Annotated in this window: 55 protein-coding genes (2 of these 55 cut by a window edge); 28 read left to right on the top strand and 27 right to left on the bottom strand. The window is 59.9% G+C overall.

The features are described from left to right. Positions 1-860 carry the 3' portion of an ATP-binding protein gene (locus ACPF7Z_RS04575; protein ID WP_425191996.1) on the top strand. The gene continues 466 nt to the left of window position 1, outside the view, so the window shows 860 of its 1,326 coding nt (coding positions 467-1,326); its start codon lies beyond the left edge, outside the window; it ends in the stop codon at positions 858-860. A 199-nt stretch (positions 861-1,059) separates the two neighbouring features. Here ACPF7Z_RS04575 and ACPF7Z_RS04580 read toward each other — a convergent pair whose 3' ends face one another. Further along, a complete protein-coding gene (locus tag ACPF7Z_RS04580; protein WP_425191997.1) occupies positions 1,060-2,091 on the bottom strand; it encodes a zinc-dependent alcohol dehydrogenase family protein in 1,032 nt (343 codons plus the stop codon). A 279-nt stretch (positions 2,092-2,370) separates the two neighbouring features. On the opposite strand from ACPF7Z_RS04580, the gene ACPF7Z_RS04585 reads away from it, so the two are divergent. From ACPF7Z_RS04585 to ACPF7Z_RS04600, 4 genes are all read left to right on the top strand, one after another. Continuing rightward, the gene (locus tag ACPF7Z_RS04585; RefSeq protein ID WP_425191998.1) at positions 2,371-3,423 is read left to right on the top strand and encodes a cytochrome-c peroxidase; all 1,053 of its coding nucleotides are present in this window, start codon (positions 2,371-2,373) and stop codon (positions 3,421-3,423) included. A gap of 329 nt (positions 3,424-3,752) precedes the next feature. Then, positions 3,753-4,028, top strand: a complete 276-nt coding sequence (locus tag ACPF7Z_RS04590) for a PepSY domain-containing protein (protein WP_425192000.1) — start codon at positions 3,753-3,755, stop codon at positions 4,026-4,028. Beyond that, a complete protein-coding gene (locus ACPF7Z_RS04595; protein ID WP_425192001.1) occupies positions 4,021-4,572 on the top strand; it encodes a cytochrome b/b6 domain-containing protein in 552 nt (183 codons plus the stop codon). The genes ACPF7Z_RS04590 and ACPF7Z_RS04595 overlap by 8 nt, the downstream gene beginning before the upstream one ends. Before the next feature lie 95 nt (positions 4,573-4,667). Beyond that, on the top strand, positions 4,668-5,222 hold the full coding sequence (locus tag ACPF7Z_RS04600; RefSeq protein ID WP_425192002.1) for a cytochrome b: 555 nt from the start codon (positions 4,668-4,670) through the stop codon (positions 5,220-5,222). A 188-nt stretch (positions 5,223-5,410) separates the two neighbouring features. Here the strand turns inward: ACPF7Z_RS04600 and ACPF7Z_RS04605 are convergent, their stop codons facing one another. From ACPF7Z_RS04605 to ACPF7Z_RS04650, 10 genes are all read right to left on the bottom strand, one after another. Continuing rightward, the gene (locus tag ACPF7Z_RS04605; RefSeq protein WP_425192003.1) at positions 5,411-7,168 is read right to left on the bottom strand and encodes a PHA/PHB synthase family protein; all 1,758 of its coding nucleotides are present in this window, start codon (positions 7,166-7,168) and stop codon (positions 5,411-5,413) included. Between the two features lie 87 nt (positions 7,169-7,255). Beyond that, positions 7,256-9,115 carry a V-type ATP synthase subunit A gene (locus ACPF7Z_RS04610; RefSeq protein ID WP_425192004.1) on the bottom strand — a complete coding sequence of 620 codons (1,860 nt, stop codon included), beginning with the start codon at positions 9,113-9,115 and terminating at the stop codon, positions 7,256-7,258. Between the two features lie 174 nt (positions 9,116-9,289). Then, positions 9,290-9,988, bottom strand: a complete 699-nt coding sequence (locus ACPF7Z_RS04615; RefSeq protein WP_425192005.1) for a hypothetical protein — start codon at positions 9,986-9,988, stop codon at positions 9,290-9,292. A gap of 17 nt (positions 9,989-10,005) precedes the next feature. Next, positions 10,006-10,698 (bottom strand): ATPase, encoded by a 693-nt coding sequence (locus ACPF7Z_RS04620; protein ID WP_425192006.1) that lies wholly within the window; start codon positions 10,696-10,698, stop codon positions 10,006-10,008. Positions 10,699-10,716: 18 nt separating this feature from the next. Next, a complete protein-coding gene (locus ACPF7Z_RS04625) occupies positions 10,717-11,166 on the bottom strand; it encodes an ATP synthase subunit C (RefSeq protein WP_425192007.1) in 450 nt (149 codons plus the stop codon). After that, on the bottom strand, positions 11,154-12,935 hold the full coding sequence (locus ACPF7Z_RS04630) for a V-type ATP synthase subunit I (RefSeq protein WP_425192008.1): 1,782 nt from the start codon (positions 12,933-12,935) through the stop codon (positions 11,154-11,156). Before ACPF7Z_RS04630 ends, ACPF7Z_RS04625 begins: the two co-directional genes overlap by 13 nt. Then, positions 12,932-13,537: a V-type ATP synthase subunit D gene (locus tag ACPF7Z_RS04635; protein ID WP_425192009.1), complete on the bottom strand. Its 606-nt coding sequence runs from the start codon at positions 13,535-13,537 to the stop codon at positions 12,932-12,934. Before ACPF7Z_RS04635 ends, ACPF7Z_RS04630 begins: the two co-directional genes overlap by 4 nt. Positions 13,538-13,706: 169 nt before the next feature. Then, on the bottom strand, positions 13,707-15,089 hold the full coding sequence (locus ACPF7Z_RS04640) for a V-type ATP synthase subunit B (protein ID WP_425192010.1): 1,383 nt from the start codon (positions 15,087-15,089) through the stop codon (positions 13,707-13,709). Between the two features lie 187 nt (positions 15,090-15,276). Continuing rightward, positions 15,277-16,491, bottom strand: a complete 1,215-nt coding sequence (locus ACPF7Z_RS04645; protein ID WP_425192011.1) for a cytochrome D1 domain-containing protein — start codon at positions 16,489-16,491, stop codon at positions 15,277-15,279. Positions 16,492-16,551: 60 nt separating this feature from the next. Beyond that, the gene (locus ACPF7Z_RS04650) at positions 16,552-16,878 is read right to left on the bottom strand and encodes a c-type cytochrome (RefSeq protein WP_425192012.1); all 327 of its coding nucleotides are present in this window, start codon (positions 16,876-16,878) and stop codon (positions 16,552-16,554) included. A 361-nt stretch (positions 16,879-17,239) separates the two neighbouring features. Here ACPF7Z_RS04650 and ACPF7Z_RS04655 point away from each other — a divergent pair, with 361 nt between their 5' ends. The 11 genes from ACPF7Z_RS04655 (at position 17,240) to ACPF7Z_RS04705 (ending at position 28,779) form a co-directional block, all read left to right on the top strand. After that, entirely contained in the window at positions 17,240-19,009 is a 1,770-nt protein-coding gene (locus ACPF7Z_RS04655) for a cytochrome D1 domain-containing protein (RefSeq protein WP_425192013.1), read from the top strand. A gap of 72 nt (positions 19,010-19,081) precedes the next feature. Then, on the top strand, positions 19,082-19,567 hold the full coding sequence (locus tag ACPF7Z_RS04660; RefSeq protein ID WP_425192014.1) for an AsnC family transcriptional regulator: 486 nt from the start codon (positions 19,082-19,084) through the stop codon (positions 19,565-19,567). Continuing rightward, positions 19,564-20,091 (top strand): AsnC family protein, encoded by a 528-nt coding sequence (locus tag ACPF7Z_RS04665; RefSeq protein WP_425192015.1) that lies wholly within the window; start codon positions 19,564-19,566, stop codon positions 20,089-20,091. The genes ACPF7Z_RS04660 and ACPF7Z_RS04665 overlap by 4 nt, the downstream gene beginning before the upstream one ends. Positions 20,092-20,119: 28 nt before the next feature. Next, entirely contained in the window at positions 20,120-20,602 is a 483-nt protein-coding gene (locus tag ACPF7Z_RS04670) for an Lrp/AsnC family transcriptional regulator (RefSeq protein WP_425192016.1), read from the top strand. Beyond that, complete coding sequence (locus tag ACPF7Z_RS04675) at positions 20,577-21,122, top strand: AsnC family transcriptional regulator (RefSeq protein WP_425192017.1); 546 nt, start codon at positions 20,577-20,579, stop codon at positions 21,120-21,122. The genes ACPF7Z_RS04670 and ACPF7Z_RS04675 overlap by 26 nt, the downstream gene beginning before the upstream one ends. Positions 21,123-21,135: 13 nt before the next feature. Then, on the top strand, positions 21,136-22,332 hold the full coding sequence (gene nirJ, locus ACPF7Z_RS04680; RefSeq protein ID WP_425192018.1) for a heme d1 biosynthesis radical SAM protein NirJ: 1,197 nt from the start codon (positions 21,136-21,138) through the stop codon (positions 22,330-22,332). 40 nt (positions 22,333-22,372) lie between these two features. Next, positions 22,373-23,218 (top strand): uroporphyrinogen-III C-methyltransferase, encoded by an 846-nt coding sequence (gene cobA / locus ACPF7Z_RS04685; protein WP_425192019.1) that lies wholly within the window; start codon positions 22,373-22,375, stop codon positions 23,216-23,218. Continuing rightward, on the top strand, positions 23,212-24,789 hold the full coding sequence (locus ACPF7Z_RS04690) for a cytochrome D1 domain-containing protein (protein WP_425192020.1): 1,578 nt from the start codon (positions 23,212-23,214) through the stop codon (positions 24,787-24,789). The genes cobA and ACPF7Z_RS04690 overlap by 7 nt, the downstream gene beginning before the upstream one ends. 109 nt (positions 24,790-24,898) lie before the next feature. Next, positions 24,899-26,119 carry an NnrS family protein gene (locus tag ACPF7Z_RS04695; protein ID WP_425192021.1) on the top strand — a complete coding sequence of 407 codons (1,221 nt, stop codon included), beginning with the start codon at positions 24,899-24,901 and terminating at the stop codon, positions 26,117-26,119. Positions 26,120-26,162: 43 nt separating this feature from the next. Beyond that, on the top strand, positions 26,163-27,479 hold the full coding sequence (gene yegQ / locus ACPF7Z_RS04700; protein ID WP_425192023.1) for a tRNA 5-hydroxyuridine modification protein YegQ: 1,317 nt from the start codon (positions 26,163-26,165) through the stop codon (positions 27,477-27,479). A 139-nt stretch (positions 27,480-27,618) separates the two neighbouring features. Then, the gene (locus ACPF7Z_RS04705; RefSeq protein WP_425192025.1) at positions 27,619-28,779 is read left to right on the top strand and encodes a cytochrome P450; all 1,161 of its coding nucleotides are present in this window, start codon (positions 27,619-27,621) and stop codon (positions 28,777-28,779) included. Positions 28,780-28,852: 73 nt separating this feature from the next. Here the strand turns inward: ACPF7Z_RS04705 and ACPF7Z_RS04710 are convergent, their stop codons facing one another. Both ACPF7Z_RS04710 and ACPF7Z_RS04715 read right to left on the bottom strand, forming a co-directional pair. Continuing rightward, the gene (locus ACPF7Z_RS04710; RefSeq protein WP_425192026.1) at positions 28,853-29,947 is read right to left on the bottom strand and encodes a tellurite resistance/C4-dicarboxylate transporter family protein; all 1,095 of its coding nucleotides are present in this window, start codon (positions 29,945-29,947) and stop codon (positions 28,853-28,855) included. Positions 29,948-30,165: 218 nt separating this feature from the next. After that, positions 30,166-31,614: an L-lactate permease gene (locus ACPF7Z_RS04715; protein WP_425192027.1), complete on the bottom strand. Its 1,449-nt coding sequence runs from the start codon at positions 31,612-31,614 to the stop codon at positions 30,166-30,168. A 256-nt stretch (positions 31,615-31,870) separates the two neighbouring features. On the opposite strand from ACPF7Z_RS04715, the gene ACPF7Z_RS04720 reads away from it, so the two are divergent. The 3 genes from ACPF7Z_RS04720 (at position 31,871) to ACPF7Z_RS04730 (ending at position 34,135) form a co-directional block, all read left to right on the top strand. Further along, a complete protein-coding gene (locus ACPF7Z_RS04720; protein WP_425192028.1) occupies positions 31,871-32,644 on the top strand; it encodes a YggS family pyridoxal phosphate-dependent enzyme in 774 nt (257 codons plus the stop codon). Between the two features lie 181 nt (positions 32,645-32,825). Beyond that, positions 32,826-33,581 carry a 3-oxoacyl-ACP reductase FabG gene (gene fabG, locus ACPF7Z_RS04725; RefSeq protein ID WP_425192029.1) on the top strand — a complete coding sequence of 252 codons (756 nt, stop codon included), beginning with the start codon at positions 32,826-32,828 and terminating at the stop codon, positions 33,579-33,581. 185 nt (positions 33,582-33,766) lie between these two features. After that, positions 33,767-34,135, top strand: coding sequence for a DUF6746 family protein (locus ACPF7Z_RS04730; RefSeq protein ID WP_425192030.1), 369 nt, complete (start codon positions 33,767-33,769; stop codon positions 34,133-34,135). 4 nt (positions 34,136-34,139) lie between these two features. On the opposite strand, the gene ACPF7Z_RS04735 is transcribed toward ACPF7Z_RS04730, so the two are convergent. From ACPF7Z_RS04735 to ACPF7Z_RS04775, 9 genes are all read right to left on the bottom strand, one after another. Next, positions 34,140-34,931: a methyltransferase domain-containing protein gene (locus ACPF7Z_RS04735; protein WP_425192031.1), complete on the bottom strand. Its 792-nt coding sequence runs from the start codon at positions 34,929-34,931 to the stop codon at positions 34,140-34,142. 21 nt (positions 34,932-34,952) lie between these two features. After that, on the bottom strand, positions 34,953-35,456 hold the full coding sequence (locus ACPF7Z_RS04740; RefSeq protein WP_425192032.1) for a hypothetical protein: 504 nt from the start codon (positions 35,454-35,456) through the stop codon (positions 34,953-34,955). Continuing rightward, positions 35,453-35,689, bottom strand: coding sequence for a hypothetical protein (locus tag ACPF7Z_RS04745; protein WP_425192033.1), 237 nt, complete (start codon positions 35,687-35,689; stop codon positions 35,453-35,455). Before ACPF7Z_RS04745 ends, ACPF7Z_RS04740 begins: the two co-directional genes overlap by 4 nt. Next, positions 35,689-36,699: a cbb3-type cytochrome c oxidase subunit II gene (locus ACPF7Z_RS04750; RefSeq protein ID WP_425192034.1), complete on the bottom strand. Its 1,011-nt coding sequence runs from the start codon at positions 36,697-36,699 to the stop codon at positions 35,689-35,691. Before ACPF7Z_RS04750 ends, ACPF7Z_RS04745 begins: the two co-directional genes overlap by 1 nt. Beyond that, a complete protein-coding gene (locus ACPF7Z_RS04755) occupies positions 36,696-38,138 on the bottom strand; it encodes a cbb3-type cytochrome c oxidase subunit I (protein WP_425192035.1) in 1,443 nt (480 codons plus the stop codon). Before ACPF7Z_RS04755 ends, ACPF7Z_RS04750 begins: the two co-directional genes overlap by 4 nt. Before the next feature lie 109 nt (positions 38,139-38,247). Then, entirely contained in the window at positions 38,248-38,550 is a 303-nt protein-coding gene (locus ACPF7Z_RS04760; RefSeq protein WP_425192036.1) for a hexameric tyrosine-coordinated heme protein, read from the bottom strand. Positions 38,551-38,724: 174 nt separating this feature from the next. After that, complete coding sequence (dauA, locus tag ACPF7Z_RS04765) at positions 38,725-40,503, bottom strand: C4-dicarboxylic acid transporter DauA (RefSeq protein WP_425192037.1); 1,779 nt, start codon at positions 40,501-40,503, stop codon at positions 38,725-38,727. Positions 40,504-40,589: 86 nt separating this feature from the next. Beyond that, positions 40,590-41,192 carry a hemerythrin domain-containing protein gene (locus ACPF7Z_RS04770; protein ID WP_425192038.1) on the bottom strand — a complete coding sequence of 201 codons (603 nt, stop codon included), beginning with the start codon at positions 41,190-41,192 and terminating at the stop codon, positions 40,590-40,592. 228 nt (positions 41,193-41,420) lie between these two features. Further along, the gene (locus ACPF7Z_RS04775) at positions 41,421-42,125 is read right to left on the bottom strand and encodes a succinate dehydrogenase iron-sulfur subunit (protein WP_425192130.1); all 705 of its coding nucleotides are present in this window, start codon (positions 42,123-42,125) and stop codon (positions 41,421-41,423) included. 154 nt (positions 42,126-42,279) lie between these two features. Here ACPF7Z_RS04775 and hmpA point away from each other — a divergent pair, with 154 nt between their 5' ends. Both hmpA and ACPF7Z_RS04785 read left to right on the top strand, forming a co-directional pair. After that, the gene (gene hmpA / locus ACPF7Z_RS04780; RefSeq protein WP_425192039.1) at positions 42,280-43,461 is read left to right on the top strand and encodes an NO-inducible flavohemoprotein; all 1,182 of its coding nucleotides are present in this window, start codon (positions 42,280-42,282) and stop codon (positions 43,459-43,461) included. A 108-nt stretch (positions 43,462-43,569) separates the two neighbouring features. Next, positions 43,570-44,448 carry a PA4780 family RIO1-like protein kinase gene (locus ACPF7Z_RS04785; RefSeq protein WP_425192040.1) on the top strand — a complete coding sequence of 293 codons (879 nt, stop codon included), beginning with the start codon at positions 43,570-43,572 and terminating at the stop codon, positions 44,446-44,448. Between the two features lie 24 nt (positions 44,449-44,472). Here the strand turns inward: ACPF7Z_RS04785 and ACPF7Z_RS04790 are convergent, their stop codons facing one another. From ACPF7Z_RS04790 to ACPF7Z_RS04800, 3 genes are read right to left on the bottom strand one after another with little or no spacing between them, the layout of a single operon-like run. Further along, positions 44,473-45,510 carry an ABC transporter substrate-binding protein gene (locus ACPF7Z_RS04790; RefSeq protein ID WP_425192041.1) on the bottom strand — a complete coding sequence of 346 codons (1,038 nt, stop codon included), beginning with the start codon at positions 45,508-45,510 and terminating at the stop codon, positions 44,473-44,475. Position 45,511: 1 nt separating this feature from the next. Continuing rightward, positions 45,512-46,921, bottom strand: coding sequence for a sensor histidine kinase (locus ACPF7Z_RS04795; protein ID WP_425192042.1), 1,410 nt, complete (start codon positions 46,919-46,921; stop codon positions 45,512-45,514). Continuing rightward, on the bottom strand, positions 46,918-47,586 hold the full coding sequence (locus tag ACPF7Z_RS04800; protein ID WP_425192043.1) for a response regulator: 669 nt from the start codon (positions 47,584-47,586) through the stop codon (positions 46,918-46,920). Before ACPF7Z_RS04800 ends, ACPF7Z_RS04795 begins: the two co-directional genes overlap by 4 nt. Positions 47,587-47,728: 142 nt before the next feature. On the opposite strand from ACPF7Z_RS04800, the gene ACPF7Z_RS04805 reads away from it, so the two are divergent. Genes ACPF7Z_RS04805 through ACPF7Z_RS04820 form a run of 4 tightly spaced genes read left to right on the top strand, consistent with a single transcriptional unit; the run spans position 47,729 to position 51,759 of the window. Further along, complete coding sequence (locus ACPF7Z_RS04805; RefSeq protein WP_425192044.1) at positions 47,729-48,715, top strand: Bug family tripartite tricarboxylate transporter substrate binding protein; 987 nt, start codon at positions 47,729-47,731, stop codon at positions 48,713-48,715. After that, complete coding sequence (locus ACPF7Z_RS04810; RefSeq protein ID WP_425192045.1) at positions 48,712-49,173, top strand: tripartite tricarboxylate transporter TctB family protein; 462 nt, start codon at positions 48,712-48,714, stop codon at positions 49,171-49,173. Before ACPF7Z_RS04805 ends, ACPF7Z_RS04810 begins: the two co-directional genes overlap by 4 nt. Before the next feature lie 10 nt (positions 49,174-49,183). Continuing rightward, the gene (locus ACPF7Z_RS04815) at positions 49,184-50,689 is read left to right on the top strand and encodes a tripartite tricarboxylate transporter permease (RefSeq protein WP_425192046.1); all 1,506 of its coding nucleotides are present in this window, start codon (positions 49,184-49,186) and stop codon (positions 50,687-50,689) included. Further along, a complete protein-coding gene (locus tag ACPF7Z_RS04820; RefSeq protein WP_425192047.1) occupies positions 50,686-51,759 on the top strand; it encodes an AbrB family transcriptional regulator in 1,074 nt (357 codons plus the stop codon). Before ACPF7Z_RS04815 ends, ACPF7Z_RS04820 begins: the two co-directional genes overlap by 4 nt. 20 nt (positions 51,760-51,779) lie before the next feature. Here the strand turns inward: ACPF7Z_RS04820 and cmoB are convergent, their stop codons facing one another. After that, positions 51,780-52,772 (bottom strand): tRNA 5-methoxyuridine(34)/uridine 5-oxyacetic acid(34) synthase CmoB, encoded by a 993-nt coding sequence (cmoB, locus tag ACPF7Z_RS04825; RefSeq protein ID WP_425192048.1) that lies wholly within the window; start codon positions 52,770-52,772, stop codon positions 51,780-51,782. A 3-nt stretch (positions 52,773-52,775) separates the two neighbouring features. After that, on the bottom strand, positions 52,776-53,519 hold the full coding sequence (gene cmoA / locus ACPF7Z_RS04830; RefSeq protein WP_425192049.1) for a carboxy-S-adenosyl-L-methionine synthase CmoA: 744 nt from the start codon (positions 53,517-53,519) through the stop codon (positions 52,776-52,778). A gap of 144 nt (positions 53,520-53,663) precedes the next feature. On the opposite strand from cmoA, the gene pgi reads away from it, so the two are divergent. The 3 genes from pgi to parE all read left to right on the top strand — a co-directional run. After that, the gene (gene pgi, locus ACPF7Z_RS04835; RefSeq protein ID WP_425192050.1) at positions 53,664-55,334 is read left to right on the top strand and encodes a glucose-6-phosphate isomerase; all 1,671 of its coding nucleotides are present in this window, start codon (positions 53,664-53,666) and stop codon (positions 55,332-55,334) included. Between the two features lie 28 nt (positions 55,335-55,362). Further along, entirely contained in the window at positions 55,363-55,989 is a 627-nt protein-coding gene (locus ACPF7Z_RS04840) for a YqiA/YcfP family alpha/beta fold hydrolase (RefSeq protein WP_425192051.1), read from the top strand. A gap of 106 nt (positions 55,990-56,095) precedes the next feature. Next, positions 56,096-56,101, top strand: partial view of a DNA topoisomerase IV subunit B gene (parE, locus tag ACPF7Z_RS04845; RefSeq protein WP_425192052.1) — the beginning only. The gene runs 1,875 nt beyond the window's last position; only the first 6 of its 1,881 coding nucleotides appear in the window; its start codon is at positions 56,096-56,098; the stop codon falls past the right edge of the window.

Below are 56,101 nucleotides of genomic sequence, written 5' to 3' on the forward strand. Positions count from 1 at the left end.
TGCCGTTGGCGGTGCTGGTACCGCTCAGCCTGATCGGCATCTGGTGGTTCGTGCGCCACAGCCTGGGTAGCCTGCTGGCCTATCGGCAGGCACTCGAGGCGCGTAACGCTGGAGATCTATCACCGGTCGAGGCTCAGCGCCTGCCGGCGGAACTCGTGCCCATCGCCGAGGCGGTGGATCAGTTGCTGGCGCGGTTGCGCCGCGCTCTGGAGGCGGAACGCAGCTTCACCGCCAACAGCGCCCATGAATTGCGCACGCCGTTGGCGGCATCTCTGGCCCAGGTGCAGCGCCTGCGCCGTGAAGCGCCACCGGGGCCGCTACAGGATCGGGCCGGGCGAATCGAGGACTCGCTACGTGAGCTGTCCCGATTGTCAGAAAAACTGATGCAGTTGGCCAAGGCCGAAAGCGGAGGACTGCTGGCCGAGACGCCGCAGAACGTTCTGCCGATCGTCGTCCACGTCGTCGATGACTTTCGACGCGTCTTCGGGACGCGCCTCGAGCTGTCGTTGCCCAGGAAAGAGCGAATAGTCTCGTCGATCGATCCGGATGCCCTGGCGATTCTGCTACGCAATCTGATTGAAAACGCGCTCAAGCACGGGCAGCAAGATCAATCCGTCGAGGTCGCCGTGTCGAACGAAGGCGTATTGCGGGTGATCAATGCGGGGCCGGTGGTGCCCGCAGAAGATCTGTGTCGACTGACGGATCGCTTCACCCGGGCGAATACCCGGGCCGGCGGCTCCGGCCTGGGGCTCGCCATCGCCCATGCGATCGCCCTGGGGGCCGGCGTCTCTCTGGCGCTTATCTCTCCTGCAACAGGCCGAAAAGACGGGTTCGAGGCGAGCCTGCGGCTACCACGCTGAGCTCCCCTGACCAATATCAACGGCATGCTGTTGAAGCGACAAATGCTCGACGCCGACCAATTGATCAGGGTCAAGAAATGGGTCGCCAGAATGGAGGCGCTAATAACTAAAAAGCGAGACGATATGCCCGGCGCAGGAGGTTCTATCTCTACCTGCGCCTGGCACCGTCTTCCATCGGCTTAAGCGATGTTCGAACCCGTCACTCGACGGTCAAGATCATCTTGATGGCTTTCTCCTTTGCCGCATCGGTGAAGATATCATAGGCCTTTTCGATCTCGTCGAGCTTGAAGCGGTGGGTCACCAGCTCTGCTGGCTCTACGTCGCCGCTTTCTACGGCACGCATCAGTACGGGGATGGTGTTGGTGCTGACCAGGCCGGTCCGCAGAGTAATGTTCTTGATCCATAGGTCCTGCAATTGGAGATCGACACTCTTTCCGTGCACGCCCAAATTAGCGATGTGTCCGCCCGCCCGAACGATCTGCTGGCAGACATCGAAGGTTTCGGGAATGCCCACTGCTTCCATGGCCACGTCGACACCTTCGCCATCGGTCAGCGCAAGAATAGCCTCGACGGGATTACTGGAAATGACATCGGTGGCGCCAAGCTGTTTGGCCATGGCCAAACGATTCTCGTCGGGATCGACCATGATGATGCGCGCCGGAGAGTAGAAACGCGATGTCATCAGCGCCGCCAGGCCGATGGGGCCGGCGCCGACGATGACCACCGTGTCGCCCAGCTTGACCTCGCCGTTGAGGGCGCCAATCTCGTGACCGGTGGGCAGGATGTCGCTGAGCATCACCGCTGCCTCCCGGTTCATGTCATCGGGTAGTGGAAACAGGCTGTTGTCGGCATGGGGAGTGCGTACATATTCGGCCTGGGTGCCGTCAATCAGGTGGCCGAGAATCCAGCCGCCGTCGCGGCAGTGGGCATAGATGCCGCGCTTGCAGTAGTCGCAGCGGCCGCAGGAGGTAACGCAGGAGATCAGCACCTCGTCGCCGACCTTGATATTGCTCACGCCGTCACCGACTTCTTCCACCACTCCCACGCCTTCGTGGCCCAAAGTACGGCCATCCTCCACGGCGGGTACATCGCCTTTCAGAATGTGCAGGTCGGTGCCGCAGATGGTGGTATGGGTGATGCGCACCACCGCGTCCGTGGGCTTCTCGATGCTTGGACGCGGCTTGTCCTCCCAACGGCGCTTGCCGGGGCCGTGAAATACCAATGCCTTCATGATGCTTCCTCCTTGAGGATTAAAAGCTGCAACTGGCAGTCGATGCCAAGTACTACCAGGCCAGGGTGGCATGGGTCGTCTAGGGCACTCTTGATTCACATCAAGGCAAGGATTGATCAATTAGTTAAATTATAAAATGAGCGGGAGATTCCAAGCGCGAGCTCACAATCGTGACGAATTGGTTAGTTGCTCGAAGACTTTGATCTTCAGCTTCCTGTAAGGCGCGTATACATCAATGCAGGGACAAGGTGGTTCATCAAATGAACAAGGGAGATCAGCATGCAAAAGCGAAGCCTGGTACTGATGATGGCTGGAGTGGTAGTGGCAGGGGCGGCCTTGGCCGCCGAGGATGAATTGATGAGCCGCGCCCAGGCGCTGTTCAAACCAATTCCGGAGCAGCCACCGGAGATGGAGGGCAATCCCAGCACGCCTGCCAAGGTGGAGCTTGGCAAGATGCTCTATTTCGAGCCGAGGCTGTCGAAAAGTCATGCCATCAGCTGCAATACCTGCCATCTGGTGGGGCTCGGTGGCACCGACATGCTTGAAACCTCCATCGGGCATCGCTGGCAGGTGGGCGGGCGCAACTCGCCCACGGTGCTCAACGCAGTATTCAATACTGCCCAGTTCTGGGACGGGCGCGCCGCGGATCTCGCCGAGCAGGCCGGGGGGCCGTTGATCAACCCGGTGGAGATGGCGACCACGCACGAGCATGCGGTGGAAATGCTTGAAGGTATTCCCGGTTATCAACCGGTTTTCGAGGAGGCTTTCCCGGACGCGGAAGATCCCATCAATATCGATAATGTGCAGGACGCCATTGCCTTGTTCGAGGCGACGCTGATCACGCCCAATGCGCCTTTCGACCAATATTTGAAGGGGGACGCCGACGCCCTGAGCGATCAGCAGAAGACCGGGCTCGAGCTGTTCGTCAACAAGGGCTGCGCCGCTTGTCATAGCGGCATCAATCTTGGCGGTGATCAATATCAGCCCTTTGGCGTGGTGGAAAAACCCGGTGCCAATTTCCTGCCGCCGGAAGACAAGGGACGTTTTGCAGTCACGGAGTCCGCTTCCGATGAGTACGTCTTCAAAGTGCCGAGCCTACGCAACATTGCCCTGACGCCGCCGTATTTTCATAGCGGCAAGGCCTGGGACTTGAAGCAGGCCGTGGCGGTAATGGGGGTGGCGCAACTCGGGTCCGAGTTGAACGACGAGGAAGTGGAATCGATCACCGCGTTCCTGCACAGCCTGACCGGCGAGCAACCCCGGCTGGAATATCCCATCCTGCCGCCGAGCACGGCAGATACGCCGCGTCCGGAGCTGGGTATCGATCAATAGCTTGAATCACGGCGTGGCGCGTCATCATGCCACGCCGTCTTGCCCGGAAAACAGAAATCCAAAGACGGAGCACAACCACCTGCTTATCAGAACCTTGAACAGCAAAATAAGGAATTAATGATCGATATCCCGAGTGCTCATTATCCCCCTTCTTTTTTTATATTCCTGCGATCTTCCTGAGACATGGCTTGTCGTGCATTTTTCTTGAAGCACCCCACTAAAAATTTTCCATTTTAAGCCTCCTGTAAGGTCGGGCTGCCACCATGACGACATGCCGATTCGGCATGTACCCGAAAAAAGCAATCAAGACCGTGAAAAGGAGAGTCGATATGCAAATTCGTTATGTGCTGGTTGCCGCCGCCGCCCTGTCGTTTGCCGGTGTCGCCGTTGCTGCCCCTCAATGCACCGATGCACCGGAGTCCGAATGGATGAGCGAGGACGCCATGCAACAGCAGCTTGAGGATCAGGGTTACCAGATCGATCGATTCGTCGTTACCGACACAAACTGCTACGAAATCTATGGAGAAGACAAGGAAGGCGTGAAGGTCGAAATCTACTTCAACCCGGTCAACGGCGAGGTCGTGGAGGAGCATCGCAATGACTGATAACGGGGAAACCAGCACTGGGGCCCGGGATGATCGGGTCAAGGTCTGGGACCCGGCGGTGCGTATCTTTCACTGGAGTCTGGTGACGGCATTTGCCGTCGCCTACTTCACCCCGGATAGCAATCGTGATGTCCACGAATGGGCCGGCTATGTGGCATTGGGTCTGGTGGCTTTTCGCTTGATCTGGGGCGTAATCGGCAGTCGTCATGCACGTTTCAGCGATTTCGTACCCGGGCCGGCAAAGCTGGCGAATTATGTGCGCCAGATGATCCGAGGCCAGGAGCCGCGCTATCTCGGCCACAACCCCGCGGCGGCGATCATGATTCTTTTTCTGCTCATTGCCGTCGGCGTGATCGGCGTCAGCGGCTGGCTGCTGACCACCGACTGGGGCTGGGGCAGCAAGACGATCGAGGAGATACATGAAATATCGGTGAACGTCACGCTCGTGGCCATTGGGCTCCATGTGGCTGCGGCGATCTATGAAAGCTTTCATCAGCGAGAGAATCTGATTCGTTCCATGGTAACCGGCTACAAGCGGCGTTGACCAATGCCTTCTTATGAACAGGAGCTGCTTGAAGGATATCGAGAAGTAGCGGCAAGCAAGGCTTGTTGTTTGAACATTATATAGGGGGGTGGGCAATGAATTATCGGGACACTCAGCGGCGTTACGGCGTCGTCAGTCTTTTATTTCACTGGACGATGGCGCTTCTTGTCATTGTCCAATTCATGGCGCTCAGTGGTTACATCAACGATGGTGATCACTGGATTGGTAATACCATAGTGCCTTGGCATGTGGATGTCGGTTTATTACTGCTTGTGCTCGTATCACTTAGAATCATCTGGATGCTGAGCCAGCGACAACAGCGTCCCGAAGTACATGGTCAGGGCGCCATGCAGCTTCTGGCTAAAGGCGGACATTTTCTGCTCTATGCGTGCATGGTGCTGATGCCGGTGACAGGTATTCTACTCATGGTGGGAGGAGGTCACGGTCTTGGATTCCTGGGCATCGAACTCGTTGCCGAGAGCGAGAAGAAAATTTCCTGGGCCGTTGCATTGGGCGAGTGGCACGCCCAGATTTCCTGGCTGTTCGTTGCGCTGGTGCTCGGTCATTTCGCGGCGGCGCTTTATCATCACTTCGTCAAGCACGACGATACGCTCTTGCGCATGACGACAAAACGTTTCGAGCAAAGCTGAATCTGGGGCCCGCCCTCCAGGCGGTTTTCAAACGTTTCGCAAACAGGATATTCGGCAAGCAAGTACGACAGGTATCTGGCGAGACAGGCCGTCCAAGTAAAGATCAAGTGTCATATGGTTGCCGTGCAATAACCAGCGCCACTGCCTTTCCGGGGCAGTGGCGCTGGTTTTTACCTTTACAGCAAGCGTTATTGCTGCAATACGTAGGTGCCCGGCGCATCCGCGATAGGCGAATAATCCTGGCCGCCCATCTCCGGTGGCGCAACCTGTTCCTTGGCGGAACGCTCCACCAGCCAGGCTTGCCATACCGGCCACCAGGAGCCTTGTTGACGGGGGATCGTCTGTTGCCAGGTATCCGGGTCGATATAGCTTTCCCTTTCCTTGCGCGTTTCGACCTGGTAGGTGCGACGCGGATGCCCGGGTTCGCTGACGATGCCGGCGTTGTGACCGCCGCTGGTGAGCAGGAAGGTCACTTCCTCCGCATCGGACAAGAGGTGGATCTTGTAGGCAGAGCGCCAGGGGGCGACATGATCGCTTTGTGTTGCCACGGCGAAAAGCGGCACGTTGATATCGGTGATGGCGATGGGTCGGTCGCCGACGATGTAGCGCCCGGCTGCCAGGTCGTTGTCGAGATAGAGCCTTCGTAGATACTGGGAGTGCATCTGATAGGGCATGCGTGTCAGATCGGCGTTCCAGGCCATCAAGGCGATCATGGGCTGGCGTTCTCCCAGCATGTATTCGCGCACCATTCGCGACCAGACAAGATCGTTGGAGCGCAGCAGCTGAAAGGCGCCAGCCATCTGGTAACCACCAAGATAGCCTCGTTCCTGCATCATGCTTTCGAGGTAATCGACTTCGCTTTCGGTGATGAAGAGCGACAATTCACCGGCTTCGGTGAAGTCGACCTGGGTGGCGAGGGTGCTCATCGAGGCCAGGCGATCATCGCCGTCCCTGGCCATCATGGCGGCCTGTATCGTCAATAGCGTGCCGCCCAGGCAGTAACCCACCGCGTGGATCTTCTGATCGGGAACGATGGCGGATACCACATCCAGCGCCGCGGCGGGACCGAGCCTGCGATAGCTGCCCATGCCCAGGTCTCGATCTTCCGAGGTGGGGTTGCGCCAGGAGATCATGAACACCGTATGACCCTGGTCCACCAGATAGCGCACCAGGGATTTCTCCGCCGTCAGATCAAGGATGTAATATTTCATGATCCAGGCGGGCACGATCAGTACCGGCTCCGCGTAGACCTTCTTGGTGGTCGGGGTGTACTGGATCAGTTCGATCAGGTGATTGCGATAGACCACCTTGCCTGGGGTAGTCGCAAGATCTTCACCGACCTTGAATTGCTCTGCACCCACCGGCGGGCAGCCAGTCAGCCGTCGTTCCCTATCCTCGCAGAAGTTTTCCCAGCCGCGCACAAAGTTCATGCCGCCCTGCTGTATGGTCGCGTCGATCACCTCCGGGTTGAGCCAGGGAAAGTTGGAGGGCGACCAGCGATCGAGCATCTGGCGACCAATGAAGGACACCACGTTTTCGGTGCTTTTCGACAGTCCATCGATATTGGTGGTGGCGTTTTCCCACCATTCTTGCTGTAGCAGAAACGATTGATAGATAAAGTTGTAGGGCCAGCGGGACCAGGCTTCACCGGAAAAACGGTCGTCCTGAAGCGTCGGCTCGATGCAGGGCTGAGTGCCCGTGGACATGTTGGCTCGGCGAATATGGCGCAACAGGTGCTCGACCTTGAAGCCCACATCCTCGGCCAGTTCCATCTGCTTGCCCGGGGACATGGCGAGATGGGCGAGCCACTCGTAAATCACCGTGGAGACACCGGCCGGCGTGATGCCACCGGTCAGGGTGGCCATGTTCGCCTTGAAGGCCTGGTCCATCATGCGAGGTGCGTAGCGGGTGGACAGCAGGGACGATGGTTGACGATTCTGATTCATGTCGATCAACTCCTTATCGATAGGCCTCAGGAGCACTGCATCGCTTGAGCGAATGCATGATGTCTCCATGCTGCCAAATAACCTGGATCAGGTCGAATCCTTGGGTGGCGCGCTAAGTTCCAGCCCTACTCCTTGGGCCAGTTTTGCGATCTCATCGAAGTGGCGCCGGTACTCGCTCGAATCGAGCACCGCGTAGTTGAGGTTCTTCATCTCGCTTGCCAAGGCGGTGAAGTACTCCCGGATGGCCTCTTTATCATCGAAGGCATACTCCGAACTGACCAGCGGATAGATCAACGCCAGGCTCCGCCGTTGGCGTTCGGCAGACGTGCTGCCGTCCACGTCGTCGAAGGCGTCCTGCTGCAAGTAGACCAGGTCGAGAAAGCTCGCCTTGTGATAGGTGAAAAAGTCCTCGATGGTGATGCCTTCGTCCCCGGTGACCTGCATCATCTGGTTGACGTCTTCCCCGTCGTGAAGAAGCTTGAGCAGTTCATCGATGCGTGCCGGCCACTCGGCGCCGAGGCGCTCGGCGATGGCGGGCTCGAGCTCCGCCCGGTAGCGGGACCAGGACAGCAGCGGGTCCACCGCCGGATAGAAGCGCTTGTAGGCGCGCTCGGAAGACAGGCCAAGAAACGCCTTGACCGTGCTCAGGGTCGCCTGGGTCACCGGCTCCTCGAAGTTGCCCCCGGAGGGGGAGACGGTGCCGATCAAGGTGAGGCTGCCGCTGTCGCCGGTGTTGTTGCGGATCACGCCGGCTCGTTCGTAGACGCTGCGCACCGCCGAGTCCAGATAGGCGGGATAGGCCTCCTCGCCGGGAATCTCCTCCATGCGCCCCGAGGTCTCGCGCATCGCCTGGGCCCAGCGCGAGGTGGAGTCGGCGATCATCAGCACGTCGAGTCCCATCTGGCGGTAATATTCGCCGAGGGTGATGCCGGTGTAGATGGAGGCTTCCCGAGCGGCCACCGGCATCGAGGAGGTATTGCAGATGATCACCGTACGGTCCATCAGCGAGCCGCCGGTGGTGGGGTCGTTGAGCTGGGGGAACTCGGTGATGGTTTCCACGACCTCGCCGGCCCGTTCGCCACAGGCGACGATGATCACGATGTCCACGGTGGAGTGGCGGGCGATCAGGTTCTGCAGCACCGTCTTGCCGGCGCCAAAGGGCCCGGGAATACAGGCGGTGCCGCCGGTGGCGATGGGGAAGAAGGTATCGATCACCCGGATGGTGGTATCCAGCGGCCTGCTGGGATAGAGCCGTTCGCTGGCGTAGCTGTCCAGCAGGCGCTTTGGCAGGGGGTTACGCACCGGCCAGCGCTGGGCCAGGGTGACCTGTCGCTCGGCGCCGGACGCATCCACCAGTCGCGCTATTGGCACATCCACGGTGAAGCTGCCTTCCTGAATCCAACTGACTTCCTGCTCCCCCCGGGCGTCGAAGGGCACCATGATGCGATGGGTGAAACGGCCTTCCTGCACGGTGCCGAGGGTATCGCCGGCGCGAAGCTTGGTGCCCATACGCACTGTCGGCGAGAAGGACCATTTGGTGGTCCTGTCCAGCGCGCCCAGGTGCAGACCGCGGGGCAGGAAGAAGCCGGAGCGCAGGGCGATCTGCTCCAGAGGGTTCTGCAGGCCGTCATAAATCTGACCAAGCAGGCCGGGGCCGAGGGTGACGGAAAGCATCTCGCCGGTCTGTGCCACATCATCGCCCACAGAAATGCCACCGGTATCCTCGAAGACCTGGACGTCCGCGCGCTTGCCCTGCACCCGTAAAACCTCCCCCTTGAGGCGCAGTTCGTGGTTTTTGCCATCGTCTTTTTGATGTTGGGCGGGAAGAATATAGACCACCTCGTTCTTCATCAGCCCCTTCGAGCGCTCGGTGGCCTCGATGACCACGATGTCGTCTTGAACGCTGACCACTCGGCAGTCGCGATGGACTTCCTGCTTAACAATCATTTTCAAACTCCTGGTAAGAATGGGCTTTTCCGGCGGCAAGCCTTCGCGAGGGCGCTGTAAACCCGTCCCTGGGCGCTACTTTTGCCATCCATGGCAAAAGACCCTCGCTACGCCTTGCCGCCGGCGCCCATTTCAACCGCGGGCGATGAAAGAAATTTTCGGCGATGGCCCTCTTCATTCCCGTTCTCCCGCAAAAAGCGCCCCGTAGTCGCCGAGTCCGCGCTCGATATCCGCCTGTAGCCGACGCTGTGCCGCCTCGGCGTTGTAGCGTTGCCAGGCGGCAATCAGGCGCCAGCGCAGCCAGTAGATGACGACCTCGCGAAAATCGAAACGATCATACCGGCGCGCCCGGGCAAGTCGGCGCCAGCTTTCCTCGATCAACAGCCGTTCCAGCTCCCGGGGACGATCCTGCTCGAGATGGTCTCGGGCCTCGGCGAGCCAGGGAAAGACCGCGCCCACGCCGAACAGCGATACCTGCCAATGGGTGCTGATATGCGCCAGGCGTGGACCAAACCCCCAGGTCTCACCCAGAGACGGCGCAGGATCACCCCGACGACGCCGGCGCAGGGCCGTCACCAGGGTGTGGTGTTCGAGCATCGTCTCGACGAGATCATCCACGCCGTGTTCTGCCAGCAGTGGTGCCGCTTGCCGATAGCGCTGGATATAGGCACCGGTGGAAATGTCCAGGCCCATGTATTGCCAGTCGAACAGGGTGACCAGCATCTGCAGGCTGTCGCGATGGGCCTCGCGCAGCGCCTCGAGGCGATGTTCCAGGCGGATCGACGAGATCGGCAGCGGCTCGCGTCCGAAGGGGGTTGCGGGCAAGGCCGGCAGGCTTGAGAGCAGATCGATGTACTGATGACGCTTAGACATGCCTATTGGTGACATAGCTATTTGACGATACCCTCGAGCATGGCGCGAAAACGTGGTTGCAGATGTGCCAGCAAAAACTCCGACACCGCCTCGTCACTGATATCGAGCTCCATCTCCTGCTCGTGCAGGCGGACGCGCAGGCCGCTGGCATGTTCGCCGATCGAGAAGCGCACGCCCTCGCGCAGCACCTCCCGGGCCTGGGCGACCACGAAGCAGGAGAGCGTGCCTTCCTTGAGCTCCTCCGGGCGACGACGCAACTCTTCGAGCCCCAGCACGTCTCGGGGCAGCATCACTTCCACATCCTTTTCCGCATCCAGCGGCGTGTCGCTTCGGGTCCGGGCGGCGAGTTCGAGGATCAACCGCTGCAACAGGTCTTCCTGGGACAGCGTCTGGCCCACCAGCCAGCGCAGGTGATCACGAAAGCGGTGGGTCAAGGTGGTCTGCATCTCCAGCACGCTGTCCCGGGCAGCCACCCGCAGTGCTTCCTTGGCGGAATTCTCCAGGCGCCTGGCGTCTTCCCGGGCCTGCTCACGCAGCGCCTGGGCGTCCTGTTCCGCCTGTTCGATCATCCAGGTGGCGCGCTTTTCCGCATCCTCCACGATGCGTCGGGCCTCTTCCCGGCCCTGCTCGACCCCTTCACCCCGAAGCCGTTCGATCAGCGACTCGACGCCGGAAGAGGCGCCTTGGGGAGCCGTTTCTGATTGACTCATAGAGTTAACTCCTCGAAATCACTGCGCCGGAATGCTGCCACCGATCACCAGGGCGAAGATGAAGGCGAACACCCCGAAGCCTTCGACGATCGCTGCCGGCGCAATGGACAGGCCGAAGATTTCCGGCTTGCTCTTTGAGCTGTTGATCGCCGAGGCGCAGCAGCTACCTTGATAAACCGCGCTCAACAGCAGCGCTACTCCGGCAAGGATGCCCACGGAGAACAGCCCCGGGGAGGTCTCGATGGTGACCGGGCGCTGCAGGGTGAACATCACCACGATGCCGTAGATGCTCTGGGAGGAAGGCATGGCCGAGAGCCCGATGAAACGGCCATGACCGGACTCGGTCTCGAGCAGGGCGCCAATGGCCGCTTGCCCGGCGATGGCGCAGCCGATGATGCTGCCGATGGCCCCCAGGGCCATGGGGCCGTAAAGTCCCGCCCAGCCCAATGCGATGATCAGTTGCTCCATAGCGTGGTCTCCGTTTTCCTGAATGCTTTGAAGGGATATCCCTCGTCCGAGATGCCCCAGTGATAGAACTCGATGAGATTGAGCCGCAGCCCGTGAACCACGCCGCTGACCACCGCCAATACGAAGTTCAGCGTGTGGCCGATGATCAGGATCAGTACGTAGAGCAGAATGCCGAGGCCGGGATAGGCTGCTGCCGCATCCGCGGCAAGCTGGTTGAAAGTGACCGCCAAAGAGGCGCTGGCGAGCCCAAGAGCGAACAGGCGCAGATAGCTCAGTACGTCGCCGAAGGCCCGGGTCACATCGGTCAGGGCATAGAGCCCACCGCCGACCCGTTTGAGCAGATCCAGCGGCTCGTGGATAGGACGGGTATCCGTGAAAGCGAAGACGGCGATAAGTCCCAGGGCAAGGGCAAGCCCACCGCCGGGTATGCCGTAATAAAGCATGACCCCTGCCACCAGGCCGACGATCCAACCCAGCGGCGCCAGCATGGCGCTATGGCCCCGGTGGTACCAGGCCACGGTGGCGTTGGCGATGACCAGGTGTGCCAGGCCAATGCCGATCGCCAGCTGCATCATCTGGCCGAAGTCGTTGACGTCGAGAAGCTTGAGGCGTGAAAGCCAGCTTTCCGGCGGCGGGCTCCAGCCGAAATAGCTGCCGGCCAGCACCCCATAGACCAGGGTGAAGCCCACCAGCACGAATCCCAGGGTGCGCACCCGCGTTCCGGCTCGGCTTTGCTTGAGACGCTTTGAAAAGAACAGCATTGCGCCGAGCAGCAGCAGTGCGTAGCCGGCATCCGCCAGAATCATGGCGAAGAACACCGCAAAGGAGAAGAAGATCACTCTGGACGGATCCCAGTTGCGATAGCCGGGCATCTGATAGAACTCCACGATCTCCGCGCCGCCGGCGGTACGCTCGTCGTTGTCGAGCAGGGTGGGAGGCTGATCTTCTGGCCCCACCGGCTCAATGAGCAGGGCGAGCCCCTGTTCTTCGGCAAGACGCCGGATGTTCTCGAGGGCAGTCTGAGGCACCCAGCCCTGCACGGCGAAGATCGCGTCATCATCTCGAGTAAGATGCTGCGCCTGCTTCAGACTCGCGGCGTCGTCTGCCCGAGCTTGATGGCGATGCAGCAGATGGATCCAGCGGGTCAGCGCCTCGCGTTCGGCGACGGCTTCATCGAGGCGTACCACCAGGCGCTGCAGGTCCTCCTGCAGTTGCCGGCGCGGCACGCTGCCGGTATGGGTGCGAGGCACCGGCATGGCATCCGCTGCAGGCTCTTCTGGACTGATGACCGCGATATAGCGATTACGGTTGTCGCGATGTACCTCCTGCCAGGGAAGCTCCACGTCGGCAAGCTGGCGCGCCCGGTAGTTGGGCACCTCGTAGAACCACAGGCGATGTCCGGCGAGGCTTTCCAGGGGCGGAAAATCGAAATCCCCCCAGGGCTCGAGATCCTTCAGGCGCCGCCGGGTGAAATCGATGCTGTCCTCCAGATCCCGCATACGGCGTTGATTGTCCAGGGCGCGTTCGACGATGACCTGATGATCGAAGTCCGGATCGTTGGGTACCTGATGACGCTTGACCGGGCAGTCGAGCAGATAGGCCAGCGCCTTGCGCGTATCGCCGGAGACTGCGCTGGCAGGCGCATCCTGTTTTTCCGGTCCCAGGTCGATCAGGTGCATGGCGCCAAGGCCCTGCAGGTCGCGCAGCGTGGCCTGCTTGCCGCCGTGGCTGCCGAGCAGGGTCATTCGGCTCAGTGCCACGATACTCATGGGCGCACTCCCTGGGCCTGCTTGCGCTTGGCGAGCTTTGCCCGTACCACCGCGGAGCGTTCACCGTCGGCGAGATGGATACGGATGCGGCGAATGTTCTCCCGGGTACGGGGAATCAACACCTTGTCGAACAGATTGACCCGCTGGGTGACCTGCTTGACCGCGCGCTCCAGGCGCCGCAGCCGCTCTTGCTCTACCTGCAGGCGCACCGTCAGCGCCAGGGCTTCGCGCAGCGCTTCCTGATAGCGATCCAGCCAGTGGGGCGTGGTTAGCGCCGGGAAGTCGGCGGGTTCGATATCGACCTCCTCGAGGATCGGAAGATGAACGCCGAGCAGGTTGTGCTCGCGCAGATGCACCTGGGTGACCCGGGCCAGGCTCTTGAGTTTCAGGGTGTCGTCACCGGCCATGGGCAACCGATCACGCACCTTGGCTACCAAGGCGTCCAGCTCGGCCTCGCTTTCCCGCAGCGTCTCCCGGGCGTGCAGGCGCTCGGCGATCAGCTGGCGACGCTTGAGATCCAGAGACGGCAGCAGTCGTTGAAACTGCTGGAGCCGGGATTGCTCCCGGTGCAGGGCCGTCTTGTTTAGCGAGAGTCTTGCCACGTCATTTCCTCAAAACGATCTGCTGCGCGTCGGCCATACTTCGTTAAATCCGAGCGAAAAATGCTCATTTACCCCAGTAAACTGCGCGTTTTCGCTCGGATTTGCCTCGTCTGGCTCTAGCTCGCTAGATCGTCGGCACGTTCTCTTTTCCGCTGACTGTTTTGCACTATCAGCTTGCAGTACCAGCTTGGATTTCTTCCGCACCCCGACGCTTCTTGCCAGGAAAATACTTGTCGATGAGCTGCTGACGCATGACCAGTTCCTTGGGCTCGAAGCATTCCGCCAGGGTCTCCCAGGCCAGATCCAGGGCGCGCTCCAGAGGCAAGGAGACGGATACGTCCATGAAGCGCTTCTCGAACAGATCGCCGAAGCGCAACAGATTCTCGTCGAAAGCGGAGAGCTCGAAGGCCATGGCGCGCTTCTGCTGGGCGTCCCGGGCGCCGGCGTAGAGACGGATCATGGTGTTCATCAGCGCGCCGTGATCTTCCCGGGTGCTCTTGCCGATCACGCGTTGCTTGAGTCGGGAGAGGGAGCCGAAGGGGTCGATCTGGCCGTTGCGCAGATAGAACTGACCCTCTGTGATGTAGCCGGTGTTGTCCGGGACCGGGTGGGTGACATCGTCGCCGGGCATGGTGGTGACGGTAAGCACCGTCACAGACCCGGCGCCGTGGAAGTCGCAGGCCTTTTCGTAGCGCCGCGCCAACTGGGAGTAGAGATCCCCCATGTGGCCGCGATTCGATGGCACCCGCTCCATGCTGATGCCGACTTCCTTCAGGGCGTCGGCGAAGGCGGTCATGTCCGTGAGCAGCACCAGCACTCGCTTGCCTTCCTCCACGGCGAAACGCTCCGCCACCGCCAGGGCCATGTCCGGTATCAGCAGCCGCTCCACCACCGAGTCCGAGGCCAGATTGGTGAACATCACCGTATGGGCGAATACCCCGGCATCGAGGAAGCGCTGTCGGAAGTAGTGATAGTCATCGAAGATCAGACCCATGCCACCGAATACCACCACGTCTGCGTCCGCGTGGATGGCGATGCGTGCAAGCAGAGCGTTGTAAGGTTCACCGGCCACGGAGAAGATGGGAATCTTCTGGCTTTCCACCAGGGTGTTGAAGACGTCGATCATTGGCACGTCGGTGCGAATCATGCGACTCGGCATTATTCGGCGCATGGGATTGACCGAAGGTCCGCCGATATCCACCCGGCGATCCTCAGTAAGCGCTGGGCCGCGATCCATGGGTTCACCGAGGCTGTTGAAGGCGCGTCCCAGCACGTTCTGGGAGCAGGTGACCTGCATGGGATGGCCGAGAAAGCGCACGGATGCCTGAGTGGTCAGGCCGGCGGTGCCGCCGAAGACTTGCAGTGAGACCACGTCGTCATCGATGCGGATCACCTGGGCGAGCACCGTTTCGCCGTCCGCCTTGCGCAGGCTGGCAATGTCCCGAAAGCGTGCCGGGGTAGGCTGATTCCCATCGCCGGTGGGCACACGCACCTGCACGATGCCGCCGACGATGCTGAGGATGTTGCGATAGTGACTAAGAGGTTGTGACATGCCGGGCCAATAGCTCCACTCAAGAGGGCTTTGTCTCGGCATGACTCAAACAACGCTGCCGAGGACAGCGTGAAATTTGTCTAGGGAAGGGGAGCTATATATTTATAACTATTTTGCTAACGATCATGCTCTCCATCTCATCGGAGTGTCAATGAGAGGCGGAGAGACTTGTCGCTTAAACCTGAGATCAAAGCCCGATGCGATGCGCTCGATCGGTGAAGAAGATGCCGCTGGGCGATCCCGCGGGTAGCGTCGCCAATTCCTCGAACGTTTCGGTGTCGTAGACCTTGATATGATCGCTGTCCCGAGCGGAGATCCAGACATTTTCACCGCGCGGGGTGAACTCCATGTGCAGTATCGACTTGCCCGGTGCCAGGGTCTTGATGACCTCGCCGCTCCGGGTATCGATGACCTGAACCACATCGTTATCAGGATGCGCGAAGTTGACCCATACCTGGCGCTCGTCGGGGCGACTCATCACGAACACGGGTTGTCCATGAACCGGAATTCGCTTGGCCAGTGACCAGTCGTTAGTATTCGCTACCAGCACTTCATGACGACCTACTGCCGGGAAAAAGGCTTGATCCCCGGCCAGGGCCCAGCCTTCCAGATGCGGCATCTTGTATACGGGCAGACGTTTCTCGCCGCGGCCATAGTCCGGCAGGATGCGCTCGACCCCTTTCTCGGGATGCCATAAATCGAGTAGCGCCAGGCCATCCTCGCCGAACAACCCTGCGATGTAGTAGCGCCCATTGGGGCTGATCAAGGAGTCATAGGGCTGCTTGCCGATATCCGTGTAGCGCTGTATTTCAGGTTCGGCAGTCGTCATATCCAGCGTCCATATTTCTCCGGCATCAAACAGACTGAAGACGAAATTGTTCCCCGGAACATCCACGAGTCCCACGGTTTTGGAACGCTGACTATTGCCGTTCTCGTCCTGATAAGTGGCAGGAATATCCGCGACCAGCTGCAGATTTTTACTCTCGAAAATCTTCACACCACCGGGCTCGTAGTTGGCGACTGCGACATAATGACCATCCTGGGAAATTGCTCCCCCAATGCTGTTGCCGGACTGGATGACCCGCTCGGTAATCTCACCGGTGAGTAGGTCGACCTTGCTCAGACCGCCATCACGACCGAAAACGAAAGCGTAGCGCGCATCCCGCGAGAACTTGACCGAAGCGTGAGAGAGATCGCCGAGGCCTTCGATACGATCGATGATCTTTCGCTCACTGGTATCGACCAAAGCCAGGCTGCCGGTGGCGCGCTCCACGACCACGCCAAGATCGCCGGTACCGCGTAGCTCAGAGGTGGAATTCAGCGACTGACAGCCGGCTAGAAGGATGAAGACGCTGCCTAGCAGCAATGGCTTGAGAGACTTGAGAGGAGATGTCAATTGCATCGATTTATTCCATGATTTTTTGCGAAAGGCTTGATGTGAAAAGGCTCGGCGTCAAGAAACTCAACGTAAGGTGGAATTATCGTGCTTGAGCTGTTCCGCGATCCAGGCCGCATCCTCTTCCGTGAGTAGGTCCGACCATCCCGGCATGGCGGTACCCGGTACGCCATACAGGATGATGCCGGTAATGGCCTCGGCGCTGTAACGTTCCATTCGCTCCGGCAGCAGAGAAGGGCCGAGTCCACCTCGCAAGGTCATGCCGTGACAAGAACCGCAGTCTTGATAGAGCAGAGTATCGAGTTCGGCCTGCCGGTTCGGCCCCGGCTCCGCAGCGGCAAACAGGGGCAGAAGGCCTAGCGTTATCAGGAAAGACCAGTGGCGATAGGTCATGAAAGGTCTCGTAAGCGCGGTATTTAAAAGAAGTGTTTTTTGAGAATGTTTGCAGTGTTACATCGGCTAACCGAGTGAACCTTGACCTTGATCAATATCATCAGACATGAGGGCTGCCAGGATAATCTCGGTATATGAGAGGAGTGTCCAAGACAGATGTCGATTTGAATTTCACTCCAGTAATGTACCTATAAAGAGGTAGTCTGAATACATTTTATGTAGTCAAGTCAACCTCTCTGCCGGCTCTTTATAAAGGCAGGAGACGCAACTAAACCTCTAACCTTCAATAGCCAAAACAGCCAAACAAGACAATACCCAGGCGGCAAAAACAGTTCTTAACGAGCATGAATGGAGGGGAAAGATGAAATCCACGAGGGGATATCTCAAACCGTTGGTCGTGGCGGTCGCCGCGGCCATGCTGGGCGCCGGCGGCTTCGTCATTGCCCAGGATGACGTGGAGCAAGAAGCCAAACAAGAGGCCAAGCAGGAGCATGGCGGCGATGCCGCTGAGCAAGCTTACCGGGGAGCCGGCGGTTCGCCGCTCAAACCGGGAGACGCCAAAATGGTGACCACGCCTGGTGCACCGGACATGACTCAGGAGAGTTTCAACAAGGCCACCGAAATCTACTTCCAGCGCTGTGCCGGTTGTCATGGGGTATTGAGAAAAGGCGCAACCGGCAAGCCGCTGACCACTGACATCACCCAGGAACGTGGCATCGAGTATCTCAAGGCATTCATTACCTACGGTTCACCGGCGGGCATGCCCAACTGGGGTACTTCGGGTGACTTGACTGATGATGAAGTCGAGATGATGGCCAAGTACGTCATGCACGAGCCGCCGGTACCGCCGGAATTCGGCATGGACAAGATGAAAGAGTCCTGGGAAGTCATGGTGCCTCCGGAGGAGCGACCCACCGAGCAGATGAACGATCTGGAACTCGAGAACCTGTTCTCCGTGACCCTGCGCGACTCCGGTCAGATCGCCTTGATCGACGGTGATAGCAAGGAAATCGTCAAGGTGTTGGAGACCGGCTACGCGGTGCATATCTCGCGCATGTCCGCCTCCGGTCGCTATCTGTTTGTCATTGGGCGTGATGCTGTCATCGACATGGTTGATCTGTGGATGGAGGAACCCACCACCGTGGCCAAGATCAAGATCGGCCTCGAAGCCCGGTCTGTGGAGACCTCCAAGTTCAAAGGCTACGAGGACAAGTACGCCATTGCCGGGGCTTACTGGCCGCCCCAGTACGTGATCATGGATGGCGAGACCCTGGAGCCGAAGAAAATTGTCAGCACCCGCGGCATGACCGTGGACGAGCAGGTCTATCACCCGGAACCCCGGGTAGCGGCCATCGTTGCCTCTCATGAGCATCCGGAGTTCATCGTCAACGTCAAGGAAACCGGCAAGATCCAGCTGGTCAATTACGAAGATCTCGAGGCAGTGAATATCGTCGAGATCGAGGCGGCGCGCTTCCTGCACGACGGCGGCTGGGACAGCTCCATGCGCTACTTCCTGACCGCCGCCAACGAGTCCAACAAGATCGTGGTCATCGATGCCAAGGATCGCGAATTGGAAGCCATCGTCGACGTGGGCAAGATTCCGCACCCCGGGCGTGGCGCCAACTTCGAGGACCCCGAGCACGGGCCGGTCTGGGCCACAAGCCACCTGGGTGATAACAGCATCTCGCTGATCGGTACCGATCCGGAAGGGCATGAGGACAAGGCCTGGAAGGTGGTGCGGACTCTGGAAGGTCAGGGCGGCGGTTCGCTGTTCATCAAGACCCATCCGGAATCCAGCAACCTCTATGTCGATACCCCGCTGAATCCGACCGAAGACCTCAGCCAGAGTGTGGCGGTCTACGATATCGACAACCTTGATGCGGGCTACGAGGTGCTGCCGATCGCCGAATGGGCGGACCTGGGTGAAGGGCCCAAGCGCGTGGTGCAGCCGGAGTATAACAAGGCCGGCGACGAGGTGTGGTTCTCGGTCTGGAACGGCATGGAGCAGGAATCCGCGCTGGTGGTGGTCGACGACAAGACCCGCAAGCTCAAGAAGGTCATCAAGGATGAACGACTGGTCACACCGACCGGGAAGTTCAACGTCTACAACACCCAGCATGATGTTTATTAAGGAAATCCTCCAGCAACAGAGAGGGACGGGCCGCAAGGCCCGTCCTACCAACACCAACAGTGAGCTGTGCCGATGCCTCAACTGATCCGCCGACTCGATGACCGGGACCGCCGTCTGATCGATACGTACCAGCGCGGCTTTCCTGTCTGCGAGCGTCCTTATGCCGTCATGGCCGATGAATTGGGCCTGACTGAGAGCGAACTGCTCGAGCGTCTGGAACGTTTGCAGACACTCGGCGTACTGAGTCGGGTGGGGCCTGTCTTCGAGCACACCAGGGCCGGTGCCAGTCTGTTGGCCGCCGTATCAGTGCCTGAAACACAGCGCGAGGCATGTGCAGAGCTCATCAATCGTGCTCCCGGGGTGAATCACAACTATGCCCGGGAGCATGACTACAACCTATGGTTCGTCATGACCGCCGCCGACGAGGAGCAACTCGACAGGCGGCTCGATCATCTGGAAGCCGAACTCGGTCGACCGCTGCTGCGGCTGCCGATGCTCGAGGGCTTTCATATCGATCTGAGTTTTCCCATTCCTTGGAATGAGCTGGAGATGGCATGACCAATATCGCGCTGAGAAGCAGGGAACAAGTCCCCATTCTGGACTCTATCCAAGAGAGCGAGCAGCAGCTGCGGGCGCTGATCGAGAAAGGGCTACCCTTGACGCCACGGCCCTGGAAGATCCTGGCTGAGCAGTGCGGCATGAACGAAGCGCAGGTCATGGCCACGATTGAGCATTGGCAGTCGGAAGGCTTGATCAAGCGCCTGGGCCTGGTGATCAAGCATCGTCCCCTGGGCATCAAGGCGAACGCCATGGTGGTGTGGAACGTGCCGGACGATCAAGTCGTGGTCTTGGGTCGGCGTCTAGCCGCGGAGCCCGCCGTGACCCTGTGCTACCGCCGTCCACGCCAGTTGCCCGACTGGCCTTACAATCTGTTCTGCATGATTCACGGCACCCAGCGTTCACGGGTATTGGCCGAACTCGATGCCATCGTGACGCGCCAGTCGCTCGAGGCGATACCTCACCAGGTACTGTTCAGTACGCATGCCTATCGCCAGCATGGCGCGCGCTATATCAGTGAATGAACCGACGGGCGAACAAGGGAAGCGATCCATGTCAGCGTCAATAGCAGCCAAACACGACATTGCCGAGCTGGATAATCTTGATCGTCGGATCATCAATCGTCTCCAGGATGGCCTGCCGATCGTCGAGGCACCTTTTGCGGCGGTCGCCGACGAGTTGGAGAGCGATGAACAAGTTTTGCTCGAGAGACTAGCGGGGCTCAGGGAAAGCGGCGTGCTCAGTCGCTTCGGCCCCATGTATCACGCTGAGCGATTGGGGGGCGGGCTGACCCTGGCTGCGATGGCCATCCCGGAAATCTACTTCGAAACCACCGCTGAGTTGGTCAATGCCTTTCCTGAGGTCGCCCACAATTATCGCCGCGAACATCGCCTCAATATGTGGTTCGTGCTGGCGACCGAGACCCCCGAACGCATCGCCGAGGTGATCGCCGCGATCGAAGCCGATACCGGCTATCCGGTCTACAACATGCCCAAGCAGGAAGAATTCCATGTCCGACTCCACCTGCCGGTCTGAGGCACTCGTAGACACCGTGCTCGATGAGCACGATCGTGCCATCGTCCTGGCGACCCAGTCTGGCCTCCCACTGGTCTCCGACCCCTGGACGGCGGTAGGCCAGGAGGTAGGGTTGAGCGCCGAGGAAGTTCGCCGGCGCATGCAGCGCATGCAGGAGATGGGTGTGATCCGACGTATCGCCGCGGTGCCCAACCATTACCGGCTCGGTTACGTGGCCAACGGCATGAGCGTGTGGGACGTCGAGGATGTCGACGTCGATCGACTGGGGCGCGAGGTTGCGCGACACCCCGGCGTCAGCCACTGCTATCGCCGCCCACGGCATCTACCCGAGTGGCCTTACAACCTGTTCGCGATGCTACATGGTCGCTCCCGAGAAGACGTCGAACGTCAAGCCGATGAGCTTGCTGCGTTACTGGGCGGCGCCTGCCGGGATCACCGTATTCTCTACAGCTCGCGCATTCTCAAGAAGACCGGTCTGCGCCTGGCCGAACGTGTCGAGTCAAGCTCGAGCCGCACCTGACGAGGAGAACCTCATGTTTCGAGTAACCCGCTATATCAAGTCCCTACTCGAGCCGACGCCTCTCGGTCCGGCACGAAAGCCACCCGGGCCGGTGGTGATCTGGAATCTGATTCGCCGTTGTAACCTGACCTGCAAGCACTGCTATACGGTGTCTGCGGACATCGACTTCAAGGGCGAGCTTTCCACCCAGGAAGTTCTCTCCGTGATGGAGGATCTCAAGGGATTTCGTGTGCCGGCGCTGATCCTGTCCGGCGGCGAGCCGCTGATGCGCCCGGATATCTTCGAGATCTCCCGTCACGCCAAGTCGCTGGGCCTGTATACCGGGCTTTCCACCAACGGCACCCTGATCACTGAAGACAATATCGCCGAGATCGCCGCCGCCGGTTATGACTATGTGGGCATCAGTATCGATGGGCTGGAGGATACCCACGACGAATTCCGTCGCCGCAAAGGAGCTTTTCGCGAGTCCATGCATGCCGTGGCGCTATGCAAGGCTCATGGTATCAAGGTTGGGTTGCGTACCACTCTGACCCAGCATAACTATGAAGAGCTTCCGCGTATTTTCGAGCTGCTCGACGAGCACGACATCGACAAGTTCTATCTGTCACATCTCAACTACGGCGGCCGCGGTCATCGCCACCGCAAGCAGGACGCCTGGTATCAGATGACACGAGACGCCATGACATTCTTGTTCGATCACTGCCGCAACGAACTCGAGCGCGGTGTCGAGCGGGAATACGTTACCGGCAACAACGATGCGGATGGCCCCTTCCTTCTGCAGTGGGCCGAGCAGCATTTCCCCGGTCAGGCGGATACGTTGCGTCAGCGCCTGGAACAGTGGGGCGGTAACGCCTCGGGCGAGAACATCGCCAACATCGACAATCTTGGAGTGGTGCACCCGGATACCTTCTGGTGGGATCACTCGCTGGGCAATGTGCGCGATAAACCGTTTTCCGAGATCTGGCGCGATACCCAGGACCCGTTGATGCTGGGCATGCGTCAGCGCCCGCGTCCGGTCAAGGGGCGTTGCGGCGAGTGCCAGCATCTGGCGATCTGCAACGGTAATACCCGGGTGCGCGCCTGGAAAGTCAGCGGTGATCCCTGGGAAGAAGATCCGGGCTGCTACCTGACCAACGAAGAGATCGGCGTCGTCGGGCATGACCGACGCATCAGCGCACCGGCGGACGCCATTCAAGCCGTCGAGCTTTAATTTAATAAAAAAGAACGTGACAATGCCGGGGAGAGGCACCATGACGACCACACAAACGCGACGTTTCTGCTATCACCTGACCGAAGCCCCTCTGGCACCGGGCGAGGTCGCCATCGTCGGTGCCGGACCTGGCGACCCAGGGCTTCTGACCCTGCGTGCCCTGTCGCTCCTGCAGCAGGCCGAGTGCCTGGTGTTCGATCGCCTGGTCTCTCAGGATGTTCTGGCCATGGCTCCGCCCAGCGCCCAGTCCTACTACGTGGGCAAGGCGTCGCGTTGCCACGCCATGACTCAGGAACAGACCAACGCCCTGATGGTGAAACTGTCCCGGGAGGGCAAGCGTGTCGTCCGCTTGAAAGGCGGCGATCCGTTCATCTTCGGTCGCGGGGGCGAGGAAGCCGAGTACCTGATCGATCATCAGGTGGCCTTTCGTGTGGTGCCGGGCATTACCTCGGCTTCGGGGTGTTCCACCTATGCGGGCTTCCCGCTGACCCATCGCGATCATGCCCAGAGCGTGACCTTCGTGACCGGGCACTGCAAGGGTGACAACTGCCTGGGCCTCAACTGGGATGCGCTGGCGGCACCGCATCAGACCGTGGTGTTTTACATGGGACTGGCCAACGCTGCGCTGATCAGCCGTGAACTGATGCAGCGGGGCCTGCCCGGGTCGCATCCAGTGGCCCTGGTGGAGCGGGGCACCACCCATGACCAGCGCCAGGTGTTAACCTCCCTGAATGAATTGGTCGAGACCATCGCTCGGGAAGACTTCAAGCCACCTACCTTGATCGTGGTGGGCGAGGTGGTGCGCCTGATGGATACCCTGGACGTCGTTCAGCCGCAGCAGGTCAATGCCGAAACCCATGAAATCGTAGGGGCCGTGGCATGGTAAGACCCAGTCGCGGACGTGGATTGCTGGCGGTAGCGCTACTGGTGTCACTGCCGGTAGTGGCGGGAGAGGCGCCCCGAGAGAGTGCAGACAGCCAGGCGCTCTATCAGACGCATTGCGCTAGCTGTCATGGCATCGATCGGTTGGGCGGCATGGGGCCGGCGCTGCTGCCGGGCAATCTATCGCGGCTCAAGCAGGATGAGGCTATCGCAGTGATTCGGGAAGGCCGCCCGGCGACCCAGATGATGGGCTTCGAAGACGTGTTGTCTTCTGCCGAAAGCGAAGCACTGGCGAAATGGATCTATACGCCACCGGATACCCCGCCGACCTGGAACATGGCGGACATCAAGCAAAGCCAGGTGGTCATGCATCCTTTTGGGTCTTTGCCTGATGAGCCCACCTTCGATGCCGACCCCATGAACCTGTTCCTGGTGGTGGAGACCGGCGATCATCACGTCAGTCTGCTCGATGGCGACACCTTCGATCGCATCGACCGCTTCCCGAGTCGCTACGCCCTGCACGGTGGGCCCAAATACACCCCGGACGGACGCTATGTCTTCTTCGGCTCCCGGGATGGCTGGATCAGCAAGTACGATATTTACAACCAGGAAATGGTCGCGGAGGTGCGCGCCGGCATCAATATGCGCAATATCGCGGTCTCAGGGGATGGCCGTTATGTGATGGCCGCCAACTACCTACCCCATACGCTGGTATTGTTCGATGCCCATAATCTGGACCCGATGAAGGCCTACCCGGTCAGCGATGCCAGCGGCGCGACTTCCCGGGTCAGTGCGGTCTACGCTGCACCGCCTAGAGGTAGCTTCATCGCCGCCCTGAAGGACATCAAGGAAGTCTGGGAAATTCCCTGGCCCGTACCGACCTCACCAGTGGTTTCCACCGGCCACATGAAGGAACCCATCGAGGCCCTGCGCAGCCATGACACCCCCAACTTCGATGTACGTCGTATCACGGTGCCGGATTATCTCGACGACTTCTTCTTCGATCCAGAGTATCGCCATCTCATCGGCGCCGCCCGAGGCGGCCAGGGCGCCATGGTGATCGATCTCGACAGCGGCGATAACGTTGCCGACCTGCCTCTGGCCGGTATGCCGCATCTGGGCTCGGGCGTCAGCTGGATGCTGGATGGGCGCCGGGTAATGGCGATCCCGCACCTGACCAAGGGCGCCGTCTCGATCATCGACATGAGCGACTGGTCGCTGATCAAGACCCTCGAGACCGCAGGCCCGGGCTTCTTCATGCGTAGTCATGAAAATTCACCCTATGCCTGGGTGGACGTCTTCTTCGGCCCCAACCACGACAAGGTGCATGTGATCGACAAGCAGAGTCTGGAGATCGTCGAGACGTTGACACCGGCACCGGGCAAGGTCGCCGCCCACGTCGAGTTCGATCGCGATGGCGAAAAACTGCTGCTCAGCATCTGGGACCGGGATGGCGCGGTCATCGTCTACGACGCCAAGACCCTGAAGGAGCTTCAGCGCATCCCCATGGACAAGCCCTCGGGCAAGTACAACGTCTGGAACAAGACACAGTATGAGGAGGGGACGAGCCACTGAGCAAGACGCTGGCTTGAAGCGGCCGAGGGCTGTTTAGCCACGACGCTTGTCGGTCATGATAAGAAGTATTTATAATGCATTTTAAAGCCGCTTCCCTCGAGAATCCCCCATGAATGAAAGAAGCCTTGCCCAGCCCACTCAATTGACCCGCCTCATGCCGCTGTGGCGGCTGGCGTTTCGCCCGCTGTTTTTGCTGGGTACCTTGTTCAGCCTGCTGGCCATGCTGGTGTGGGGCGGCTTCTGGCACGGCGCGATACTGCTCGAACCCCTGGGTGGCATGATCTGGTGGCATCAACACGAGATGCTGTTTGGCTTCGTGATCGCTATCGTCAGCGGCTTTCTGCTCACCGCGGTACAGAACTGGACCGGTCAGCCGAGTATCAAGGGCTGGCCGCTGCTTGGTCTGGTCATGCTGTGGCTCGCCGGGCGTCTATTGCTGGCCTTTCCCCAGGCCCTGGGAAATCTCGACCCGCTGGTGATTGCCTTGGTTGATCTTGCGTTTCTACCAATAGTGGCATTGATCATGGCGCGTCTGGTGATCCGCGTGAAGCAGTGGCGCAACCTGATTTTCCTTCCGGTGCTGACGATGCTGTTCGTGGCCAATGCCTTGATGCACGCCGGCGTACTGTACGGCGATGGCGAATGGGTGCGCCAAGGCGCCTACCTGGCGGTGTTGTTGATCAGTCAGTTGATGGTCATTCTCGGTGGCCGGGTCATTCCTTTTTTCACCTCCCTGCGTTTGCAGCGTCAGAAACCCCAGCCGATCCCGATGTTGGAAAAGCTCGCCATCGGCAGCGTTGTTGCGCTGGTAGTGATTCTGCTATTGGGGGTTGTGGGACCAGAGGTGCCAGCTGTTGTTACTGCCGTCATCGCCTTGCTGGCGGGTGGTGCCAACCTGCTGCGCCTGGCACGCTGGGAAGGGTGGCGCGCCACGCACGAACCGCTGTTATGGGGGCTTCATGCCAGTTACGGTTTCGTTGCGCTTGGATTTTTGATGTACGGTCTGAGCCATCTAGAAGTGCTGCCCGCCACCCTGGCGATTCACGCCCTGACCGTGGGCGGCATGAGCACCATGATTCTCGCCATGATCTCCCGGGTATCGCTGGGGCACACCGGACGACCCATCGAAACCCTGCCGGGAATTGGTCTGGCCCTTGGCCTGATGCTGGCCGCCGCTGTCTTCCGTGCGCTGATACCGGCTTTATGGCCTCAGGTCACCCATTGGATGCTGAGCTCGAGCATCCTGCTGTGGTGCCTTGCCTATGCCACGTTCCTGATGCTCTACACCAAGCCGTTGCTCAGTGCCCGGGTGGATGGCAAGGAGGGGTAGGACCATAATCGGTTCTCATTTTTGATATCGTGATCTGGACAACATGAGCACTATCACACAGGAAGTTCCTGCCTTCGCCGTGCCTGAACTTCTCTCTCCGGCGGGCACGTTTGAACACATGCGTTACGCCTTCGCCTACGGCGCCGATGCGGTCTACGCCGGCCAGCCGCGTTATTCGCTGCGGGTGCGCAACAACGATTTCGATCTCGCCAATCTGCGTCGCGGCATCGAGGAGGCCCATACTCGAGGCAAAGCGTTCTATGTCGCCTCGAACATCGCGCCCCATAACGCCAAGCTCAAGACCTACCTGCGCGACATGGAGCCGGTCATCGAGGCCGGCCCGGACGCGCTGATCATGTCCGACCCGGGGCTGATCATGATGGTACGCGAGCGCTGGCCGGAGCAGACTGTCCATCTCTCGGTTCAGGCCAACGTGGTCAATCATGCCGCGGCGCGCTTCTGGCAGCGACACGGCATCCGCCGCATCATTCTTTCCCGGGAGCTTTCCCTGGATGAGATCGGCGAGATCCGCCGCGAGTGTCCCGATCTAGAGATCGAGACCTTCGTGCATGGTGCCCTGTGCATCGCCTACTCGGGGCGCTGCCTGCTATCGGGCTACTTCAACCGCCGCGACCCCAACCAAGGCACTTGCACCAACGCCTGTCGCTGGAAGTACAACACCCTGGCGGCGGTGTCCGACGACACCGGCGATCTCAAGCCCGCCCAGGCGGCCCTGATCGAGGACGCGACACGCCCCGGCGAGCTGATGCCCATCGACGAGGATGAGCACGGCACCTACATCATGAACTCCAAGGACCTGCGCGCCGTACAGCATGTGGCGCGATTGGTCGAGATGGGCGTGACTTCGCTGAAGATCGAGGGGCGCACCAAGTCGCACTATTATGTGGCGCGCACTGCTCAGGTCTATCGCCGCGCCATCGACGACGCCCTGGCCGGGCGGCCCTTCGACATGACCTTGATGGACGAACTCGAAAATCTGGCCAATCGTGGCTACACGGAGGGTTTTTATCGCCGTCATGTACACGACGAGTACCAGAACTACGAGCGCGGACACTCCATCGGCGTGCACCAGCAGTTCGTCGGCGAGGTGATCGATTACGATGCAAGCCGGGGCTGGTTGGAGGTCGACGTCAAGAATCGCTTTACCTTGGGCGACTCTCTGGAATTGATGCTACCCGGCGGCAACCATCATTTCACCCTCGAGGCGCTGGAGAATACGCGCGGAGAGACAATCGAGGTGGCGCCGGGTTCCGGGCATGTGGTGCGTCTGCCCCTTCCAGGCGATGCCATCGACCCGGAGCAGGCAGCATTCGGGCTCTTGTTGCGGGATATTCGTTAGCTACCTATTGTACCTGCGACAACCTGTCGGATGGACGAAGTAGAGTGCACATCAGGTAGTATGAAGATACATATAAAAAGCATCATTTCGCCACTTGGCAGCAAGGGTTGCTCACGCTGAGCCAACAAGGGAGGAGACCATGAGAGATACACCATCGGCCGATTGGGACCCACGGGCACCGGACGTTCTTGGCGATCAGATCAAGGCCTACGATGGGATGCGGAAGCGGTGCCCCGTTGCGTACAGCGACTATCTTCAGTGGTCGCTTTTCCGCCATGAGGATGTGATGCGGGCGCTCACGGATCACGAGACGTTCAGTAATACCGCCTCGCGCCATCTTTCCATTCCCAATGCCATGGACCCACCGGAGCATACGCCTTATCGGCGTATCGTCGAAAAGTATTTCACGGAAGAGCACATCCGCGAGTTCGAGCCGATATGTCGGGCCAATACGGCGTCGCTGTTCGATGACTTGCCTCAAGATAGTGAAGTGGAAGTGATGAGCGCACTCGCCCAGCCCTTCGCCGTGCGCAACCAATGCGCCTTCATGGGCTGGCCCGACAGCTTGCGTGAGCCGCTGCGCCAATGGATCGGCAAGAACCATCAAGCCACTCGGGCCGGGGATCGCCAGGGCATGGCCAAGATCGCCCTCGAGTTCGACGGCTACATCAGCGAACAGCTCATCGCCCGCCGGGAGGCCGGGGAGGCGGCCCCGGCGGATGCCACGACTCGGCTATTGCACGAAAAGGTAGAAGGTCAGTGGCTGAGCGATGAGGAGATCGTCAGCATCATTCGCAACTGGACCGTCGGTGAGCTGGGGACCATCGCCGCGAGCGTGGGTATTTTGATCCATTACTTGGCCGAGCATCCCGAGCTACAAGAGGCGCTTCGCCAGGGGAGTGAGGACCTCTCCGACGCCATTGATGAAATACTGCGCATTCACGCGCCGCTGATTTCCAATCGCCGCGTGACCACCCGGCCAGTGACGATCGGCGGGCGCGAGATACCCGCCGGCGAGCGGCTTTCCCTGATCTGGGCCTCCGCCAACCGGGACGAAGCGGTCTTTGGCGACCCCGATGACTTCCAGCCCCAGCGTAACCGCGACAAGAATCTGCTGTATGGCGCCGGCCTGCATGTTTGCCCCGGCGCGCCCCTGGCAAGGCTGGAGTTGCAGGTGTTAATGGAAACCCTGCTGGCGAAGACCCGACATATCGAACTGGCACCCGATGCGACATCGAAACGCGCGCAGTTCCCGGCCAGCGGCTTTGCGTCGTTACCCGTCAGAATACAGCGCAGCTGAAGACATGACAGAAACGGAAGGTACGTCCGGCGATGACCCCCGTCTTTGCTGATTGACGTACCTAAACGCCCTTTCAGAAGATCCGGCTCAAATAGGGCCGCGCTCGTCGCACCATGCTGCGCAGCAAACCGACGAAGGTTATCGCCCAGACCAGCAGGGACACATACAGGAAAATCTTCGGAATGATCCCCAGAAACCCGAACTCCATTGCCCGGGTCATCTGTTCGGTGGCGGCGGCGTACATGCCCAGCGGAAATACCGCCCCCCAGTACGACGGATCGTATTCCAGCGGAAAGCGCTTGATCACATAACGCCAGATGCCCAGCAGCAGAAGCATCGGAACCCACCAGGTCCCGGTGGCCCAGTAGAACACAGTGAAGCCCTTGAGAAACGGCAGTAACGATTCCAGATAAGGCGCGTCTGGGCTGTTGGCAATGAGCAGCGAGCCCGCCAATGTCGAGATGGCCATCGCCCCCATGCTGATCCAGAAGGGGGGTGTCAGATCGCTCGGTGAAAAAGGGAAGAAGTAGTAGCGATAGAAGATCAGCGCGATCATCCAGATATAAAGCATGCCGCCCCATAGCCACATCGACAGCGCCAGAAAGTTCAGCTCCAGTCGATAGGGCTGCGGCCAGTCGGCGGCGATATGAGCGCTGAGCACGGCAACCGCCTGGGTTGCCACCACGGTGAGCAGCCAAGCGCCGTTGATACCCTCCTGCAGGGGCGGCTTGTGCTTCTTGACGGCGAACACGGTAAAAAAGGTGTAGGTCAGCCCGACCCATAGCACGCTGGTCAGGATCCATAGCGCCAGGGCGGCAGTGTAGGCGTGCGCCAGCACGACGAACTGACTGCCGAGTACGGCGGAACTGGCCACCCAGGTGAAATAGCCCGGGCCGCGCGCGTGGTCCAGCATGTCGGCCACGAGTCGCTGGGGAAACCAATAAAGACGCAGACCGTGCAACAGCCACAGTAGGACATAGGCCACGCCGTTGAGGTAGAACAGCAAGCGGGCCACCAGCGTTAGCCCTAGCATGTGTGCCGCCATTGAGATGATCCCGGTCGCCATGACCATCGCAAAATAGGACGGTGGAAGGTCCCAAACGGCGGCCCTGAGCAGGGTGGGCTGGCATGTCTCGTCAGCCATTGATCTTGACCGTCTGGATGTCATGGCAGGCAGGTAACGCGCCGGTGCGTCGCATGCCGCTTCTCATTCCGATTCTCCCTAATGGAACCCAAGTCGATGCTCACACGACTTGGGTCATTCTTGAAAGTACAGGGTATCCTGAAGATAGTCAGTGCGATGCAGTGACGGCCATGATCTCGACGCCAGGTTCTTTCATGACAATCAGGTCAGGCAATGAGCCATCCGGTGGCCTCGAGGGGCTTTTAACCGAGCAGGATGGCGATCAAGGACAATCCCGTTAGAGCAACCGCGTCGGCTAGCAGGATACGCCCGAGAATGGCGCTCTCGGAAGGCCTCCTCTTTTCGACATGGGAGTTTTTCGATTCGACCGCCGTGGTGTGGGCGACCTGGGCGGCCATCATTACCTTTGGAATCGCCGCCATGATGGCCAGCGAAGCGCCGACGTTCTGGAGCGCGACCATGGACATGACGGGATAGCCTATGGCGCTAGCGATCTGTGCCTGGATCGAGACGAACATTGCACTGGCGCCGATGTTTGAACCGGTTAGAAAACCGCCAAGTGCACCCAGCCAAGACGCCATGAGCGGATAGGCCGGTCCCAGCCATGACGCCCCGGTGGCGAGTGCGTCGCTCATACCGCTGGTCACCAGCAACACGCCTAGCATCAGAAAGACGACGGTCGTCAAAGCGACCGATTTCCACTGGTGTAGGACAGGAATGATCAATTGGCTTGCGCGCGGGTAGCCAAGACGCAATAGAAGAGGGGACATGGCACAGGTGATCAATAGCCATGTCGCCGGACTGGATGCGATTCGTTCTATGCTCCCGATGAGATCGAGAGCGCCAAGCGCGCGGGTGGCCAGCAGACCTGAAACGAGTACGCCATAGGGCGCCATATCGCTTACAAGCGTGCACTCCTTATCTTTAGGCACATCGACGCGACGACCCGCCCAGAGTAGCAGGATGGCGATCGCGAATAGACTGCCCAGTACCCCCGCCAGGGGCGTGCCGATGATGTAATTGACACTCCAGACGCCGAACCATAGCGCACCTGCCATGATCAATAAATCAAGCCAGCTGCGCTGGAGCGCCGATCGCCCGAGCCCGAAGCCAAGCGCGGCCGCGCCCATCACCACAAAGACGATGCCCGAAAGTTCCGCGCTGGCCAGTCCCAGACGCTGGAAATCGATGCCCGCCAAGCGTGCTGCCACGAGTGTACCGGGTGCCAGCGAACCCCAGGGTACGATAACCAAGCCGAGCAGGCCGCACACTGCCGCTCGCAGTGGCGGCAGGCCAATCTGCAATAACAGCGGAATCCCGACAATTGCGCCGACACCGAATCCCGTCACCGATTCCGCGAACGGAACCACGCCGAGCACGATGAGTAGCAGCGCGCGCTCTGGCCTTCTAACTCGCGAGATCAAGGCGTCACCAAGCCGCGCTTGGCTACCGGCTGTCGTCAATAATCGATTGAGCAGCAGACCGCCGAAGAGGATCAGCGTCACTTCGACCATGACGTCGACCATCGCGAACTCGGCAGCGACGACTTGATCGATCGGGGTGGGAAACATCAGCACGGTGACGGCCAGCCCGCAACTCAACGCGGCGATGGCTGCATAGGGAGCCGATATTCGACATGCCATCAAGACCAGCGCGGTCAATATCGGCGTTGCCGCCCACAAACTGTTCACCCCCGGGCACCGAATTCATCATGTCGTAAGCGTAGGGATGATGGGCACATCGTTGTATTCCTTGAACAAAGAATAAAACTAATTCATAGAGAAAATAGTACGAAAAGAAAAGGCCGTGTCTCTTCTGATGATCGGTCGGCCGCGATAACTTGCGCTATCCTCGAAGACACAAGACGCTTCGAAGATAAGATAGCGAGATGTGGTGAGGGACATGGTTACCTCGACTATACGTTTTTCGTGACAAGCAGGTAAGGCAATGACGTATCCGTCCGGGCGCACGCTGTCTGAACTCGAACACAATCTCGCAGCCGTGCAGCACCGCATAGTTGTTGCCTGCCGCCGCGTAAACCGCGATCCCATTGAAGTGCGTCTGTTACCGGTGAGCAAGACCGTGGATGAGGAATACCTGCGGCTCGCCTATCAGGCGGGCTGCCGCGAACTCGGTGAAAACAAGGTGCAGGAGGCGCAGCGCAAGGCTGAAGCCCTGGCGGATCTTCCGGATCTGCGCTGGTCGGTGATCGGGCATCTGCAGACCAACAAGGCCAAGCATGTGGCACGTTTTGCCAGTGAGTTTCAGGCACTCGACAGCCTGCGGGTGGCCGAGGCGCTACAGCGACGCCTCGAAATCGAGGATCGTACCCTGGAGGTTCTGGTTCAGATCAACACCTCGAACGAACCCAGCAAGTTCGGGCTGGCGCCGGATGAGGCGGCAGCGTTCATTCACGAGCTGCCGACATTTTCTCGCCTGCGGGTGAAAGGCTTGATGACTCTGGCGATCTTCTCGGATGATCCGACCCGGGTCCGGCCCTGTTTCGTTCGGCTGCGGCAATTGCGCGATCGCTTGCGCGAGCAACTGCCGGCCGGCATCGACATGGACACGCTTTCCATGGGGATGTCCGGCGATTTCGAACTGGCGATTGAAGAAGGCGCCACGGTGGTACGCGTGGGGCAGGCGATTTTCGGCCCACGCGCACTGTCCGACAGCTACTACTGGCCGGATGCCGATGCCGGTCAGGACAAGTCTGGATGAAGCGTCCATAGTCAAACCATCGCATCAACCTAGCATGTTATTCATTGAATGGTGACGGCTATTCCCATCATGGATCGATAGCGAGACATTGAGCCGCATCAAGGCAATTTCGCACAAAGCGCCTAGGCTAGAGCTGTCGGAGATATTAAGTGACAGCCATGTGACGATCCAGGAGAGTGACATGTTTGCATTGAATGATCAGGTCGCGATCGTGACCGGTGGTGCCAAAGGCATCGGCAAGGGGATTGCCGGCGTGTTGGCCAAGGCAGGGGCGCAGGTGGTGATCGCCGATATCGATGCGGAAGCAGGTAAGCAAACTGCAGAAGCATTGGGCACGGCCTTCGAGCCGCTGGACGTGACCGATCGGGAGGCCTGCCAGCGTGTGGTCGAGGCGGTAATAGAACGTCACGGCCGAGTGGATACTCTCTGCTCCAATACCGGTATTTTTCCCCAGGCCACCGTGGATGCCATGACCCTGGAAGACTGGGAGCAGATGATGGCGGTGAATCTGCGCGGTACCTTCTTCATGGTACAGGCGGTACTACCTGCCATGCGCAAGCGCAGCTATGGCCGCATCGTGATCACGTCCTCCATTACTGGCGCCATCACCGGCTATCCCGGCTGGGCCCACTACGGAGCCAGCAAGGCGGGGCAACTCGGCTTCATGCGCTCCGCAGCGCTCGAGTGCGCCAAGGAAGGCATCACGATCAACGCGGTGATGCCAGGCAATATCCGCACGGAAGGGCTGGAAGCCCAGGGCGAAAGCTATCTGAAGGAGATGGCGGCCTCGGTGCCCACGAAGACGCTGGGTGAGCCCGAGGACATCGGCCATGCCGCCTGCTTTCTGGCGTCACCGGAAGCCCGGTTTATTACCGGCCAGACGATAATCGTCGATGGTGGCCAGATCTTACCTGAATCCTTCGAAGCGGTGCTGTAAGGCCTGTCAGTGGCATGGGTCCAGGGCAGCGGAACAGCTGCCCTGATAATCGGAACTCGATGCCTCGAGTACAAACGATAATAAGGGTCAAATAACAATAATATGCAAATAGTAATGATTGATATTTATAAGGATGGCGCTTAAGCTGCGTTGGGAACAATCCCAACTGCACCAAGGAACCCATCATGCAAAAGCTTTTATTGGCCACGCTTTGCACCGGCCTGCTGGCTAGCGCCGCCTATGCCGAGGATCGCCCCGACCACTTCGAAGGCAAGGCCGCCAATACACTGAGCGAAGCCGTGACCAATGTCTCCGAAGCAAACGGTCGGCTGGCCAAGCTGCTCGATCAAGACGAGCTGACCGATAACGACTTCGCTACCATTCACGAGCTGTCCTACACCCTGGAAAACGCGCTGGAAAAGATCGAAGACGAACTCGATAGCATCGCCGAGGATCTGGAAGAAGTGCATCAGGGCTCCGAAACTAATGAACCGGAGCGCGTGCGCACTCATGGCGCCGCCTATCTCGAGGCAGCGCGGACGCTAACAAAGTAATACATCAGCAGGGCTCCCACTCGATCAGTGCCCAGCGTAATGGGGCACCTCCCTCGGCGGCGCGCTGGGGATCAAAGTTGTACCAGGCCCTGAGTCGCGAGGTCTCGTCGTCGTTCAGCTCGCCCAGCGACCAGCTTACACGCTGGGCGAATTCGTCGAAATCCTGGGTGCCGGCCAGACGGCTGGGCACCTCGATATAGCTTAGTCGTGGGTGAATACCCTGGGTATGGAGCAGGTTGACGGTGTAGATATAGTCGGGAACGGAGGTTCGTTGACGCCCCAGCAGCGCGATGAGCCCGGCATCGAGGAAATCGCCGCCCACCAGCTGGGTCATGTAGACCCGTCGGCGGGCATGGGCATTGAGCTTGGCGAGAGCGTCGGCCAGGTCGGCCACCATGCCGGAGCGCGAGGCCACCACGATGTCGCATACCGGCACGTCGCGCCAGTCATCTTCCCAGGCACGCAGTAGTGGCGTGACATTGTCGAGACCGAGACGCTTGGCATTGTGCTCCAGCTGTTCAAGCATTCCCGGACTGTAATCCATGCCGATGACCTGTTCGAGCCGGTCGGCCAGCAGCAGGGCGATGGTGCCTGGGCCGCAGCCCACGTCCAGCAGGCTGCGACTGCCAGTCAAGTCCATTCGCGAGATAAAGGTCTCGGCGTAGGCGCCGCCAAGTGGCTTGCGTCCCAGCGACTCTGCTCGAGCGTCCCAATCACTGGCAGGCTTGGGCCGGCGCTCCGATTGCGCCATGTGTTGGCGATAGAGGGTAGCGAAATCGATGTCGTCAATGGTCATGGCTAGCCGTTGATCATGTATTTATTCATTGGTTGCCTCATCAGTCGCTTGTAATACCGGCGCGCTGTAGGTCGGCGTGTCGGCGAAGGGCGGCGGCGGATTCCACTGCTGCAACCCGTAGAAGACCCCAAAAATCATGACGACGATCAGCAGCACCCAGATCCAGGTGGGAGTCGGCGCCGGGGTCTCCGCCCGGGAGGGCTCCCAGTACGTTTCACCAGCACCGCCATAGGAGTTGACCAGAATCGGAATCCTGCCTTCCAGTACATCGTTATTACTGAGGCCGTTGATGGCGATACCGGGACCGTTACGCACGTTGAAGGCGATGTGTCTGACCCCTTTTTGACCGCTAGCGTCGTAGGCCTCGATGCGCAGGGTATGCGGTCCATCCTCGAGGACCGTAGTATCCAGTTGGAAACGCACCGGGGAGCGATGGCTGATAATGGGCTCCACGCCGTCATCGAGGAAAATATCGGTGCGTGTCTGATCCCGAGAGCTCTGATTGAAAGTATTATGATCGTTCATGGCCTGTCCCCATCCTCATCGTTCAGGATGCGACGCTTGATATGCCGGTCCTGCCGTTCGCCGGGTTTTACAAAGCACTTGATACAGTAGATCGTGACCAGCAGCACGATGATGCCACCACCAACAACCAGCAGCTTGTCCACCAGTCCGATTTGATCGACGAACTTAGCGGCCTGAGCCCGTGACGGCAGCAGGCTGGTTGTCATCAGCATGACAAGAAGTGCGCCGCGCATCATTCTCCTCCTGCCTCGCGTCGATCGGTGACATCCTCCGCCGTCACCGTGGGCGCGTCGTTGCCCCAACTGGTACGTTCGTGATTGACGATGGCGGCAATCTGGCCATCGTCGAGCTGATCGGCGAAGCCGGGCATTGGCGAGGCGTACTTGGTGCCGTCGATGGTCCTGCCCTGCGCGCCGTGCAGGATAGTATCGATGTGTTCGCCGGGATCCTCCGCCAGCACCACCGTATCTCCCGCCAAGGGCGGGAAAGTGCCTGGCAGGCCTTGACCGTTGGCCTGATGACAGCTGGCGCAGCTATTGGCGTAAAGCGTTGCGCCCTTGGCGTCGGCTTTCTTTTCACCTCCCTCCGCCGAGGCGTCGCTGTCCTGGCTCGTTTCGGCTGACGCGGTTTGAGTCGTGCCGCCAGCGCCTTCGATGGGAACCTGGCGCAGGGCAAGCAGATAGGCCACCAGCGCCTGGCCTTGCTGGGTGGGCACGACCTTGCCGCCTTCCGGCGCATAGGCTTCGGGAATGGTCACCACCGGCGCGTCGCCTTCGGCACCGGTGGCCGGTTCGAAGAGCCAGGGGTAGGCCGGCATGATCGATTCCTTGACCACCGAACGGGGGTTGTAGAGGTGCAAGTATTGCCAGGTTTCGCTGGATTGCCGAGCGCCGATATTGGAAAGATCCGGGCCGGTACGCGCGCTGCCCAGCACTGCCGGCGAGTAGGGGCGCCAGACATCCATGGGACCGAGCAGGGCATAGTCCGCCGCGGCAGTGGGCCGTCCCCAGGGACTATCCATGGGCAGTGGCCGCACCTGCTGGGTATGGCAGGCCACGCAACCTTCGGCGATATACACCTCGAGCCCCTGCTGCTCGATATCCGACAACGGCTCGGCTTCGGGCAGCGGTTCGGTATTGCGCTGCATCCACTGGGCCGGAAGGATGGCGATGATAAAGGCGAGGCCGATGAAGCCGAAGAAGATCGTGCCCAGCAGTAGCCAATGGTTGCGATGGAAGTTCATGCCATTGCCTCCTGCGCCGCCTGCTCCTGTGGTAGATCATGGTGAGCCGGGCGCATGCACCAGAGGTTGTAGGCGAAGATCAGGTGCGACAGGAACATCAGGCCGCCCCCTAGGGCGCGCCATAGCCAGAAGGGTGCCATCATCGTCACCGACTCGATGAAGGCGTCGCCGGCCATCCAACTCATGCCTTGCAGCGTACCGCCGATCATCAGGGCGATGGTGTAGATGGCGACCCCGACGAAGGCAAACCAGAAGTGCACACCGGCCAGAAAATGCGACGGCTCACGCCCCGTCAGACGCGGCACGAGGCCGTAGATGCCGCCCCAGATCAAAAAGACGACGAAGCCGTACATGGTCAGATGCGAGTGGGCGACGGTGAAGTTGGTGAAGTGCCAGACCCGGTTCAGGCTACGAAACGCCTCGAAGGTGCCCTGCAGGGAGAACAGGAAGTAAGCGATCACCCCGACCAGGATGAAGGGCAGGCTATAGCTGCGCGCCACGGTATGGAAGCTGCCCTTCATGGTCATCAGGAAATTGCCGGTGCCCGCGGCGAGGGTGACGATCATGCCTACGCTGAAGATGATCGCCACGGTCTGCAGCCACCAGGGAGTCGGCGCGAAAATGAAGTGATGGGCGCCGATCATGCTGTAGAAGACCATCTGGGTCCAGAATGCCAGCACGCCCAGGGAATAGGAGTAGATCGGCTTGTTGAGCAGTTTCGGCAGGAAATAGTAGGTCAGCCCCAACACCATGGGCGTGAACCACATGCCCACGCCCATGTGCATGTAGAAGCCCTGGATCACGGTCTCGCTGATGCCGGTTTGCTGATAGACAGGTACGTAGGCGATCACCATCAACGCCACCGTCCACAGAAAGCCGCCCATGATGTACCAGTTGGAGATGTAGATTTCCTCGATGGCGCGACCGACGATGGTGCGAATCATGTTGTAGGTCACCAGTATCACGCCCAGCGCAAAGACCCCCTGCACCGGCCAGATGTATTCGCGATACTCCTGACCACCGTTGTTGACACCGGCCATCAATAGCAGATCGCCGACCAGCACGGCGGCGTTGATCAGGCCCAGGCTCACCCAGGCCAGCGGCAGGCTGTGCAGACGCCGACGGCTGGTCTTGGGCACCACATAGAGGGCCAACGCGATCATGGCCAGGGAGGCCCAGCCCCAGAACACGGTATTGGTGTGCACCGGGCGCAAGCGGCCATAGGACAGCCAGGCGATATGGTCGATATCGGGGGTGGCGAACTTGAGTCCCAGATAGGCGCCGATCAGGGTTCCCACCAGCAGCCAGAAGGTCGCGCTACCCAGATAGACATAGATGAGGCGGGTCGAGGCCGTATCCCGATCCGCGGCGACCTCGACCGCCGCCTTGGTGACGATCGCGGAGCGACTCGCTGGCAGTAAGGAGGCAGGATTTACCATCTGACACACCTCGCTAAAACGGTGATAAGAGGTTTTTTAAATGCTTCTTTATGGACCCATCTTGATATCCAGATGCGTAACGCTATAACGCCGTCCCTGGCGCTCCTGCTTAGTCGTTTTTCCAGTAATCGTTGGCCGCGGCTACGGTCTGAAAGTGGAGGGCGATCACCTGCGAGGCGGCGATCAGGCTATCCGGATCATGCGCATAGGCACCACGCAGCGCCTTGCGTACGCTGGTGTCCGGCTGGGTAGTGCCGACGCCTTTTTGGGAAAGCGTTACCGCCAGAGCAAAGCCTTCCTGAGGCGTGTCGGTGATCAGACTCGGCAGCCAGACGTCGCTGCCTTTACTCTGCTCCATTTCCTCTTCGGCCAGTGCCGAGCTCCCCAGGCCCAGGCAGAAAAATATCGTCATTAGAACAGCCGATGGCATCTTGCCGTTTTTCCTCATGGATAAAACAGGCCGTACTAGTCTGGTCATGGATCTCGCTCCTCTTTTATAAAGTATTTTTTATGCATGTTTAAAGATAGCAGTAGATACACAAGACGCAAGTTGGTTCATGCACCATCAGCGGTTCATGGCACGGAGTCACTTCATTGAATTGGATTGGGCCTCGATATCGTTACGCCTTCGATGCCAAGCGAGCGCTACATCGCGAGCCTGCTGTAGCCCTCTGCAGTACGTCAGCATTCCGCGAGTCTTGCGAATGCCCGCACGGCGCAGCTTGACGATGATCCTCGCCGGCAATCCCACCAGAATCAGTGCGATACCATCGCGCTGCATCTCGTCGATCAGGGAGCGAAGGGCCACGATGGCGGTGCCATCCATACTAGGCACACCGTGCATGTTGATGATGATGATCTGGACCTTGGGATCTACTAAATGCAACGAGGTGAGGGCTTTTTCGGCGGCCCCGAAGAACAAGGGGCCGTTGATGTCGTAGACCGCTACTTTGGCAGGCAGCCCATGGATGGTCGGATGATTATCGGTATCAATCCGGTCGGTCCGCGTCAGCAGCGCCATGCGTCGAATGAACAACGCCGCCGCCAGCCCGATCCCCACGGCCACCGCCAGCACCATGTCGAAAAACACCGTGAGACCAAAGCAGATGACCAGGATGGCCACGTCACCCGGAGGGGCGGAGCGCAGTGTGTGCACAAAGTGCCGGGCCTCACTCATGTTCCAGGCGATGATGAACAGCAGCGCCGCAAGGGCGGCCATCGGCACCAGGCCCAGGAGACCCGCGAGCGCAACCACCGCCAATAGCACCACCAGCGCATGAATCACTGCCGCGATGGGTGACCGGGCACCGCTGCGGATGTTGGTCGCGGTGCGTGCCAGGGCGGCGGTGGCGGTAATGCCGCCGAAAAGCGGAGCAACGATATTGCCGATTCCCTGGCCGATCAACTCGGCATTGGGGTCATGCTTGGTCTTGGTCAATCCGTCCGCGACCACTGCGCACAGCAACGACTCGATGGCGCCCAGCATGGCGATCGCCAGGGCGGGCCCGAGCAGGGCCCGCACTAGATCAAAGCTCAACTCAATAGGCTCACCGTCAGGCCCGGGCAATAGCCAGGGCACTGTGAATGTCGGTGCAATCGGGGGAATGCCATTTCCTGTTTCGCCATTGATCTCCCAGGTGAAGCGTGAGGCCACCGTTTCCACCTCGGCTCCCATGCCACCGAGCCACTGATTGACGCCATAAGCCGCAATGGCCCCGACGACAAGACCCACCAGGGGAGCGGGAACCGGGAGTTGCAGGCGTGGCCAGAGCAGCATGACGATCAAGGTGAGCGCGCCGATACCCAATTCGAAGGGATTGAGAGTGGGGAGTGCGGTGAAGATCCTGCCCAGGTTTTCGACGAAATGCTCGCCGAGATTGTCCACGGTCAGCCCCAGGAAGTCGGGGATCTGCAATACCGCGATGACCACCGCGATACCGGCCGTGAAGCCCAGCACCACCGGATAAGGCACAAATTCGATGAGTCGTCCCATGCGCGCGATGCCCATGGCCACCAGGATGACCCCGGCCATCATGGAGGCAATCAGCAATCCGCCCAGGCCGTATTGGGCAACGATGGGAAAGAGTATGGCCACGAAGGCCGCCGTCGGACCGGAGACGTTGAAGCGTGCTCCCCCGGTCAGCGCAATGAAGATGCCGGCAACGATTGCCGTATAGAGCCCGTGCTGGGGAGGCACACCCGTGGCGATGGCCAAGGCCATCGACAGCGGTACGGCCAGAATGCCAATGGTCAGGCCCGCCATCGCATCCTTGCGAAGATCGTCCAGCCCGTAGCCTTCTCGCCAGGCGGAACGCAGACCGGTAGCGATACCGGGAAGTTTCAAGGACAAGGGGTTGTATGACATTCAGCGAATCCTTGCTGTGGACGTTGCCCCTTATCCTATCAGGTCACGTTGATGTACTGCCTTAGGCTCACGTCAAGGAATCCGTATCAAGAAGCCTGACAAAGCGGGCAATAGATCGCGCGCTCCTCCTCGCTCAACCATAGGCCGGTATGGTTGGTGCCAATGCGCTCACGCAATGCTTGAAACTCCTTGTCTTCTTCTGCGTCCGTCAAGGGGTCCTCAGCACCACCGAGTTCCTGCCAGTCCTCGATGGTCAGCCATTGCGCGAGCTGAGGAAAGATTCGGGTTTCCTCACAGCGAAGGTGAGCGTGATAGAGCTCACTGTATGCCTGGGCCAGGTTCAAGGTATTCAAATCGAGTTCGGGATCGGCATCCCCCTCGGAGATGGCGCGGAAAGTCTCGTAAAGCTCTCGTCCGTAGATGGCCATACGCCGGTGCTGCTCATGGAGAATGGTCAAGCTGGCTTCGTCGTCTGGATGGCGTTCGGCCAAGCGCTCGAACAACCGGTCTTCGAAAGGATGATGAAGTCGATCCGGATGATGGTTCATGTAGTGAAAGATATCGCGTAGCAGTGCGAAATCGGGGGTATCGCCACATTGCGCACCATGCAACTGGCGCTCGGCAATGCAAAGTAGCCCGTCGTAGTGGTGATGATCATCGTGCAGGCGCTTCAGGATGGCAGTGGACATGATCGCCTCCCGCTCAGGGTGGTGGTGTTTGCCATTGGCAGTGGCACCAGGGTTGACGACATTACCTCGGCTATCCTTATTCCTATCCGAGGCCGAGGCAGACCGACTCTCTGTGATCCGCAGTGATCGTCCATTTTCACGCTTTAAGATGCCTCAATAATGAATCTTAGCTTTTCCTCCATTTTTTGCCAGTGCCGAATACAATAGGGCGCAGGCCCATGGATAGACTCAAATACCGTGTTTAAGCAACATGACCTTGATATGGCCAATAGCCTTCATCGGGTTGAGTCCTTTAGGACAGACCCAGGTGCAGTTGCCAATCTCACGGCAACGAAAGACGCTGAAGGGATCTTCCAGATGCGACAGGCGCTCCACGGTGGCGGTGTCACGGCTATCGATCAGGAAACGGTACGCCTGAATGAGGCCCGCCGGGCCAATGTACTTGTCCGGGTTCCACCACCAGGAAGGGCAGGCCGAACTGCAGCAGGCGCACAAGATGCACTCGTAGAGACCGTCGAGTTTTTCCCTGTCGCCAGGACTCTGCAGCCGCTCGATGGTCGGAGGCGTGTCATCGTTGATAAGATAAGGACGAATCTTCTCGAACTGGCGAAAGAACTGGGTCTGATCCACCACCAGGTCGCGAATGATCGGCATTCCCGATAAAGGTCGCAAGATCAAGGTATTGCGGCTGTCGATGACATCCGAAACCGGTGTGATACAGGCAAGCCCGTTCTTGCCGTTGATGTTCATGCCATCCGAACCACATACCCCCTCACGGCAAGAGCGTCGGTAGGTGATATCGGTGTCTCGCTGCTTCAGATGCTCCAGTACATCCAGCACCATGGTCTGGCGATACTTGTCGTCGATCTCGATGGTGTCCATATAGGGTTCATCGTCGATCTCGGGGTGATAGCGAAACAACTGAACCGTGATCATCGACTTTCCTCCTGGGCGATAGAGTAGACTCATCGTTAGCAGGTAAACGACCTGCGACACAATGTCGGGTAGACAATCTCGACTATGTCTCAGGTATAATAAGAAGCATATAAAAAGCATCATTAAATGCAACTTAACCCTGAGGATTTTCATGCTGACTCATGACCAAGAGCAATTGATCGACGCTACCGCACCGCTGGTGGCGGAACATCTCGAGACGATTACCCAGCGTTTTTACCCGCTGATGTTTGAGCGCTACCCTGAAGTGACACCGCTGTTCAATCAGGCCCACCAGGCGGATGGCGGCCAGCCCCGAGTGTTGGCAGGAGCCGTGCTTGCCTATGTGCAGCTGCGCAAGGAGCCCGAAAAGGTCAAGGAAACCTTGGCCACGGTAGTGGAAAAGCACGTCTCACTGGATATCCAACCCGAGCAATACCCTATCGTCGGCGAATGCCTGCTGGCGGCGGTAGCCGAGGTGCTGGGCGATGCGGTAACACCGGAGATCGCCGCTGCCTGGACGGCGCTTTACAATGAGCTGGCGGAATTGCTGATCGAGCAGGAAGCCCAGCGTTATCGCGAGTTCGCCGATCGTAAAGGCGGCTGGCGTGGCAAGCGTGCCTTCCGCATCGTCGAGAAGACGCCGGAAAGCTCGGTCATCACGTCCTTCGTGCTGGCCCCGGAAGATGAGGGGGCAGTGGCGAACTATCAGCCGGGACAGTTCATCGGGGTGCGTCTAGTTATCGACGGCGAGCCGGTCTATCGCCATTACAGTCTGTCCGGCTTTCCCAACGGCAAGACCTACCGGCTTTCGATCAAGCGCGAGCTCCAAGGCCAGGCGAGTCGCCACTTTCACGACACCCTGCAGGTTGGCGATACTCTGGAACTTCTGCCACCCGCCGGCGAGCTGGTGCTCGATGAAAGCCAGTCCCCGGTAATGCTGCTCAGTGGTGGCGTGGGCCAGACACCGATGCTGCCCCTGGCACGCCGTGCCCTGGAGCAGGGGCGCCAGGTGATTTACATGCATGCCGCTCAGGAGCGCGACCAGCATGCCTTCGCCAGCGAACTGAAGTCGCTTGAAGACAACTATCCGCAGCAGTTGACCAGCATTACCCTCTACGAGCGAGGGAGCGAAGACGACAAGCTGGCGCGTATCGGTCGCATCAACCGCGAGTTGATTGCCCGCTACCTGCCCCAAGGCGCGGTGGAGTGCTACTTCGTGGGGCCTCAAGGCTTTATGACCGCAGTGAATCAAGCCCTGGACGCCTTGAATATCGCTCCTGAGCATCGTCATTACGAGCATTTTGGCCCGTCTCGTTCGTTGAACGCTGCTTGATCCTTACGATCATCCCTGTTTCTGGCCCGCCTCGGCGGGCCTTTTGGTGTTGGGGTGCGAGACGGTATGCTAGGTGCCCATGACTTGCCAGGATGCAGCTAAAACCGAATGAAAACCCCGAAACGTTTGCAACCGTTACTCGATGACGGCTTCATCGACGAAGTGTTACGTCCCTTGATGAGCGGCAAGGAGGCTGCGGTATACGTGGTGCTAGCCCAGGGGGAAACACGCTGTGCCAAGGTCTACAAGGAAGCCAGCAAACGCAGCTTTCACAATCAGGCCGAGTACCAGGAAGGGCGCAAGGTGCGTAACAGTCGCCAGGCCCGGGCCATGCAAAAACGCACGCGTTTTGGCCGCCGTGAACAGGAAGAAGCCTGGCAGAATGCCGAAGTCGATGCGCTCTACCGCTTGGCCTCGGCAGGAGTGCGAGTGCCCAAGCCGCACGGTTTCGTCGACGGCGTGCTGTTGATGGATCTGATCGTCGATGCCAACGGGGATGTTGCGCCGCGTCTCAACGATGTTGAACTCACCGCCGCCGAGGCGCGGGATTATCATCAGGTGATGATGCGCGAGATCGTCCGGATGCTGAGCGCCGGTCTGATTCACGGGGATCTATCGGAATACAACGTGCTCCTGGGGCCGGAAGGGCCGATCATCATCGACCTGCCTCAAGCCGTCGACGCGGCGGCCAACAATAGCGCCGAGCGCATGCTGACTCGGGACGTCGACAACATGACGCGCTATTTCGGACGCTTCGCCCCGGAATTGTTGTCCATCGATTATGCCGGCGAGATCTGGTCATTGTTCCAGCTAGGCAACCTCAATCCCGACGTACCTTTGACGGGCACCTTCAAGCGTAGTGAAAAGAGCGCCGACCTGGACGGCGTACTGCGCGAAATAAATGCTGCGTTGGAGGAGAACGCTGCTAGGGAAGGTGGTGATGAGAAGGAGCAGGATGATCCCGAGGATGAGTGGAACGAGCGCTGAATTTAAGGAGGCTGACTAAGCGCGTCATGGCTCCAGAATCCTGATTTCACGGTTCCAGCGTGCGATGAAGGCGTCGCGTCGCAAGGGGTCGACGAAGGCCAGCAATGAGGCATTGATGGGAATCGGATAGAGTCGCTCGCCGACCTGATCACGGAGTCGCTGGGCGGTATAAGGACCCACGACGTCGGGTAGTACGCTGAAAAGCGGCGTACTGCCGGCCAACAGACGTTGACCGTCGACGCCGAGCAGGAAATTCATGAACGATCGGGCAGCCCCGGGGTGGGATGCATCGCGATGGATGAAGGCCATGCGCATCATGACCAAGGCGTAATCCTGAGGTACTTGAACGATCAGCTGAGGATGTGTCTGCGCCCACTGCATGGCATAGGAGCCCAGCAGATTGTAACCCACCCAGTACTTTCCTCCACTTAGACCCTCGAGCATGGCGCGAGTACTCTCTTCGAGTTCGACCTCCGCCGCACCCAGGGCAGCGACCAGATCCCAGAAGCGCGGCGAATAACGGGCATCTTGTTGAAACAGGGTGTAGCCGACCCCGCTGCGAGAGGGGGAGTAGGTCGTCACCTTGCCGCGCAGCATGTCCTGGCGGGTGATGAGTAGCCGATGCAGGGCGGCGTGGGTGGTGGGTGGCAACATGTGCCGGGCCAGCTCGAGCCGGTAGACGGTGACGATGGGTTCGAAGGTGAAGCCGAAGACTTCGTTGCGCCATTTGGCCCAGGCAGGCCAGCGACGGGATTCGTCGCTTTCCAAGGGCTGGGCCAGGCCGTCATTGACCAGGTTCATCTGCCAGGGCATGGCGGAGCTGATGACCACATCTGGTGCTGGCTGCATCTGCCGGGCATGACGATCCACCTCCAGGGTGGATCGATCACGATAGTCCAGTTCGATTTCCGGATGCGCGCGAGTGAAGGCTTCGAGTAAAGGCTCGACGACGGGCCGATCCAGGGCGGCCTCGATCACCAGGGGGGTCTTGGCCAAGGCCGGGGTTGGCAGTAGCAGCAGTAGCATGAAAGTGAATCGCCGCGCATGCCGTAATCGAGTCATATCATTCTTCTTTAAAGGGTTCTTCGCTCGACGGCACCAAAGGCAAACGTACATCGATACGCAGGCCATGGGATGGTGCGTTGTGTATCTCCAGCACGCCGTCGTGGCGTTTCACGATGGATTCGACGATGGCCAGACCCAGCCCCGAGCCTTGGGTGTCCTGACGGCCGCCTCGTTCGAAGGGTTGATGGAGCCGCCCAAGCAGTTCCTCGTTCACGCCAGGCCCATCGTCTTCGATGAACAAAACCGCTTCGTTGATATGACGCTCCAGACCCAGAGTAATGGTGCTGCCAGGTGGGGTGTAGCGCAGGGCATTATCAATCAGGTTGTTGATCAGTTCCTTGAGTGTCCAGAGTTCGCCTTCGATGAATACCGGCGCCGGAGAAGGGGCCAGGCCCAGGTCATGGTGCCTGGCTGCTTCACGCTCCACCCACTCCAGGACGGTCTCGCGCACTGTCGTTGCCAGGTCGAGGGGGGCCAGACGCTCCTGAGTGGCGTGGCGCAGCCGAGCCAGGCTCAATAGTTGACCTGCCAGGCGGCTGGTGCGCGCTGCGCTGCGCTGGATCGTCTCCAGGGCGTGTCGCCACTCCTGAGGTCGAGAGCTTTGCAACGCCAGTTCGCTGGTGTTTTGCAGACCGGCCAGCGGGGTCTTGAGCTGGTGGCTGGCGTCGGCGGTGAAGCGCAACAGGGCCTCGCGTCCTTCGCGCTGGCGAGCGAACAGCGCATTGAGCGTTTCCGCCAGGTCGTACAGCTCCCGCGGCACCCGGGCATGCAGCGGTCGCATGTCGTCGGCATCGCGTTGGCGTAAGCGTCGGCGCAGGCGACGTATCGGGCCGAGTGCGGTATGGATGGCCAGGGACATCAACAGACCTGCCAAGAGCACCATGACGAGAAAGCGCGTCAACGAATGGACGAACAGTTCGTTGGCTAAAACGCGACGGCCCGACAGAGTATGGCCGACCCATATCTGCACCGGCTCCTGGGTTTCCCAGCCCGGCGTGTCGAGCTCCTGGCCATGCAGGCGTATCCGGGTCTCGGCATGCGGCACGGTTCGCCATACGGGGCCATCGTGGACTGCTCGTTGCCAGCTCGCCTCGATCGTGTCCCCCAGATTGCCGGTCACCTCGCGCCCCGCTGCATCGATGATCGCATAGAAGATCCGTTCCTCGTGATCAGTCGCCAGTATCTGAAAGGCTGCCGCCGGCATCTCCACGATCGGCTGGCCATCCTGCCACTGGATGGCTTCGGTGATGGTCAGGCTGGCGGCTTCCAGTTGGCTGTCATAGGCACGATTCGCCGCCCGCTTGGCGCTGGTATAGGCCTCGATCAGCAACAGACCGCCCAGTCCGCTCACCGTGATGAGTAGCCAGATGATCAGACGGCGCTTCAGGCTGCCGTCGACCGTGATCATGGCGCTTCTTCCTCGAGACGGTAGCCCAGACCGCGCAGAGTACGGATGCGCAGACCGCTGCCCTGGAAACGCTTGCGCAAGCGACTGATATAGACCTCCAGGGCATTGGGGCCGACCTCGCCGAACCCGAACAAGCGATCGATCAACATTTCTCGAGGCACAACGCGTCCGGCGTGCAGCAGGAGCCCTTCGAGAAGCACCAACTCGCGGCGCGGCAGATCGAGTGGAACGCCCTCGAGAGATGCCTCGCCGGAGGCCGGATCGAAGCACAGACCAGCAAAGCGCAAACGATTGTCGGTGCGTCGTTGACTGCGGCGTAGCAGGGCGCGAACTCGGGCCTCGAGCTCGGCCAGGGAGAACGGCTTGGCCAGATAATCGTCGGCGCCAAGATCGAGTCCTTTCACGCGCTCCTCGACACCGTCCCGAGCGGTCAGGATCAGCACCGGTATGGCGTCGCCGGCATCGCGCAGTTCCTTGAGAAGCAACAGGCCGTTGCCATCGGGTAAGCCAAGATCGAGCAGCAGCAGATCGAAGCGGCTATGGGCGAGGGCCGAGCGTGCCTGGTTCAGCGTCGTGAACGCCTCGACGATATTTCCCAAGGGAGCGAGCCCCTTGGTCAGGGTCTGGGCGATCAGCGGATCATCTTCGACGATAAGCAGGCGCATTGGACCAAAGTCTCACGGGGAAAGCGCAGGGATGACAGGTTGATGAAAGGTTCGACTCATAGCATCTGGGATGTCATTGGTATCGATGACGCCAGGGATGGGTATCCTGGCACTTTATAGAACAACGAAACAGGAGTCCGCCATGAAATTCAACACGACATTGCGCCACTGGCCCATGCTGCTCACTCTGGGAGGTGCATTGCTGGCAGGTACCGCTCAGGCACAATCAGGCGCCACCGAATGCATCGCGCCGGCCAAGCCGGGAGGCGGTTATGACCTGACCTGCCGTCTCGCCGCCAATGGTCTGCAGGAAACCGGACTGATCGACAAACCCATGATGGTCAGCTACATGCCCGGGGGTATCGGCGCCGTGGCCTACAATCATGTCAACGGCGTGCGTAGCGACGACCCCAATCTGATCGTTGCCGCCAGTACCGGTGCGGCCGTCAATCTGGCCTTGGGCAAGTTCGGTCAGTACGACGCCGACGAGGTACGCTGGCTGGGCGCCCTGGGCGCCGACTACGGTGCCATCGTCGTCAAGGCCGATGCGCCCTGGCAGAACCTTGAAGAACTCATGAAGGATTTGCAGACCCAGCCGGGCGAAATCGTCTTCGGTGCCGGCGGTACCGTGGGTAGCCAGGACTGGATGAAGGCAGCGCTGACCGCCAAGGCGGCGGATATCTCACCCCGCGACCTGCGCTACGTGGCCTTCGAGGGCGGTGGCGAGTCTCTGGCGGCATTGCTTGGTGGTCACATCCAGGTGTTCACCGGTGATCTCTCGGAACTGAAATCGCAGCTAGAAAGCGGCAAGATCCGCGTGCTGGCAGCACTCTCCGAGGAACGCATGGGCGGCCCCTATACCGATATCCCCACCGCCGCGGAGCAGGGTTATGACGTGCAGTGGCCGATCTGGCGCGGCTATTACATGGGGCCCGAGGTCAGCGACGAGGATTACAAGTCCTGGGTCGATACATTGAAGACGCTTTCCGAAAAAGAGAAATTCGCCGAGCTGCGAGAGGCCCGTGGCTTGTTCCCGATGGCGCGTTTCGGGGATGACTTCGACAGCTACGTCAAGGATCAGGTCGTCCAGTTCAAGCAGCTTGCAGAAGAAGTGGGTCTGACCCAATGACTCTCCACAAAGGTCAGGCCGCCGACCGCATCCTGGGAATCGTGTTGATCGGTCTGGCGGCGTTTGCCGCCATACATGCCTTGAACCTGCATGTTCCCTTCAGCTATGAGCCCGTGGGCCCCAAGGCGTTTCCCTTGGGGCTCTCGGTCCTGCTGGCGTTGTTGTCCCTGGTGCTGGTGTTCCGGCCCGGGGAGAACGGTCACTGGCCCGACAAGGCGCTGTCGCTCAAGCTCCTGGCAGTGCTGGGCGTGCTGCTGGTCTATGCGCTGCTGTTCACCCGGCTGGGTTTCTTGATCACGACATGCTTCACCGTGCTGGCCCTGGCTCGGCTATTCGAGGCCAGTTGGCTCAAGGCAGCGATGGCCGGGGTCCTGATGACCCTGGGCAGCTACTACCTGTTCACTCAGGGCCTGGGTATCGCCTTGCCCTACGGGCGCTGGCTACCCGCTGTCGGCTGAGGTATCACCTATGTTCGACTTTCTGATTCAAGGCTTCGGAGTGGCGCTGACGCCGCTCAATCTCGGTCTGGCCTTCCTCGGCGCCTTGCTGGGCACGCTGTTCGGCGCCCTGCCGGGCATCGGCCCGATCAACGGCATCGCCATTCTCATGCCGCTGGCCTACACTCTGGGGCTGCCGGCGGAGTCGGCGCTGATTCTATTGGCCGGGGTATACACCGGGGCCGAATACGGTGGCCGAATGTCGAGCATCCTGCTCAACGTACCCGGCGACGCCGGTGCCGTCATGACCACTCTCGACGGCCATCCGCTGGCCAAGAAGGGCCTGGCTGGACCGGCGTTGGGACTGTCCGCGGTCAGCTCCTTCGTCGGGGCGACCATTGCCATTCTCGGCCTGACGCTGTTCGCGCCGCTGCTGGCTGAGGTCGCTGTGAAGTTCGGCCCCGCCGAGTTCTTCGGGCTCATGGTCTTCGCTTTCGCGTCCATGTCGGTGATGATGGGCAAGGATCCCATCAAGACCGCTATCGGCGCTGTGCTCGGCGTCATGATCGCCATGGTAGGCGTGGATTCCGGCACCGGGGTTCTGCGCTACACCTTTGGTTTGCCCGAGCTTTATGACGGGATCGATTTCGTGGTCATGATCATTGGACTGTTCGCCATCAGTGAGATTTTGCTGATGCTGGAGCATGCCAACCGATCTGATGTCGATGAAGGCATGCCACCGCTCGGGCGAGTGATGGTCAGTGTGAAAGAGCTTCTGTTTTGCAAGTGGGCCATGCTGCGTTCGGCGGTGATCGGTTTCATCATCGGGGTGCTGCCCGGTACCGGAGCGTCCGTGGCCGGCGCCGTTGCCTACACCACGGAGAAGCGTCTCTCCGACAAGGAGGGCACCTTCGGCACCGGCGACATGCGCGGTTTGGCGGCACCGGAGGCGGCCAATAATGCGGCGGCGGCGGGTTCTTTCGTGCCCATGCTGACCCTGGGGATTCCCGGTTCGGGCACCACCGCGGTGTTGCTGGGCGCCCTGATGCTCTACAACATCACTCCGGGACCGATGATGTTCACCGAGCGCCCCGAGGTGGCCGGTGGTCTGATTGCCTCGCTCTATATCGGCAACATCGTGCTATTGGCCCTTAATCTACCACTGGCGGGGGTGTTCGCGCGGGTGTTGACCATTCCGCGCTGGGTGCTGGTGCCGGGTATCGCCATCCTGGCCTTCGTCGGCGTCTATCAGCTGCATTCCGATCTCATGGCCATCTACCTGATGCTGATCATCGGCGTGTTCGGCTATCTGCTGCGCAAGCTCGGCTTCTCCCTGGCGCCGGTGATCCTGGGCTACGTGCTGGGCGGGCTGATGGAGGACAACCTGCGCCGGGCGCTGTCGATCAGCGGTGGCGATCTGGGAATTCTCTGGCAGTCGGGCATTTCTCTGGGCTTGTGGATCGCCGCGGCGCTCTTGCTGACGCTGCCCTGGCTGCTACCCAAGCTGCTATCGGACAAGTCGGCGGGCAAGGCTTGAACAGCAACGTTGCCAATCACTTGATCGCGACTGGAAAGTTTCTGCCTACCCTGGCGATCGGCGGGGTAGGTGGCGCTCTTGCCTACTGGCTTCACATACCGTTGCCCTGGCTTCTCGGCGCATTGATCGCGACCACCTTGTGCAGCCTGGCGGGTGCGCAGTTGCGCTCTCCAGGGGCCTCGCGTCAGGCGGTGCTGGTGGTGATCGGTGTCATGCTGGGGTCGGCCTTCACGCCGGACATGAGCGGCGATATTGCCCTGTGGGGCACGAGCCTGGCCATCATGTTGATGGCCACCGCGGTGATGATGGCGCTATCGGTGTGGTTTGGCCATCGCGTTGCCGGGTATTCGATGGATACGGCGATGTACGCGGGGGTGCCCGGTGGCGTCTCGGCGATTACCCTGATGGCGGCGGATTCCCAGGCCGATCTGCGTATTGTGGGATTGACCCATGCGGTACGCATTCTGGTGCTGCTCGTGGCCATCCCGCCGGTGCTGAGCATGTTGGGCCATGTCAACCTGCAGTCCACCAGCACCATGAGCCTGACGCAATGGCTGTCGATGCCTGCGTCTCACGATGCGGTATTGTTGATTGGGGCAGGACTCACCGGTATGTGGCTTGGACGCTTGCTGCATTTGCCGAACCCCTTGCTATTCGGACCGGTACTGCTGTCCGGCGCGCTACATGTAACCGGAGTCACCGAAGCGGAGATTCCTCCCACGATCGTGGCCCTGGCCCAAATCGTTATCGGCGTTTCGGTAGGAGTGCGTTTCGGCGGAACACCGCTGATCGCGGTGGGCTATAACCTTTTGATGGCAGTGCTACAGGCGATCGTACTGTTGATGATCGCCGTGGCAGCCGCCTGGGGTGCGCATGCGCTCACAGGCTATTCCCAAGCCGCGGCTCTGCTGGCCTATATGCCCGGCGGAGCACCTGAACTGAGCCTGGCCGCGCTCTCGTTGGGTATCGATCCAGCCTTCGTGACGTCTCATCATCTCGTGCGCATCACGGTTCTGGTCATGCTGATGCCGCCCTTGCTGACTCTATTCAGGCGTCGGCCGACGTCCTAGAGAGCCATGCTTCCATTCCCTCATGGCTTACGTGCCACGATGACCGCCCGCCGCGGCGCCGGGTGGCCTTCGATGGTGCGCGAGCGGTCTTCGGGATCGAGGAAGTCCGCCAGGGACTGAAAGGTCATCCAGTCGGTGGAGCGTTGCTCATCCAGGCTGGTCACGGCCTCATCGACCACGCGAATCTCCGTGAAGCCACAGCGTTCCATCCAGTGGGCCAGTGCACGAGAGGAGGGCAGGAAGTAGACGTTGGGCATGGCCGCGTAGCGCTCGCCGGGCATGAATACGGTGGTCTCGTCGCCCTCCACCACTAGGGTCTCCAGTACCAGCTCGCCCCCGGGACGCAGAGCGTCTTTTAGCTGCAACAGATGTTCCAGCGGCGAGGCACGATGATAGAGCACGCCCATGGAGAATACCGTATCGAAGAATTCGAGCTTGGCGGGTACATCCTCGATGCCTACCGGCAAGAAGTGGGTGCGACCGCCGTCAGCATCACCAACGAAATGGCGCACCGCCTGAAACTGATAATAGAAGCGCGGTGAGGGGTCGATGACCAGTACGAAGGCGGCTCCCCTGCCTGCCATGCGCCAGGCGTGGTAGCCGTTTCCGCCGCCCACGTCGAGGATCCTGCGCCCTTCCAATGAAGAGAGATGTGGCGCCACGCGCTGCCATTTCCAGTCCGAGCGCCATTCCGTATCGATCTCGATGCCGCCGAGGGAAAACGGTCCCTTGCGCCAGGGCATCAGTTTGCGCAGCAGGTTCTCGCTGCGGCGTCGGTGAGCATCGGAGAGTGCCATCTCGACGCTCACGCACTCCTGGTCGAGATGCACGGTTCGTTCGTCGGGCAACGACGGTAATTTCATCACTGCCTTTTCCCAGGCGGGTAGATCGCCATGGCGCTTGCGGTCGAGACCGCGAGCCAGCTGCTTCGGCAGTCGGGCCAGCCATCTCGTCAGACCCTGCTCGACGAAGGCGTGGTAGAGGGCGCGCTCGGCGTCATCCAACTCTGGCATGGTTTAGCCGTCCTTGAAGGCGATCATCGAGGCGAAGTTGAGATACTGGAACCAGGTGCTCACCCGGGAGAAGCCGGCCCGAGACAAACGAGCGTGGTGAGCATTCAGGGTGTCCGGCACCAGGACGTTCTCAAGGGCGGTGCGCTTCTGGCTGATCTCCAGGTCGCTATAACCGTTGGCGCGCTTGAAGTCGTGATAACGCTCCACCAGCCAGGCATTTTCCTGCTCGTCCGTTGCGACGATCTTTTCCGACAGTATCAGTACGCCGCCGGTTTCAAGTGAGTCGAACAGTGTACCGATCACCGCGTCCCGGTCCTCCGGGGGCAGGAATTGCAGGGTGAAATTCAGCACGATCATCGCTGCGGGCCGATAATCGATGTGGCGAATATCGCCTTCGAGAATCTCGATCCGATGTTCTGGGCACTCGTCACTCAATGTGGAGCGGGCGCGTGCCACCATGGCGGGCGATAAGTCGACGCCGGTCAGGGTGAAGGCCTCCGGCGGCAGTCGCCCTGCTAACGCAAGCCCTGCCGCACCCAGAGAACAGCCCAGATCGTAGACATGTCCACCGTGGCGCAGATGGCGCTCAGCGATCACGCCGAGCATGCCCAGTATCTGGCCGTAGCCGGGTACCGAGCGACGAATCATGTCGGGAAAGCAGGCCACGACCCGTTCGTCGAAGGAAAACGATGCAACGCGGTCAAGGGGTGTGGTAAAGACCGCGTCACGGTAAGATGCAGAACTCATGGAAAATCGCAATTGATCAAATAGTGTGCAGCATACAGTGCCAAAGACATCATTTTACGTGCGGTTTGGTAATGTTGCACCCGCGTGTCCCCATCACTGATTCGATAGACAGCCTTCGACTTTGTTTTCAAGGAGAGATCCCCGATGACGTCAAGAACCCCGATCGATCGTCAGAATGCCTGGCAGGCGCTGAGAGAGCATGCCGAGGCCATGCGTGAGGTTCATCTCAAGGATTTGTTCAACGAGTCGCAAAGCCGTCACGGTGATTTCTCGCGTCAAGCCGCGGGTTTGGCCCTTGATCTGTCCAAACAGCGTTGGAGTATCGAGACCCTGGATAAGCTGCTGGAACTGGCGCGAACCGCCGACGTACCTGGGGCCATCAATCGGCTGCTGGCCGGCGAACGGGTCAACCGTTCGGAAGATCGCCCGGCGCTTCACACCGCGTTGCGTTTGCCGTCGGATGCTCACCTGGAAGTGGAGGGTGAAGACGTAGTGCCGGCAGTCCATAAAACGCTCGATCACATGGAGTCGATGGTCGAGAAGTTCCTGGCTGGTCAGTGGCGCGGTGCTACCGGTAAGGCGATTACCGATGTGGTCAATCTGGGTGTCGGTGGTTCGGACCTTGGCCCTTTGATGGTGACCCATGCCCTGGCGGATTATCAGCCCCGGGATGTGCACCCTGTGGAGGTGCACTTTGCCTCGACCATGGATGGCTCCCAGCTAGCCGATTATCTGGATCGACTCAGCCCCGAGACCACGCTGTTCGTGCTCTCGTCGAAGTCCTTTACCACTATCGATACGCTCTCCAATGCGCGTACCGCTCGGGACTGGCTACTGGGGCATCTGGGACGCAACGACAACGACGAAGCGCTAGTGATGCGTCAGCATTTCATCGGCGTGTCGGCCAGCCCTGAAAAGATGCGCGAATGGGGTATCTCTGATGCCAACCAGCTGGAGTTCTGGGAATGGGTCGGCGGGCGTTACTCGCTGTGGGGTGCCATCGGCCTGCCCATCGCCCTGACCATCGGCATGGATAACTTCCGCGCCTTGCTGGGCGGCGCGCATGCCATGGATCGTCATTTCGCCAGCGCCGAGCTTGCCGACAACCTACCGGTGCTATTGGCGTTGGCAGGCATCTGGAACGTCAATTTCCTGGATATTCGCGCCCATTCGATCCTGCCCTATGATGGGCGTCTGGAATTTTTTGCCAGTTATCTCGAGCAGCTCGAGATGGAGTCCAATGGCAAGTCGGTGACCAACGACGGCGAGAAGGTTCATTATTCCACCTGTCCGGTGCTGTGGGGGCAGCTTGGCCCTAACGCACAGCATGCCTTTTATCAGCTGCTGCATCAGGGCACCCAGGCGGTGGAGTGTGATTTCATTGCCCCAATGCGCCGATACGACTGGGTCGAGGACGAAGCGACGCGCAATCATTTGAAGAGTCAGCATCGCCTGACCCTGGCCAATTGCTTCGCCCAATCACGGTTGCTGATGCTGGGTGACGACGCCATCGACGACGATGGTCCACGCCCAAGCCACAAGCGTTACCAAGGCAATCAGCCATCCACCACCGTACTGCTCGAGCAACTGACCCCGGCTACCTTGGGCGCACTGGTGGCGCTTTATGAGCACAAGGTGTTCGTGCAGGCCACCATTTGGGACATCAACCCCTTCGATCAGTGGGGCGTGGAGTTGGGCAAGAAGATCGCTACTCAGACTGAACAAATCCTGGCTTCCCATGAGGGGGTCGAATCCCTGGATGCCTCCAGTCGCGGTTTGATCGAGGCGGTATGGAACGCTGAAGGTTCGGCTTGATACTGTTTTTTCGTACAGGTTTTGCGGTATGCTAAGTGACCCGAGCAGGCGGTCCCCGGTCGATGCCGTGCTTTATCTGCACGGCTTCAACAGCGGCAGCGAATCGCCCAAGGCGCAATTGATGCAAGCTGCGTGTAAGCGGATTATCCACCATGGCGAGCCGCTCCCCTGCAGTGCTCCTCAATTGTCGCATCGTCCCCGGGAGGCACTGGAGAGCGCGCAGTCCGCACTTGAAGCGCTGGGCTCGAACGTGCTTCTAGTGGGCAGTTCGATGGGGGGCTTTCTGGCCACTTGTCTGGCCGAGCGTTTCGATCTTGCGGCGGTATTGCTCAACCCGGCGGTGCAGCCGGCTCGGCTGGTTGATGAGTTGCTGGGGACCGACTTCGTCAATGAATATACCGGGGAGCATTTTACCGTCGAGGCCGCGCATCATGATGAACTGGCGACGATGATGCCGACTCGTCTGGAGCCGCAACGCTATCTACTGTTGCTCGGTACCGCCGATGAAACATTGGATTGCCGGGAGGCGTTCAAGGCTTATGCCGGTTGTCGCACGCTCATCGAGCCCGGTGGTGATCATGGTTTCAGCCGCGTCAAGGATCATCTGCCGGCGATACTGGCGCAGGGCGGGCATTGCTTGAGAGCCGATTCATGAGGCATATACCGGAATTCTGGTATCAATATCGAGGTTCAATATCGAGGTTCAATATCGAGGGGTTAGTGCCGATAACCTTCGAGAAGACAACATCCATGGATAATGCATGACG

Source organism: Halomonas sp. GXIMD04776, assembly GCF_049808615.1.
GTDB lineage: Bacteria > Pseudomonadota > Gammaproteobacteria > Pseudomonadales > Halomonadaceae > Modicisalibacter.

What these genes read in the sequence shown, in the direction of transcription:
- ACPF7Z_RS04580 (WP_425191997.1), bottom strand. Translation starts at nt 2,091, where the DNA reads ATGAAGGCATTGGTATTTCACGGCCCCGGCAAGCGCCGTTGGGAGGAC.
- ACPF7Z_RS04585 (WP_425191998.1), top strand. Translation starts at nt 2,371, where the DNA reads ATGCAAAAGCGAAGCCTGGTACTGATGATGGCTGGAGTGGTAGTGGCA.
- ACPF7Z_RS04590 (WP_425192000.1), top strand. Translation starts at nt 3,753, where the DNA reads ATGCAAATTCGTTATGTGCTGGTTGCCGCCGCCGCCCTGTCGTTTGCC.
- ACPF7Z_RS04595 (WP_425192001.1), top strand. Translation starts at nt 4,021, where the DNA reads ATGACTGATAACGGGGAAACCAGCACTGGGGCCCGGGATGATCGGGTC.
- ACPF7Z_RS04600 (WP_425192002.1), top strand. Translation starts at nt 4,668, where the DNA reads ATGAATTATCGGGACACTCAGCGGCGTTACGGCGTCGTCAGTCTTTTA.
- ACPF7Z_RS04605 (WP_425192003.1), bottom strand. Translation starts at nt 7,168, where the DNA reads ATGAATCAGAATCGTCAACCATCGTCCCTGCTGTCCACCCGCTACGCA.
- ACPF7Z_RS04610 (WP_425192004.1), bottom strand. Translation starts at nt 9,115, where the DNA reads ATGATTGTTAAGCAGGAAGTCCATCGCGACTGCCGAGTGGTCAGCGTT.
- ACPF7Z_RS04615 (WP_425192005.1), bottom strand. Translation starts at nt 9,988, where the DNA reads ATGTCTAAGCGTCATCAGTACATCGATCTGCTCTCAAGCCTGCCGGCC.
- ACPF7Z_RS04620 (WP_425192006.1), bottom strand. Translation starts at nt 10,698, where the DNA reads ATGAGTCAATCAGAAACGGCTCCCCAAGGCGCCTCTTCCGGCGTCGAG.
- ACPF7Z_RS04625 (WP_425192007.1), bottom strand. Translation starts at nt 11,166, where the DNA reads ATGGAGCAACTGATCATCGCATTGGGCTGGGCGGGACTTTACGGCCCC.
- ACPF7Z_RS04630 (WP_425192008.1), bottom strand. Translation starts at nt 12,935, where the DNA reads ATGAGTATCGTGGCACTGAGCCGAATGACCCTGCTCGGCAGCCACGGC.
- ACPF7Z_RS04640 (WP_425192010.1), bottom strand. Translation starts at nt 15,089, where the DNA reads ATGTCACAACCTCTTAGTCACTATCGCAACATCCTCAGCATCGTCGGC.
- ACPF7Z_RS04645 (WP_425192011.1), bottom strand. Translation starts at nt 16,491, where the DNA reads ATGCAATTGACATCTCCTCTCAAGTCTCTCAAGCCATTGCTGCTAGGC.
- ACPF7Z_RS04650 (WP_425192012.1), bottom strand. Translation starts at nt 16,878, where the DNA reads ATGACCTATCGCCACTGGTCTTTCCTGATAACGCTAGGCCTTCTGCCC.
- ACPF7Z_RS04655 (WP_425192013.1), top strand. Translation starts at nt 17,240, where the DNA reads ATGAAATCCACGAGGGGATATCTCAAACCGTTGGTCGTGGCGGTCGCC.
- ACPF7Z_RS04660 (WP_425192014.1), top strand. Translation starts at nt 19,082, where the DNA reads ATGCCTCAACTGATCCGCCGACTCGATGACCGGGACCGCCGTCTGATC.
- ACPF7Z_RS04665 (WP_425192015.1), top strand. Translation starts at nt 19,564, where the DNA reads ATGACCAATATCGCGCTGAGAAGCAGGGAACAAGTCCCCATTCTGGAC.
- ACPF7Z_RS04670 (WP_425192016.1), top strand. Translation starts at nt 20,120, where the DNA reads ATGTCAGCGTCAATAGCAGCCAAACACGACATTGCCGAGCTGGATAAT.
- ACPF7Z_RS04675 (WP_425192017.1), top strand. Translation starts at nt 20,577, where the DNA reads ATGTCCGACTCCACCTGCCGGTCTGAGGCACTCGTAGACACCGTGCTC.
- nirJ (WP_425192018.1), top strand. Translation starts at nt 21,136, where the DNA reads ATGTTTCGAGTAACCCGCTATATCAAGTCCCTACTCGAGCCGACGCCT.
- cobA (WP_425192019.1), top strand. Translation starts at nt 22,373, where the DNA reads ATGACGACCACACAAACGCGACGTTTCTGCTATCACCTGACCGAAGCC.
- ACPF7Z_RS04690 (WP_425192020.1), top strand. Translation starts at nt 23,212, where the DNA reads ATGGTAAGACCCAGTCGCGGACGTGGATTGCTGGCGGTAGCGCTACTG.
- ACPF7Z_RS04695 (WP_425192021.1), top strand. Translation starts at nt 24,899, where the DNA reads ATGAATGAAAGAAGCCTTGCCCAGCCCACTCAATTGACCCGCCTCATG.
- yegQ (WP_425192023.1), top strand. Translation starts at nt 26,163, where the DNA reads ATGAGCACTATCACACAGGAAGTTCCTGCCTTCGCCGTGCCTGAACTT.
- ACPF7Z_RS04705 (WP_425192025.1), top strand. Translation starts at nt 27,619, where the DNA reads ATGAGAGATACACCATCGGCCGATTGGGACCCACGGGCACCGGACGTT.
- ACPF7Z_RS04710 (WP_425192026.1), bottom strand. Translation starts at nt 29,947, where the DNA reads ATGACATCCAGACGGTCAAGATCAATGGCTGACGAGACATGCCAGCCC.
- ACPF7Z_RS04720 (WP_425192028.1), top strand. Translation starts at nt 31,871, where the DNA reads ATGACGTATCCGTCCGGGCGCACGCTGTCTGAACTCGAACACAATCTC.
- fabG (WP_425192029.1), top strand. Translation starts at nt 32,826, where the DNA reads ATGTTTGCATTGAATGATCAGGTCGCGATCGTGACCGGTGGTGCCAAA.
- ACPF7Z_RS04730 (WP_425192030.1), top strand. Translation starts at nt 33,767, where the DNA reads ATGCAAAAGCTTTTATTGGCCACGCTTTGCACCGGCCTGCTGGCTAGC.
- ACPF7Z_RS04735 (WP_425192031.1), bottom strand. Translation starts at nt 34,931, where the DNA reads ATGACCATTGACGACATCGATTTCGCTACCCTCTATCGCCAACACATG.
- ACPF7Z_RS04740 (WP_425192032.1), bottom strand. Translation starts at nt 35,456, where the DNA reads ATGAACGATCATAATACTTTCAATCAGAGCTCTCGGGATCAGACACGC.
- ACPF7Z_RS04745 (WP_425192033.1), bottom strand. Translation starts at nt 35,689, where the DNA reads ATGCGCGGCGCACTTCTTGTCATGCTGATGACAACCAGCCTGCTGCCG.
- ACPF7Z_RS04750 (WP_425192034.1), bottom strand. Translation starts at nt 36,699, where the DNA reads ATGAACTTCCATCGCAACCATTGGCTACTGCTGGGCACGATCTTCTTC.
- ACPF7Z_RS04755 (WP_425192035.1), bottom strand. Translation starts at nt 38,138, where the DNA reads ATGGTAAATCCTGCCTCCTTACTGCCAGCGAGTCGCTCCGCGATCGTC.
- ACPF7Z_RS04760 (WP_425192036.1), bottom strand. Translation starts at nt 38,550, where the DNA reads ATGACGATATTTTTCTGCCTGGGCCTGGGGAGCTCGGCACTGGCCGAA.
- dauA (WP_425192037.1), bottom strand. Translation starts at nt 40,503, where the DNA reads ATGTCATACAACCCCTTGTCCTTGAAACTTCCCGGTATCGCTACCGGT.
- ACPF7Z_RS04770 (WP_425192038.1), bottom strand. Translation starts at nt 41,192, where the DNA reads ATGTCCACTGCCATCCTGAAGCGCCTGCACGATGATCATCACCACTAC.
- hmpA (WP_425192039.1), top strand. Translation starts at nt 42,280, where the DNA reads ATGCTGACTCATGACCAAGAGCAATTGATCGACGCTACCGCACCGCTG.
- ACPF7Z_RS04785 (WP_425192040.1), top strand. Translation starts at nt 43,570, where the DNA reads ATGAAAACCCCGAAACGTTTGCAACCGTTACTCGATGACGGCTTCATC.
- ACPF7Z_RS04790 (WP_425192041.1), bottom strand. Translation starts at nt 45,510, where the DNA reads ATGACTCGATTACGGCATGCGCGGCGATTCACTTTCATGCTACTGCTG.
- ACPF7Z_RS04795 (WP_425192042.1), bottom strand. Translation starts at nt 46,921, where the DNA reads ATGATCACGGTCGACGGCAGCCTGAAGCGCCGTCTGATCATCTGGCTA.
- ACPF7Z_RS04800 (WP_425192043.1), bottom strand. Translation starts at nt 47,586, where the DNA reads ATGCGCCTGCTTATCGTCGAAGATGATCCGCTGATCGCCCAGACCCTG.
- ACPF7Z_RS04805 (WP_425192044.1), top strand. Translation starts at nt 47,729, where the DNA reads ATGAAATTCAACACGACATTGCGCCACTGGCCCATGCTGCTCACTCTG.
- ACPF7Z_RS04810 (WP_425192045.1), top strand. Translation starts at nt 48,712, where the DNA reads ATGACTCTCCACAAAGGTCAGGCCGCCGACCGCATCCTGGGAATCGTG.
- ACPF7Z_RS04815 (WP_425192046.1), top strand. Translation starts at nt 49,184, where the DNA reads ATGTTCGACTTTCTGATTCAAGGCTTCGGAGTGGCGCTGACGCCGCTC.
- cmoB (WP_425192048.1), bottom strand. Translation starts at nt 52,772, where the DNA reads ATGCCAGAGTTGGATGACGCCGAGCGCGCCCTCTACCACGCCTTCGTC.
- cmoA (WP_425192049.1), bottom strand. Translation starts at nt 53,519, where the DNA reads ATGAGTTCTGCATCTTACCGTGACGCGGTCTTTACCACACCCCTTGAC.
- pgi (WP_425192050.1), top strand. Translation starts at nt 53,664, where the DNA reads ATGACGTCAAGAACCCCGATCGATCGTCAGAATGCCTGGCAGGCGCTG.
- ACPF7Z_RS04840 (WP_425192051.1), top strand. Translation starts at nt 55,363, where the DNA reads ATGCTAAGTGACCCGAGCAGGCGGTCCCCGGTCGATGCCGTGCTTTAT.